General features: G+C 62.2%; 59 protein-coding genes and 1 tRNA gene (1 of these 60 cut by a window edge). 26 read left to right on the forward strand and 34 right to left on the reverse strand.

Features of this window, described 5'->3' with window-relative positions; genetic code table 11:
* Both NKH90_RS13350 and NKH90_RS13355 read left to right on the forward strand, forming a co-directional pair.
* A protein-coding gene (locus NKH90_RS13350) for an alpha/beta fold hydrolase (protein ID WP_352472740.1) crosses the window boundary here: on the forward strand, window positions 1–125 show its 3' portion. The gene continues 643 nt to the left of window position 1, outside the view; 125 of the gene's 768 nt are visible here — the last part of the coding sequence; its start codon lies off the left edge, out of view; it ends in the stop codon at window positions 123–125.
* Between the two features lie 166 nt (window positions 126–291).
* Window positions 292–633: a hypothetical protein gene (locus NKH90_RS13355; protein WP_352819719.1), complete on the forward strand. Its 342-nt coding sequence runs from the start codon at window positions 292–294 to the stop codon at window positions 631–633.
* Between the two features lie 42 nt (window positions 634–675).
* Here the strand turns inward: NKH90_RS13355 and NKH90_RS13360 are convergent, their stop codons facing one another.
* Window positions 676–1290: an HD domain-containing protein gene (locus NKH90_RS13360; protein WP_352819721.1), complete on the reverse strand. Its 615-nt coding sequence runs from the start codon at window positions 1288–1290 to the stop codon at window positions 676–678.
* Window positions 1291–1449: 159 nt separating this feature from the next.
* On the opposite strand from NKH90_RS13360, the gene cysE reads away from it, so the two are divergent.
* Together cysE and NKH90_RS13370 are read left to right on the forward strand one after the other, a co-directional pair.
* Entirely contained in the window at window positions 1450–2298 is an 849-nt protein-coding gene (gene cysE, locus NKH90_RS13365) for a serine O-acetyltransferase (RefSeq protein ID WP_023717455.1), read from the forward strand.
* 165 nt (window positions 2299–2463) lie between these two features.
* A complete protein-coding gene (locus tag NKH90_RS13370; RefSeq protein ID WP_023674799.1) occupies window positions 2464–2667 on the forward strand; it encodes a DUF3126 family protein in 204 nt (67 codons plus the stop codon).
* 265 nt (window positions 2668–2932) lie between these two features.
* On the opposite strand, the gene NKH90_RS13375 is transcribed toward NKH90_RS13370, so the two are convergent.
* Window positions 2933–3664 carry a hypothetical protein gene (locus NKH90_RS13375; RefSeq protein WP_352819723.1) on the reverse strand — a complete coding sequence of 244 codons (732 nt, stop codon included), beginning with the start codon at window positions 3662–3664 and terminating at the stop codon, window positions 2933–2935.
* A gap of 119 nt (window positions 3665–3783) precedes the next feature.
* Here NKH90_RS13375 and NKH90_RS13380 point away from each other — a divergent pair, with 119 nt between their 5' ends.
* Both NKH90_RS13380 and NKH90_RS13385 read left to right on the forward strand, forming a co-directional pair.
* Window positions 3784–4128, forward strand: coding sequence for a DUF6949 family protein (locus tag NKH90_RS13380; protein ID WP_254817711.1), 345 nt, complete (start codon window positions 3784–3786; stop codon window positions 4126–4128).
* A gap of 18 nt (window positions 4129–4146) precedes the next feature.
* Window positions 4147–4674, forward strand: a complete 528-nt coding sequence (locus NKH90_RS13385; RefSeq protein ID WP_352766737.1) for a gamma carbonic anhydrase family protein — start codon at window positions 4147–4149, stop codon at window positions 4672–4674.
* 57 nt (window positions 4675–4731) lie between these two features.
* Here the strand turns inward: NKH90_RS13385 and NKH90_RS13390 are convergent, their stop codons facing one another.
* Window positions 4732–5478 carry an SDR family oxidoreductase gene (locus tag NKH90_RS13390; RefSeq protein WP_352819725.1) on the reverse strand — a complete coding sequence of 249 codons (747 nt, stop codon included), beginning with the start codon at window positions 5476–5478 and terminating at the stop codon, window positions 4732–4734.
* 30 nt (window positions 5479–5508) lie between these two features.
* Window positions 5509–6696 carry an MFS transporter gene (locus NKH90_RS13395; protein ID WP_352819727.1) on the reverse strand — a complete coding sequence of 396 codons (1188 nt, stop codon included), beginning with the start codon at window positions 6694–6696 and terminating at the stop codon, window positions 5509–5511.
* 96 nt (window positions 6697–6792) lie between these two features.
* Here NKH90_RS13395 and NKH90_RS13400 point away from each other — a divergent pair, with 96 nt between their 5' ends.
* A complete protein-coding gene (locus NKH90_RS13400) occupies window positions 6793–7689 on the forward strand; it encodes a LysR family transcriptional regulator (protein WP_352819729.1) in 897 nt (298 codons plus the stop codon).
* Between the two features lie 89 nt (window positions 7690–7778).
* On the opposite strand, the gene NKH90_RS13405 is transcribed toward NKH90_RS13400, so the two are convergent.
* The 4 genes from NKH90_RS13405 to NKH90_RS13420 all read right to left on the reverse strand — a co-directional run bounded on the left by NKH90_RS13405 (window position 7779) and on the right by NKH90_RS13420 (window position 11371).
* Entirely contained in the window at window positions 7779–8699 is a 921-nt protein-coding gene (locus NKH90_RS13405) for an HNH endonuclease (RefSeq protein WP_352819731.1), read from the reverse strand.
* A 301-nt stretch (window positions 8700–9000) separates the two neighbouring features.
* Window positions 9001–9600, reverse strand: coding sequence for a transglutaminase-like cysteine peptidase (locus tag NKH90_RS13410; RefSeq protein ID WP_352819766.1), 600 nt, complete (start codon window positions 9598–9600; stop codon window positions 9001–9003).
* Window positions 9601–9997: 397 nt separating this feature from the next.
* Window positions 9998–10615: a PilZ domain-containing protein gene (locus NKH90_RS13415; RefSeq protein ID WP_352458466.1), complete on the reverse strand. Its 618-nt coding sequence runs from the start codon at window positions 10613–10615 to the stop codon at window positions 9998–10000.
* A 117-nt stretch (window positions 10616–10732) separates the two neighbouring features.
* A complete protein-coding gene (locus NKH90_RS13420) occupies window positions 10733–11371 on the reverse strand; it encodes a PAS domain-containing protein (protein WP_023674809.1) in 639 nt (212 codons plus the stop codon).
* A 393-nt stretch (window positions 11372–11764) separates the two neighbouring features.
* Here NKH90_RS13420 and NKH90_RS13425 point away from each other — a divergent pair, with 393 nt between their 5' ends.
* From NKH90_RS13425 to NKH90_RS13440, 4 genes are all read left to right on the forward strand, one after another.
* Complete coding sequence (locus NKH90_RS13425) at window positions 11765–12532, forward strand: rhomboid family intramembrane serine protease (RefSeq protein ID WP_352614202.1); 768 nt, start codon at window positions 11765–11767, stop codon at window positions 12530–12532.
* A gap of 100 nt (window positions 12533–12632) precedes the next feature.
* Window positions 12633–13064: a CBS domain-containing protein gene (locus NKH90_RS13430; RefSeq protein ID WP_023674810.1), complete on the forward strand. Its 432-nt coding sequence runs from the start codon at window positions 12633–12635 to the stop codon at window positions 13062–13064.
* A 189-nt stretch (window positions 13065–13253) separates the two neighbouring features.
* A complete protein-coding gene (gene gatB, locus NKH90_RS13435) occupies window positions 13254–14753 on the forward strand; it encodes an Asp-tRNA(Asn)/Glu-tRNA(Gln) amidotransferase subunit GatB (RefSeq protein WP_352819733.1) in 1500 nt (499 codons plus the stop codon).
* Window position 14754: 1 nt separating this feature from the next.
* A complete protein-coding gene (locus tag NKH90_RS13440) occupies window positions 14755–15243 on the forward strand; it encodes a GNAT family N-acetyltransferase (RefSeq protein ID WP_352593824.1) in 489 nt (162 codons plus the stop codon).
* Window positions 15244–15259: 16 nt separating this feature from the next.
* Here the strand turns inward: NKH90_RS13440 and NKH90_RS13445 are convergent, their stop codons facing one another.
* The 5 genes from NKH90_RS13445 to NKH90_RS13465 form a co-directional block, all read right to left on the reverse strand.
* The gene (locus NKH90_RS13445) at window positions 15260–15601 is read right to left on the reverse strand and encodes a hypothetical protein (RefSeq protein WP_352501642.1); all 342 of its coding nucleotides are present in this window, start codon (window positions 15599–15601) and stop codon (window positions 15260–15262) included.
* Between the two features lie 151 nt (window positions 15602–15752).
* Window positions 15753–16964, reverse strand: a complete 1212-nt coding sequence (locus NKH90_RS13450; protein ID WP_352684853.1) for a hypothetical protein — start codon at window positions 16962–16964, stop codon at window positions 15753–15755.
* 148 nt (window positions 16965–17112) lie between these two features.
* Complete coding sequence (locus NKH90_RS13455) at window positions 17113–17412, reverse strand: hypothetical protein (RefSeq protein ID WP_352472757.1); 300 nt, start codon at window positions 17410–17412, stop codon at window positions 17113–17115.
* Window positions 17413–17506: 94 nt separating this feature from the next.
* Window positions 17507–18907, reverse strand: coding sequence for an ArnT family glycosyltransferase (locus NKH90_RS13460; protein ID WP_352819736.1), 1401 nt, complete (start codon window positions 18905–18907; stop codon window positions 17507–17509).
* Between the two features lie 207 nt (window positions 18908–19114).
* Window positions 19115–20275, reverse strand: a complete 1161-nt coding sequence (locus tag NKH90_RS13465; RefSeq protein ID WP_352766720.1) for a helix-turn-helix transcriptional regulator — start codon at window positions 20273–20275, stop codon at window positions 19115–19117.
* Window positions 20276–20530: 255 nt separating this feature from the next.
* Between NKH90_RS13465 and NKH90_RS13470 the strand changes: the two genes are divergently transcribed.
* The 3 genes from NKH90_RS13470 (at window position 20531) to NKH90_RS13480 (ending at window position 22024) form a co-directional block, all read left to right on the forward strand.
* On the forward strand, window positions 20531–20929 hold the full coding sequence (locus tag NKH90_RS13470; protein ID WP_023674818.1) for an NADH:ubiquinone oxidoreductase subunit NDUFA12: 399 nt from the start codon (window positions 20531–20533) through the stop codon (window positions 20927–20929).
* A 155-nt stretch (window positions 20930–21084) separates the two neighbouring features.
* Window positions 21085–21567 carry a DUF2155 domain-containing protein gene (locus NKH90_RS13475; protein ID WP_023674819.1) on the forward strand — a complete coding sequence of 161 codons (483 nt, stop codon included), beginning with the start codon at window positions 21085–21087 and terminating at the stop codon, window positions 21565–21567.
* A gap of 88 nt (window positions 21568–21655) precedes the next feature.
* A complete protein-coding gene (locus NKH90_RS13480; protein WP_352819768.1) occupies window positions 21656–22024 on the forward strand; it encodes a hypothetical protein in 369 nt (122 codons plus the stop codon).
* Window positions 22025–22107: 83 nt separating this feature from the next.
* On the opposite strand, the gene aat is transcribed toward NKH90_RS13480, so the two are convergent.
* The 6 genes from aat to NKH90_RS13510 all read right to left on the reverse strand — a co-directional run bounded on the left by aat (window position 22108) and on the right by NKH90_RS13510 (window position 27454).
* On the reverse strand, window positions 22108–22725 hold the full coding sequence (aat, locus tag NKH90_RS13485) for a leucyl/phenylalanyl-tRNA--protein transferase (protein ID WP_023674821.1): 618 nt from the start codon (window positions 22723–22725) through the stop codon (window positions 22108–22110).
* Window positions 22726–22739: 14 nt separating this feature from the next.
* A complete protein-coding gene (gene accC, locus NKH90_RS13490) occupies window positions 22740–24083 on the reverse strand; it encodes an acetyl-CoA carboxylase biotin carboxylase subunit (protein ID WP_023674822.1) in 1344 nt (447 codons plus the stop codon).
* 19 nt (window positions 24084–24102) lie between these two features.
* Window positions 24103–24561, reverse strand: a complete 459-nt coding sequence (gene accB, locus NKH90_RS13495; protein ID WP_352472761.1) for an acetyl-CoA carboxylase biotin carboxyl carrier protein — start codon at window positions 24559–24561, stop codon at window positions 24103–24105.
* Window positions 24562–24587: 26 nt separating this feature from the next.
* The gene (gene aroQ, locus NKH90_RS13500; protein ID WP_023717478.1) at window positions 24588–25022 is read right to left on the reverse strand and encodes a type II 3-dehydroquinate dehydratase; all 435 of its coding nucleotides are present in this window, start codon (window positions 25020–25022) and stop codon (window positions 24588–24590) included.
* A gap of 163 nt (window positions 25023–25185) precedes the next feature.
* Entirely contained in the window at window positions 25186–25989 is an 804-nt protein-coding gene (locus NKH90_RS13505; RefSeq protein ID WP_352451092.1) for a DsbA family protein, read from the reverse strand.
* A 70-nt stretch (window positions 25990–26059) separates the two neighbouring features.
* A complete protein-coding gene (locus NKH90_RS13510; RefSeq protein ID WP_352819739.1) occupies window positions 26060–27454 on the reverse strand; it encodes a M48 family metalloprotease in 1395 nt (464 codons plus the stop codon).
* 145 nt (window positions 27455–27599) lie between these two features.
* On the opposite strand from NKH90_RS13510, the gene NKH90_RS13515 reads away from it, so the two are divergent.
* Window positions 27600–28748, forward strand: coding sequence for a pyridoxal phosphate-dependent aminotransferase (locus NKH90_RS13515; RefSeq protein WP_352501648.1), 1149 nt, complete (start codon window positions 27600–27602; stop codon window positions 28746–28748).
* A gap of 11 nt (window positions 28749–28759) precedes the next feature.
* On the forward strand, window positions 28760–29707 hold the full coding sequence (locus NKH90_RS13520; RefSeq protein WP_352819741.1) for a glutaminase: 948 nt from the start codon (window positions 28760–28762) through the stop codon (window positions 29705–29707).
* A 105-nt stretch (window positions 29708–29812) separates the two neighbouring features.
* On the opposite strand, the gene NKH90_RS13525 is transcribed toward NKH90_RS13520, so the two are convergent.
* Window positions 29813–32833 (reverse strand): Rne/Rng family ribonuclease, encoded by a 3021-nt coding sequence (locus NKH90_RS13525; protein ID WP_352819743.1) that lies wholly within the window; start codon window positions 32831–32833, stop codon window positions 29813–29815.
* A gap of 666 nt (window positions 32834–33499) precedes the next feature.
* On the opposite strand from NKH90_RS13525, the gene NKH90_RS13530 reads away from it, so the two are divergent.
* The 7 genes from NKH90_RS13530 (at window position 33500) to NKH90_RS13560 (ending at window position 40975) form a co-directional block, all read left to right on the forward strand.
* Complete coding sequence (locus NKH90_RS13530; RefSeq protein ID WP_352819745.1) at window positions 33500–34762, forward strand: N-acetylmuramoyl-L-alanine amidase; 1263 nt, start codon at window positions 33500–33502, stop codon at window positions 34760–34762.
* Between the two features lies 1 nt (window position 34763).
* Window positions 34764–34946, forward strand: a complete 183-nt coding sequence (locus NKH90_RS13535) for a hypothetical protein (protein ID WP_352457449.1) — start codon at window positions 34764–34766, stop codon at window positions 34944–34946.
* A gap of 30 nt (window positions 34947–34976) precedes the next feature.
* Window positions 34977–37433 (forward strand): penicillin-binding protein 1A, encoded by a 2457-nt coding sequence (locus NKH90_RS13540; protein WP_352472768.1) that lies wholly within the window; start codon window positions 34977–34979, stop codon window positions 37431–37433.
* A 167-nt stretch (window positions 37434–37600) separates the two neighbouring features.
* Window positions 37601–38732 (forward strand): peptide chain release factor 2 gene (prfB, locus tag NKH90_RS13545; protein WP_352819747.1). Its coding sequence is split into 2 segments (ribosomal slippage): window positions 37601–37666 and window positions 37668–38732, totalling 1131 coding nucleotides; the frame shifts between segments, so codons are not numbered across the junction.
* Between the two features lie 473 nt (window positions 38733–39205).
* Complete coding sequence (locus NKH90_RS13550) at window positions 39206–39592, forward strand: hypothetical protein (RefSeq protein WP_031212810.1); 387 nt, start codon at window positions 39206–39208, stop codon at window positions 39590–39592.
* Window positions 39593–39784: 192 nt separating this feature from the next.
* Window positions 39785–40153 carry a GFA family protein gene (locus NKH90_RS13555; RefSeq protein ID WP_023679923.1) on the forward strand — a complete coding sequence of 123 codons (369 nt, stop codon included), beginning with the start codon at window positions 39785–39787 and terminating at the stop codon, window positions 40151–40153.
* Between the two features lie 174 nt (window positions 40154–40327).
* Window positions 40328–40975 carry a YiaD family glycine zipper/OmpA-like lipoprotein gene (locus NKH90_RS13560; RefSeq protein WP_254817106.1) on the forward strand — a complete coding sequence of 216 codons (648 nt, stop codon included), beginning with the start codon at window positions 40328–40330 and terminating at the stop codon, window positions 40973–40975.
* Window positions 40976–41065: 90 nt separating this feature from the next.
* Here the strand turns inward: NKH90_RS13560 and NKH90_RS13565 are convergent, their stop codons facing one another.
* Window positions 41066–41338 carry a DUF2798 domain-containing protein gene (locus NKH90_RS13565; protein WP_023679921.1) on the reverse strand — a complete coding sequence of 91 codons (273 nt, stop codon included), beginning with the start codon at window positions 41336–41338 and terminating at the stop codon, window positions 41066–41068.
* Between the two features lie 50 nt (window positions 41339–41388).
* Window positions 41389–42273, reverse strand: coding sequence for an NmrA/HSCARG family protein (locus NKH90_RS13570; protein ID WP_352819749.1), 885 nt, complete (start codon window positions 42271–42273; stop codon window positions 41389–41391).
* 127 nt (window positions 42274–42400) lie between these two features.
* Here NKH90_RS13570 and NKH90_RS13575 point away from each other — a divergent pair, with 127 nt between their 5' ends.
* Complete coding sequence (locus tag NKH90_RS13575) at window positions 42401–43294, forward strand: LysR family transcriptional regulator (protein ID WP_352472770.1); 894 nt, start codon at window positions 42401–42403, stop codon at window positions 43292–43294.
* 140 nt (window positions 43295–43434) lie between these two features.
* On the opposite strand, the gene NKH90_RS13580 is transcribed toward NKH90_RS13575, so the two are convergent.
* The 7 genes from NKH90_RS13580 to NKH90_RS13610 all read right to left on the reverse strand — a co-directional run bounded on the left by NKH90_RS13580 (window position 43435) and on the right by NKH90_RS13610 (window position 51028).
* A complete protein-coding gene (locus NKH90_RS13580) occupies window positions 43435–45030 on the reverse strand; it encodes a DEAD/DEAH box helicase (RefSeq protein WP_352766704.1) in 1596 nt (531 codons plus the stop codon).
* Between the two features lie 190 nt (window positions 45031–45220).
* A complete protein-coding gene (locus NKH90_RS13585; protein WP_023679915.1) occupies window positions 45221–45994 on the reverse strand; it encodes an NAD kinase in 774 nt (257 codons plus the stop codon).
* 461 nt (window positions 45995–46455) lie between these two features.
* Window positions 46456–47217 (reverse strand): MBL fold metallo-hydrolase, encoded by a 762-nt coding sequence (locus NKH90_RS13590; protein ID WP_352472773.1) that lies wholly within the window; start codon window positions 47215–47217, stop codon window positions 46456–46458.
* A complete protein-coding gene (locus tag NKH90_RS13595) occupies window positions 47214–48284 on the reverse strand; it encodes an ABC transporter ATP-binding protein (protein WP_352819752.1) in 1071 nt (356 codons plus the stop codon). The genes NKH90_RS13590 and NKH90_RS13595 overlap by 4 nt, the downstream gene beginning before the upstream one ends.
* A complete protein-coding gene (locus tag NKH90_RS13600) occupies window positions 48281–49063 on the reverse strand; it encodes an ABC transporter permease (RefSeq protein WP_352451075.1) in 783 nt (260 codons plus the stop codon). Before NKH90_RS13600 ends, NKH90_RS13595 begins: the two co-directional genes overlap by 4 nt.
* 2 nt (window positions 49064–49065) lie before the next feature.
* Window positions 49066–49908 carry an ABC transporter permease gene (locus NKH90_RS13605; RefSeq protein WP_352819754.1) on the reverse strand — a complete coding sequence of 281 codons (843 nt, stop codon included), beginning with the start codon at window positions 49906–49908 and terminating at the stop codon, window positions 49066–49068.
* A gap of 13 nt (window positions 49909–49921) precedes the next feature.
* The gene (locus tag NKH90_RS13610) at window positions 49922–51028 is read right to left on the reverse strand and encodes a polyamine ABC transporter substrate-binding protein (RefSeq protein WP_352819756.1); all 1107 of its coding nucleotides are present in this window, start codon (window positions 51026–51028) and stop codon (window positions 49922–49924) included.
* A 90-nt stretch (window positions 51029–51118) separates the two neighbouring features.
* Between NKH90_RS13610 and NKH90_RS13615 the strand changes: the two genes are divergently transcribed.
* Window positions 51119–51733, forward strand: coding sequence for a TetR/AcrR family transcriptional regulator (locus NKH90_RS13615; protein WP_352819758.1), 615 nt, complete (start codon window positions 51119–51121; stop codon window positions 51731–51733).
* Window positions 51734–51788: 55 nt separating this feature from the next.
* Here NKH90_RS13615 and NKH90_RS13620 read toward each other — a convergent pair whose 3' ends face one another.
* From NKH90_RS13620 to NKH90_RS13640, 5 genes are all read right to left on the reverse strand, one after another.
* The gene (locus NKH90_RS13620) at window positions 51789–51989 is read right to left on the reverse strand and encodes a DUF2905 domain-containing protein (protein ID WP_023679908.1); all 201 of its coding nucleotides are present in this window, start codon (window positions 51987–51989) and stop codon (window positions 51789–51791) included.
* A gap of 48 nt (window positions 51990–52037) precedes the next feature.
* Window positions 52038–52676, reverse strand: a complete 639-nt coding sequence (locus tag NKH90_RS13625) for a cupin domain-containing protein (RefSeq protein WP_352541363.1) — start codon at window positions 52674–52676, stop codon at window positions 52038–52040.
* Between the two features lie 135 nt (window positions 52677–52811).
* Window positions 52812–53009: a hypothetical protein gene (locus NKH90_RS13630; protein WP_084641813.1), complete on the reverse strand. Its 198-nt coding sequence runs from the start codon at window positions 53007–53009 to the stop codon at window positions 52812–52814.
* A gap of 275 nt (window positions 53010–53284) precedes the next feature.
* Window positions 53285–53524, reverse strand: coding sequence for a hypothetical protein (locus NKH90_RS13635; RefSeq protein WP_156937488.1), 240 nt, complete (start codon window positions 53522–53524; stop codon window positions 53285–53287).
* A 141-nt stretch (window positions 53525–53665) separates the two neighbouring features.
* Window positions 53666–53741: transfer RNA gene (locus NKH90_RS13640), tRNA-Thr, on the reverse strand.
* Between the two features lie 158 nt (window positions 53742–53899).
* On the opposite strand from NKH90_RS13640, the gene NKH90_RS13645 reads away from it, so the two are divergent.
* Window positions 53900–54067 carry a hypothetical protein gene (locus NKH90_RS13645; protein ID WP_352649049.1) on the forward strand — a complete coding sequence of 56 codons (168 nt, stop codon included), beginning with the start codon at window positions 53900–53902 and terminating at the stop codon, window positions 54065–54067.
* Window positions 54068–54835: the final 768 nt, after the last annotated feature.

Below are 54835 nucleotides of genomic sequence, written 5' to 3' on the forward strand. Positions count from 1 at the left end.
AACTCGCCGCCCTGATGCCGAACGCCAGGGCTTTTCACATCGAAGGCCGCGACCATATGCTGGCGGTCGGCGACAAGACCTTCAAGCAGCGCGTGCTGGAGTTTTATGCCGAGCATCGGTTTTGATGGATGGCTGCCCAAAAGCGGCCATTGGGCCTGAAGCTGGGGTTCTTAGCGGTTTTGCAACGATACGGGAGTAACTAAGCGTGACGCGTGGATCGGTTCAAACCCGCCACGCGCTGAACGAGGGGCAGGGGGTACGATGGCACAATGGGGAAGAAGCGACGCCGCTTTGCTGGGCGTCGTTGCGAAAAGCAGGTTCGGCGAATGGTCCGTTGTTCTAGCGCTGGCTGCATTGGTGGCAGGCGCGATGGCGATCACCGCGTTGATGGCAATGCCGAGCGACGCGTCCGTGCTTATCCAGCACAGTGTGACAGGCTTTTTTATGGCGGTATTTTTCCTGGTCGGGCCATCGGCGCATCTTACCGGCGCGGTCTTCGGGCTGATGGCGCTGGGTCGTCCAAACGACAATCGTTTGCTCGGCCTGGCTGGCATCGTGGTCAACGGCGCGTCGCTTGCCGCCGGGGTGTTCATGCTGTGGGCCATGGCATCGACCATAGGCGCGTTTACGTGATTTCGGGCAAATCTTCCGGACGCAAGTGGCCTACGCGTCGGGCTACGATCGGCGCGGGCTGTGCCCCAGCGCCCTGAGCGAGCGCGCCATGTTATGCCGGGCCTGGGTTTCGAAGCGCCGGCGGAATTCCTCGCTGTGGAAGATATGCGGACGCGCGAGGAAGCCCTCTAGCACTGCGGCACGGCCGGCCCGCCACATCGGCTCATCGACCCACTGATATTCGCGGCGGACCGCCTGTTCATAAGCGTCGAACGCCTCGGGCGCAGCACCCAGGATCGCCAGGTCCATGTCGAGGAACAGCGCCGCGTCGCGAACCGAATGCTGGTCGCCAAGGGGCGGCAATTCGTGGCCGGCGGTGGCGGTGATCATCGCCGCGATGTGGCCGAGGCGTTGTGCATCGGCGCGACCGGCGAGCTTTTCCTCGGCAAGTGCGGCACTCCTCGCCTCATTGTCGTTGGCGCGGCTGTCGTAGATCGCGTCGTGAAACCAGATCGCTGCCTCGACTGCTTCAGGATCATGCAACAACGCCTTGTAATCATTGGCCAGCGCCAGCATCGCCTCGATGTGGCCAAGGTCGTGGTAGTGGCGATCTTCGGCCTCATAGAGCGCGGAAAGCTCGCGCTTCAGGGTCTCGTCCATCAAGGTTGCGTTTTCCATGGCTGCTTGAAATTCCGCCAACCAAATCCATTTCACGAAGCACTAAGGAAAATTGAGTTCACCCGTGCTATGATCTGGCTTATAGGTGCGGCCGGAGAATAGGCAAGCCGCCAACCGAGACATTGGATGGCCGAGACATTGGATGGCTGGAGACATCAGATGAACAGCGTTACGATTTCCCGTCCCACCAGGGTGCAACCGGTAGATCCGATCTGGCGTTCGATCCGCGACGAAGCGATGGAAGCGGTCAACCGCGATCCGCTGCTGGCGGCGTTCCTCTATTCGACCATCCTCAATCAGGAAAACCTGGAAGAAGCGGTCATTCACCGGCTGGCCGAGCGCCTCGCCCATCAGGACATCGGCTCCGACCTCATCCGCCAGACGTTCAAGGCGATGGCGGCCGACGACAAGGACTGGTCGACGACGGTGCGCGTCGATATCCAGGCCTATTACGACCGTGATCCGGCATGCGACCGCTTCATCATGCCGGTGCTCTACTTCAAGGGTTTTCACGCCATCCAGACGCACCGGCTGGCGCATTGGCTGTGGAACCAGGGCCGCCAGGACTTCGCGCTGTATTTGCAGAGCCGGTCGTCCTCGGTGTTCCAGACCGACATCAATCCGGCTGCCCGCATCGGCAAGGGCATCTTCCTCGACCACGCCACCGGTCTCGTCGTCGGCCAGACGGCGGTGATCGAGGACGACGTCTCGATCCTGCACGGCGTGACGCTGGGCGGCACCGGCAAGGCCGGCGGCGACCGCCATCCCAAGATCCGCTACGGCGTGCTGATCGGCGCCGGCGCCAAGATCCTCGGCAACATCGAGATCGGCCATTGCTCGAAGATCGCGGCCGGCTCGGTGGTGCTGTCGCCGGTACCGCACAACAAGACGGTTGCCGGCGTGCCGGCCCGCGTCGTCGGCGAGACCGGCTGCGACCAGCCTTCGCGGCAGATGGACCAGCTGTTGCCATCGCAGACGATGGACCACGTCGTCAGCTTCGACATCTGAGTGCTCGGGCAGGGGCTTGTCGCGTCGGACCAACTGTCGATGTCGGCGCCGCAGCGCAAACCTGAGGCGATTGCCCGTGTTCTCTCGCCGGCTTGCCTTTACATGGCCATTGTCGACGTGCCAGAAGCGCGCTCAAACGAAGAAGCCGACGATCGGAGAAGACTGTTGAAGCCGGACGAAATCAGAAAGCTGGACGCCTATTTCAAGCGCACCTTCCAGAACCCTAAACTCGAAGTGAAGGCGCGGCCGCGCAAGGAAGATTCGGCCGAGGTCTATGTCGGCGACGAGTTCCTCGGCATCGTCTTCAAGGACGAGGACGATGGGGACTATAATTTCTCGATGGCGATCCTCGACATCGATCTGGCCTGAGCTGGGAGTTTAGCTGGCCGCTACGCCTCAAGTGCTGCGGCGATACGGAACCTTGCAGGACGCCGGTGGGACAGCGCCCCCCTCTGGCCTGCCGGCCATCTCCCCCACGAAGGGGGAGATTGGCAGCCTCGGCGCTGCGCTCTTCCTGCAACATTGGAGATTGGCGAAAGCCAAGATGACGGCCGATCTCCCCCCTCGTGGGGGAGATGTCCGGTAGGACAGAGAGGGGCGCGAAGGATCGCTACGGAACGGCTCGTTTCGTTGCTTATCGCCCGGTCTTCTGCACACGCGCTGCTTCGGCAGAAATCGCCGCGTCGAGCCCCTGCCAGTCGCCCAGGAATTCCCGGGGGAAGCGGTAGGTGAGGCTGAGATTGTCGCCGACCAGGATGTCGCGTTCGCAGGGCGCCAGCGATTCGTCCGCGCTCGGGCCGCTCAGGCAGCGTGCGACGAACGGATCCTCGCCGGGGCGATCGGCGACCGCCAGCACTTCGTTGAGATAGCCTGATTTTTCGCTGAAGGTGTAAAGCGTGGTGCCGCCAGGGCCGGGCGTACCCGGCTTGGCGATCAGCGCGCTGTAGATCGGCGCGAAGCGGCCGCTCATGTCGCGCGACATCATCTGCGGCTCGAACGACAGGAAGACGATGTCCTTGCTGGGTCCGGTGTGGTTGAAGTCGTTGCGGGCAGCCTCGCTGTAGCCGTCCATCTCGGGATAGCGCAGATAGAGGTCGAGTCGCGAGGCGATGCCGTCGCGCCGGGCCTGGGCAAAGCGGATGACATTGGCCGGCACGGCTATGACGTTGTTGCCGATGACGACCCTGTGGACCGTGGTGTCGTCGGTGTACCCGGCCATGGCGATCGAGCGGCCGAACCATTTGCCGCCGAGGCTGATCGCCACCGAAACCAGTGCCAGCGTCGCGAATGCATAAAACACCCGCCTCATCAGCGTCGAATCGACGACGCTGAGTTGCGGGCCCTCAGTGGCGGCTGTCTGCTTCATCGCGACCCTCGTTTGCCGTCCCATCGGGTGTGCCTGAACGGCACATCTCGGCGCGGCACGGCTCTTGCTTCGCAGCTTTGCGGGCGACTGTGCGATTTCATGGTAAACGGAGGGTAAAGATGGGCCCGGTCGAACAAATCATATTCAGTTTTATGGCTGGGCTGACGGCTTGCGGCCTGGCCGGATCGGCGATGGAGCTGATCGCCGGCCGCAGGCTTGCCTTCGTCCAGCCTTATGTATCGTCGAAGCACATGCTGCGCTCACTCGCCGCAACGGCTTGCGCCGGGCCGCTGATGTTCGCCAACGAGGCGCTGGACGCCTGGCGCGAGCGTCGCATCTCGGTGCTGGGGCTGATCTCCTGCGGCTGTACGGCGACCATCTGGGCGCTGGCGCTGGGCATGGTGGTGATCGCCATTGCGTCCTGGGCGGCTTCGCTTCTAGGGTCTGGCAGCTTGTCGGTGTGAGACGATCTGGAGACAGCAATGCCGATCTACGCGATTGACGGAAAAGCGCCCGCCTTCGAGGACGCCGACAGCAATTGGATCGCGCCCGACGCCACGCTGATCGGCAATATCAGGATCGGCCGCAATGCCGGCTTCTGGTTCGGTGTCGTCGTCCGCGGCGACGACGAGCCGATCGTCGTCGGCGCCGACACAAACGTGCAGGAGCACACAATCATGCACACCGACGCCGGCTTTCCGCTGACCGTCGGCCAAGGCTGCACGATCGGCCACCGTGCCTTGCTGCACGGATGCACGATCGGCGACAACAGCCTGATCGGCATGGGCGCCATCGTGCTGAATGGGGCGAAGATCGGCAACAACTCGCTGGTCGGTGCCGGCGCGCTGGTCACCGAAGGCAAGCAATTTCCCGACAATTCGCTGATCGTCGGCTCGCCCGCGCGCGTCGTCAGGATGCTCGACGAGGACGCAGTCGCCAGGCTGCGCGCCTCGGCCGCGCATTATGTGGCAAACGGCAGGCGGTTCAGGGCGGGGCTGAAGAAGGTCTAGCCGACCCGGAAATGGCGGAGCCGGGCCTTGAGATACCGAAGCATAACCCCTTCCAAGTCAAACCGGCTGGGCGGTCGGCCGGAACAAGATCTCGTTGATATCGACGTCGTCGGGCTCGTTGATCGCGAAGGCGACCGTTCGGGCAAACGTATCTGGCCCCACGGCGATCTTGCTCACGAAGTCCCTGGTCCCCTGCTGGATATCCTTCTCGCTGATATGCTCGAGCAACTCCGTGCTGACAGCGCCCGGCGAGATCACCGTGGTGCGGACATTGTAGGGTTTCACCTCTTTCCGCAGACCCTCGGATAGCGCACGCACCGCGAACTTGGTGGCGCAATAGACCGCCGCATCCGGGTCGACCACATGGCCGTATACGGACGAGACATTGATAACGTGCCCCGATCGCTGCTCCTTCATGTACGGAAGCGCGGCCGCGATGCCGTAAAGGACGCCCTTGATGTTGACGTCGATCATCTGGTCCCATTCGTCGACTTTGAGCCGTTCGAGCGGGGCCAACGGCATGAGGCCCGCATTGTTGAGCATCACGTCGATGCGGCCGAATTCCCGGACCGCCGTGTTCACCAGGTTCTGGACCTGGCCGGCGTCGGTGACGTCCGTAGTAACGGCCTTGGCTTTGTGCCCAGCGGCGGTCAGTTCCTGGACAAGGGCGTCGATGCAGTGTGACCGCCGTGCACCCAGGACCACGGAAGCGCCTCGTGCGGCAAGATGGCGTGCCGTCGCTTCACCGAGGCCACTGCTGGCACCGGTGATGACGACGACCTTGTTCTCGATTCCTCCGGACATGAGATTCTCCTAGACAAGAATTGAAAGAGTTCAGGTGCGGGGGCCGGCCGAGGCGGCGAGCAAGGCCGATCCCGTGAGCAGGACGGCGGCGAGAAGGAAGGCGCTCCACCAGCCGGCCACGTCGAACAGCAGGCCTCCTGCAATAGCGCCGCCTGCGATCGCGAACTGGATCAGGGCAACCTGGAGTCCGCCCCCGGCCTCCAGGTCTTCAGGGATGAGCGTGGTTATCCAGGTGTTCCACGCCACCGGGATCGGGGTCGCGAACAGTCCCCAAAGAACCAGCAGGCCGGCCGTGGCGCGTGCAAACGGTCCAAAGGCAATCAGCAGTAGAGCGAAGACCGCGAGTGCACTCGGCAGCCCGATCAGCACGGCTGTGAGGTGCCGCCGGAGTACGAAGCCGACAACCGACAGTCCCGCCACGCCACCGAGGCCGACGCCCAATAGAGCCAGTGAGAGGGTGTTGACCTCAAGGCCCGTCACGTTTTCCAGAAACGGCCGCAGATAGATCGAGAGCGCGTTCTGCCCGATGAAAGCGAGCCCGGTCGCGCCCATGCCGATGGCGAATCTGCGATTCCGCAGCAGGCCGAACATGCTCGACACCGAGGCGATCTCTATCGGCGGCATCTTCGGGAGAACGGCCAACTGCCACACGAGCGCCGCAAGGCCGATGGGGACAGTGACGAAAAAGGTTGCCCGCCATCCGATCAGCGATCCGAGGAAGCTGCCGACGGGCGCGGCGATCACCAATGCGAAGGCAGTGCCACCCTGGAGCAAGGCAATGGCCTTGGGCAGGTCGGGTCCCGCGGCCAGGCGGGCCAGAATGGCCGTCGACAGTGACCAGAAACCGCCGATCGCGATGCCCACCAGCGCCCGCCCGGCCAGGAAGACCAGGAAGTTGGGAGCAAGCGCCACCGCCAGGCTCGATGCGGCCAGCACTGCCGTATAGACCAGAACCACCGTCCGTCGATCGACGTTTCGCAACAGCGAGTTGCCGAAGAGGCTGGTAACCACGGCGAAGAATCCGGATACCGCGATTGCCTGGCCTGCCTGACCCTCGGAGACGGCCAGATCCTGAGCGATCGGGGTGAGCAGGCTCACCGGGAGGAACTCCAGTCCGACCAGAAGGAAGGTCAGCAGCGACAGGCAGACCACCGCAGACCATGGGGTCGTCCCGCTGTCAGCAGCAGTGGCCTCGTCCAGCACGAAATCGATGGTCATAAGGCAGTCTCCTGTCCGTTCCCGAACTAAGTAGTCGGGCTGGCCAAATGCGACTAGCGGGTATAATTTTGATGTGGTTGTGAATGAGGCTCATCAATGCCACGCGACGAGTTCGCCGAAATGCGCGCGTTCCTGGAGATCACCCGGACGCGGAGCTTCACCCGAGCAGCCGCCAAGCTCGGGGTCACTCCTTCGGCCCTTAGCCACACCATCAAGTCGCTGGAGTCGCGGCTTGGCGTCCGTCTTCTGTCTCGCACCACGCGCGACGTGGCCCCGACGGCGGCCGGTCAACGCCTCAAGGAAGGCATCGAACCGCATTTCGAAGGCATCGCGGCTGAGGTCAGCGCTCTCGGCGTCCTTCGCGACAGGCCGTCCGGCAACATTCGCCTGGTGTGTACCGATGATTCGGTCGACATTGTCTTCCGCGCCCGGCTGCCAAAGTTCCTGAGCGACTTCCCCGATATCAATGTCGAGTTGGTGGTCGACAACGCCTTCAACAACATCGTCGAGCGCCAGTTCGATGCCGGCGTGCGTCTGGGCGAGTCCATTGCCCGGGATATGGTAGCCGTGCGCATCGGAGCCGACGTGACCTACACTGTGGTCGGCTCACCCCATTACTTCGCCCACCGGACACCGCCGGAGACGCCGCAGGAACTGACCGACCATAACTGCATCAACTACCGGCTGCCGACGTCAGGATCGGTCTATGCCTGGGAATTGCGGGAAGGAGCGCGTGAGTTCAGTGCTCGGGTCGAGGGGCAACTGACGCTTAACAACATGGGGCCGGCGATCCAGGCTGCGCTTGACGGAGTGGGCTTGGCCTATCTACCGCGTGAACTCGTCCTTCCACATATTGAGAGTGGCCTTCTCCAGGAAGTCCTGACCAAATGGTGCCCAACGTTCCAGGGTTACCACCTGTACTATCCAAGCCGGCGCCATCCCTCTCCGGCGTTTTCCGCCTTTGTCGACGCGTTCCGTATCAGGGGCAAGTAACAGCGTTTCGACGGCAAACGGCAGCTCGTATCCCACAAACGATCGTGAGACAGCGCGCCTAACGATCGAGTCGGTCAGTATGATGCTTATTAACCGAGGTATCGGCTCTCATTGTGCCAGCGCAGCGCCGCCGCATCCGGTTGCTGGCTCTTGTTGGCCGGGAGTGAGATCTCTGATCCGTGCAGTTCGTAATAGTGCCGACCGTTCTCAAATTCCTCTCGGATCCGACCGCTAACTTCAAATCGGTGGTCTTGCGACACCGTGACATAACCCTGATCAAAGAGGCTGTGGATGTCCCGTCGCATGAGGATTCCATTGCTTGCAGAGTGTTCGCCGCCATCCGCGTAAGGGCGAATATGTGCTGCTTCCAGAGCTGGTAACGTGCGCTCCTTGGTTATGGCGCAACGTCTTCCGTACAAGTCTGTCACAACGAGGCGAAATGCTCCCTGACCAAGCCGTGGTCGGATCAACGTCGGCTCCCCGTAGCGTACGGGTTCGGAGAAGCCCGTGGATTCAATAGCTGGTGCCATCGCATCTTGAACGCTTTCCCAAAGGGCCCTGCCGTCTGCTTCGTCTGTACCGTATCCTCGAAATGACACAAGGTTTCTTGCCCAAGACACAGGAGGAGGAAACCACCGGCTCTCGGGCAGAAAAAAGGGCTGTGTCAGTATTCGGCAACCGATCTCCACCGGCCCTGCTGTAGCCGGGTCCATTTTTCGGTAGCGAAGAATGCGAGTTCGCATTTCGGCAAGGCCGGTCACGCCATTCGCTACCCCGAAGGCGTCCCAGGCGAGTGACAGCGGCATGATCGTCGACGAAGCGAAGATGCCACCACCAACGATCATGTTGATAGGATAATGCAGTTTGAACAGGAACAACTCGCCCGGTTCCAAAGCTCGGAATGATTTTGGCGAAGGCGACCAGAAATTGACTTCAGTAAGCTCCGGTTGACGGCGCAACTGATTGAACCAGTCGCCATCCGTTACAGCTACCGCGATCGTGACCGCCATTGAGACCCCCATCACTATCATGCAGCGTTGCGCATGGTGATCTCAACACCATACACGTTTCAGAGGCGTCACGGCGATGTTGCGCCGTTTTGCAATTAGCGCCAACCGCTTGCTTGGAAATGGTGGAGCCGGCCCGGGGACGGGGCCGGCTCCTTAAACCCGGTCGTTGGGGACGGGGAGGGTGGGGACTCGACCGGGTTTCTCCTAAAGCGCGAAGTCATGCGACGCACTTAACCTCTGTTTTATGCATGTCGTTATCCCAAAACCGCTACGCACTTTTGGGCGACATGCCTTGGCGTCCTCAGCGGACGCTGGCGACCGCGTCGGAGCGGCCGTCGTTGATCGTCACCCAGGCGCCGGAATTCCGCTCGGACTGGCGCTTCAGGTAGGTGTAGCCGGTATTAGTCCAGGACAGCACCTTGGGCTGGAGATTGTCGAGGATGAACTCCCCAAGGCTGGTGCGCACGGTCAGCACCGCATGGCCGTCACCATTGCGCTGGCGCACCACCGTCATCAGCAGATCGCCGGCCGGCACGCCGATGCTCATCAGTTCGCGGCGCTTTTCCAGCGCATAGTCCTCGCAGTCGCCGAAGCCGCTATTGGGAAAGGACCAGACTTCCTCCTTGCCCCACATTTCCATGTCGGTGCGCGGCGCGACCTTGCTGTTGACCGAATTGTTGACCTTGACGATCGTTGCCCACAGCTTGCGGGTCAGCTCGACGGGTGCCCGGCCAGGCGTCCTCTGATTGCATTCCTGCGGAAGCTGCTGGCACATTTCGTAGTGTCCGACCGGCTGCGTGGTGCGGCCGCCGGTGTGCATGAAGGCCGGCTCCGCCGCGTTTACAGTCCCCCAACCGAAAAGCTGCATCGCTATTGCCGCCAGCAACAGCTTGCCCCTCATCCTGTTCATTATTCAGTCTCCCCGTTTGAGGAGACAATGACACGGCTGGATTTATTTGACGCAAAAGCGCGAAGTAGACATTAAGTAAAACGCCAATAGAATAAACATAAAATTTGACGCAATTGAATATAGAATTGTTAGGGTGCCCTTTGGGTGCATCCGCGACAGCGGGACAGCGCCCCCCTCTGTCCTGCCGGACATCTCCCCCACAAGCGGGGAGATTGGCAGTTCCGGCGTCCCGCTCATTCCTGCGACGCTTGAGATTGGTGAAAGCCGTTTTGAAAGCCGATCTCCCCCCTCGCGGGGGAGATGCCAAGTGGTGGCAAAGAGGGCAAGACAGAGGGGGGCGCGAAGGATCGCCAGCCTCTCTCTTCCCTATAGTGCTGACGCTTCCGCGTCAGCCGCGCGACGAGCTGAATTCGGTATCGAGCGTTTCCGGCCGCTGGATGACGGCGAACTCGATGGCGACGCCATCTTCGAAATGCCGCACTATCTGGCCGCGCATGGTGCCCAGCGTCACCTGGACGCCGATGGCCGGCTTGACGTCGATCTCGATCGCCGCGCCAGACAGCGACAGGTCGATGATGCGGCACTGGTACTGGCGCCCGTCGGCAAGCTGCAGCACGCTCGTCGGATTGCGCGGCGCCACGCGTTCATGGCGGCGGTCTTCCGGCAGGTCGAGCTCGTGCTTGTTGGCAAGCCAGGTCAGTTGCGCGGCGAGCTTGTCCCTCTTGCGCTCCGATGCGATGACGGTCATCGCAAAGCCATCCTGCAAAGTGCGAGTGATGACGCCTTCGATGCGGCCGATGTGATCGATATAGGCAATGACCTTTTCGCCAGCCAGGCCGGCGCGCTCGGTGCGCAGCGCGACGTTGCCGGGCGACATGTCGACCACCTGGCAGGGATGTTCGGTGCGGTCTTCGAGCATGAAACGTCCGTAAATTTTCACGCGGACGCGCTGAAAGTTACGCCTTTCAGCTTGGGACGGCGCATGGTCGACCGCCGCTGACCTCATCACTGCCATACCCCGTTCGGCATTCCGCGCATGGATGCGGGGAATTTCAGCGGAAAACTACAACAAAGCAGGTTAACAAAGGGGAAAGCCCGGCGCTGTTGCTTTAAGCTTTGGGCATCATTCCTCGCGTCCGCCGTCGAAGACGACCAGGTGACGGATGCGGCGGGCTTGGCCGAGCGCCGAAATCGTCTCGGGCGGGTCGAATTCCGATGGGGCGAGCGAGGGAACCTCGATCGCCGGACGGTTCCCCGGGAACATCGGCTCCTTGTCGGGATCGACGACGCGGATCGAATCGATCAACGCGTCGAGAACCGGGTCGGCGCCCAGCCAGAAGGGCTTTTCGACGGCGCTTATAACACCGAGGCAGCGCGGGCTCTCGACACCGCCGTCGAGCGGCAGCGCGAGCAGCTCGAACCTGTTGGAACGGCCGCTGCGGCTGAAACCTTCATAGGTGATGAGCACCACCGATTTCAGGTCGAAGACGCCATCGGTCAGCTTCGAGATCAGCCGCTGGTCCTTCTCGCGCCACAGCGAAGGGAATGAAAACCCCTTGAGTTCGCGGCCATAGACCGCGCAGAGCCTGGTGCCGGCGAGCCGGAACACCGCTTCGCCGCGCGTGTCCTTTTCCAGGATGAACGTGTCGGCCAGCAGCGACTTGATGTCGGCGGGTTCGACTTCCGAGCGCTTCGGGGCAGGGCGTCCGTCACGCAACCGGTTCCAATAATGGAACAGCGTGATCGATCCGGTCTGGTTCATGCTAATGCTGCTCCGCGCATTCTGTCTTCTGATGTCCCATCGGTGAACAGAAGGGCGCCCTCCGAAGACCTACATGCGTTGCGGAGCAGGATGCGTGCCAGCATCGTTAATACTTGTTCACGGGTCGGGGCGGTTAAGGTTAACAACTGGTTTACGTTGCGCGCCGGCCAGGCCCGTGGCACACCAAAACCACTCCAGAAGCGGTCGTTTTGCGACGATCGGCAGCACTTCAGTCAAGAGTTCAGGGGGAGCAAGGGGGCTCGACCAGCCGTTCAAGGGAAACCTTGGACGGCTTCTTTTTTTGATTCGGGGCTGCTGATTCGCCGTTTGTGATTCGGTTGGCCGTGATCTACATGCTCGCCAAGTCCAATCCAGCGACTGAGTGCAAGCCATATGAGCGACCCAGAAAGCCCACCGGAGATCGAGCAGGGCGAGAGCGGGCCTGTCGCCCGCGAACCGGAGCGCCGCGAACCGGTGTTCAACCTGCCGCCCGTGGTGCTGGCGGTGATCGGCATCTGCGTCGCGGTCCATCTGATCCGGGTCTATTGGCTGACCGACGACCAGGATTTCGAACTGCTTGTCCGGGCTGCCTTTGTCCCCATCCGCTATTCGGGCCGCTTCGATCTGGATTTCTTCGCGTTTTCGAGCCCCTTTACCTATGCCTTCCTGCATGGCGGCTTTGCCCATCTTGCCATCAACATGGTGTGGCTCGCGGCCTTCGGCTCACCGTTGGCCAACCGCTTCGGCGCGCTGCGCTTCAGCCTGTTCTTCGCCGCGACCGGACTGGCGGCGGTGGCGCTGTTCTGGGCCATGCACCCGCTTGGCGAGGCGCCGCTGGTCGGCGCCTCCGGCGCGATTTCCGGCATGATGGGCGCGGCGGCACGCTACGGCTTCCGCATCGACCGATCGTCGGGCAAGGCCGCCTTCGCCGGCCAGCCTTTGCCGATGGCGGCGGTGCTGCGCTCGCGCGGCGTCGTCACCTTTCTCGCCATGTGGATGGTGATCAACCTCGCGACCGGCCTCTTCGGCCTGGCGCCTGGCATTGACGGCCAGATCGCCTGGGAAGCCCATATTGGCGGCTTTCTTGCCGGCTTTTTCGGCCTGCGGTTTTTTGATCGGCGAGAGCAGGTGCCCCGGCAGGCGGACGAGCCGGAGACCTGAGACGGCCGCACTTGAAATGCAACCGTTCGCGGCGCACCATGTTCATCCCAGGGCAAGCCGGCCAGGGCAGGAGCCGGCAGGAAATGCAGAGGAGGACGCCATGACTGTTAAGGCAATTCTCGAGGCAAAAGGCCACGACGTGGTGACGCTCGGGCCGAACGAAAAGCTCAGCGAAGCCATCCGCATGCTTTCCGAACACAGGATCGGCGCGCTGGTCATCACCAACGGCGATCACAAGATCGTCGGCATTCTTTCCGAGCGCGATGTGGTGCGGGTTCTCGCCAAAGAGGGGGCGGCGGCGCTCGACCTTGCCGTCCGCTCGGCGATGACGCCCAAGGTGAAGATCTGCAATGAGAACCACACCGTCAACGAGGTCATGGAGATCATGACCAAGGGCCGCTTCCGCCATCTGCCGGTGGAAAAGAACGGGCTGCTCGACGGCATCGTGTCGATCGGCGACGTGGTCAAGCGGCGCATCGAGGATGTCGAGCGCGAGGCCGAGGAGATCAGGGCCTATATCGCCACGGCATAGGTGACGGCGGCCGGGTTGCCGGCAGGTCGATTTTTCAAGCTGCTATCGCAGTTCGTCGCGGCAGGTGCGGGCCTGTGCCGCGTCGGCGCTTGCGGCTTTGCGCTTGTCTCTTTTGGCGGTTTGCACTAGCGAAGTTGCACAGCAAAATATGCGTTCTCGCATATCCGCAATTTCAGTATGCAGGCCCTTATGAGCATTATCGACACCCGCACGCCCGACGCCAAGCGCCTGGTTCCCGGCGCCACCGGCGACTGGGAGATCATCATCGGCCTCGAGGTCCACGCGCAGGTGACCTCGCAGGCAAAGCTGTTTTCCGGCGCCTCGACCATTTTCGGCGCCGCGCCCAACGCCAATGTCAGCCTGGTCGACGCGGCGATGCCCGGCATGCTGCCGGTCATCAACGAGGAATGCGTCAAGCAGGCGATCCGCACCGGGTTGGGCCTGAAGGCCGAGATCAACTACAAATCGGTCTTCGACAGGAAAAACTATTTCTATCCCGACCTGCCGCAGGGCTACCAGATCTCGCAGTTCAAGCAGCCGATCGTCGGTGAGGGGAAGGTGATCGTCTCGGTCGGCCCGGACCGGCAGGGCGAATTCGAGGACATCGAGGTCGGCATCGAGCGCCTGCACCTGGAGCAGGACGCCGGCAAGTCGATGCACGACCAGCATGCGACGATGTCCTATGTCGATCTCAACCGCTCCGGCGTGGCGCTGATGGAGATCGTCTCCAAGCCGGATATGCGCTCCGCCGATGAAGCCAAGGCCTATGTCACCAAGCTGCGCACCATCGTGCGCTACCTCGGCACGTGCGACGGCAATATGGACGAAGGCTCCCTGCGCGCCGACGTCAACGTCTCGGTGCGCCGGCCCGGCGGCGAATTCGGTACGCGCTGCGAGATCAAGAACGTCAACTCCATCCGTTTCATCGGCCAGGCCATCGACTACGAGGCGCGCCGCCAGATCGCCATCCTGGAGGACGGCGGCAAGATCGACCAGGAAACGCGGCTGTTCGACCCCAACAAGGGCGAAACGCGCTCGATGCGTTCCAAGGAAGAAGCGCACGACTACCGCTATTTCCCCGATCCCGACCTTCTGCCGCTGGAATTCGACCAGGCCTATATCGACGAGTTGGCAAAGGACCTGCCGGAACTTCCCGACGCGAAAAAGGCGCGGCTGATCACCTCGCTCGGCCTGTCGACCTACGACGCCTCGATCCTGGTATCGGAAAAGGCGGTCGCCGACTATTTCGAGAAGGTGGCCGCTGGTCGCGATGGCAAGCTTGCCGCCAACTGGGTCATCAACGATTTGCTGGGTGCGTTGAACAGAGCCGGCAAGAGTATTGAAAATGCTCCGGTTTCGCCCGATCAGCTCGGCGCGGTCATCGATCTGATCAAGGAAGGCACCATCTCCGGCAAGATCGCCAAGGATCTGTTCGAGATCGTCTGGAACGAGGGCGGCGATCCGCGTCAGCTGGTCGAAAGCCGCGGCATGAAGCAGGTCACCGATACCGGCGCCATCGAAAAGGCGGTCGACGAGGTGATCGCGGCCAACCCGGACAAGGTCGAACAGGCGCGCGCCAAGCCGACCATGGCCGGCTGGTTCGTCGGCCAGGTGATGAAGGCGACCGGCGGCAAGGCCAACCCGCAGGCGGTCAACGAGCTGGTCAAGGCCAGGCTCGGGATCGAGTAGGATGTTCGTCCGCACCGCCGGCGAGCGCGATCTTGCGGCGGTGCGCGCATTGCTGGTCGAGACATGGCATGCCACCTATGATGCCATCTACGGCGGGCCGCGGGTCACCGAAATCACCGATGAATGGCATTCTATCGCCGCGCTCAAGGCACGGCTGACGCGGCCGAACTCGGAGTTCCTGGTCGCCGACGACGGCAAAAACATCGGCGGCATGGCTTTCGCCGCCGCTACCACGGATGCCAGGATCGTCATGCTGAACCAGCTTTACGTGCATCCGGCCTGGCAGAGGCAAGGCATCGGCCAGGCGCTGCTGGACGAGATCGAGGCCAGCTTTCCGGAGGCCCGGACGCTGCGTGTCGAGGTCGAGGAAGCAAGTGCTCCGGCTGTCGCCTTCTACCGCTCGAGGGGGTTCTTGCCCGCCGGCAACACGGCCGACTGCGGCGGCGCCTCGGGATTGCCGGCGCTGGTTTTGGAGAAGGCGATCGGCTAGCTCGTTTGCCTGGCGCTCAGTTGCGTTTCTCAGGCAGGTTGGAGCAGCCGGCAGCGAGAAACTCGCACGGCAGGCTGCCGCCGCCGCCCGACGTGTGCGGGGGCGTGGCGGCTTCGATTTTTTCCACCTCGTAATATTTCGAGGTGACACCCCATTTTTTGACGCCCTGGCACGTCGAGCGCACGCCAACCTCCGTCGCCTTTGCCGCAGTCTTGTAATAGGTGGTGATCCGGCAGGATTGGCTGACCGGCAGCGCGTTCGCCGGGCTCGTGACCGGCGGCAGGAAGTTCGGGAAGGCAAGCAGCGAGATTGCCGCAATGATCCTGACGGCGGGCATGGTGAGGGGAAGGTGCTGCATCGTTTGTCTCCATCGATGGCGCCGCTCGCTCGTGGCGCAGCGGCGCGTTTGTTCCGGCAAGATCAGGCCATGATGCCGGTGCTGCCGCATCTGCCGCGCGGGGGAAGGCGGTAGCGGTCTGAACCGCCGCCGTCATCCGCGAGCGGCCGCGTCAGGGCGTTTTCGGCTTGATGAGCGTCTCTATCGGAACGGCGACTTTTGGAGGCCGGACCGTACTGGTTCCACCATCGACGGCCAGCCCGCCGCTGTTGAGATAGCGTACCGTATAGTGCAGCTCATAGCCGGGAACTCTGATCCATGTAGGCTTGGGATTGAACTGGTCCGGCGGCCTCGAATACCACTTCGGGATCTGCATGATCTTGGAACCGGCACCGAATCCCGCAGTCTTGGCCGCTACTGCGAAGGCGCTGTCTCTGGGGTCGTTCGGCGGCTGGTCGACATTGCCGATGACGACCAGCGAATCGTATTTTCGCGCGTCCAGCCGTACTGCGGGAACGTTCAGCGCAGCCACGTCGCCTTCGCGCATCGTCAGCGCCTTCTGACGGCCATCCTCATTGGCATAGACGTTGAGGTTTATGGCCTCGGATTCCGCATAGACGACATTGTTGTGGAAGTCGCGGGCTGGCAGGCGTGTGAGGCTGTCGAAGGTCACTTCAACCGTCGGCTTGGCTATGGCGTCCGTCACCACCAGGTTGCGCCGCGGCACCGTCCAGAAGATGAGATCATCGCCGGTGGCCTGCGTGCCGGCGTCGGAGCCGTCTATTGCCGAGCATTTCGAATTTGGAACCGGCGTCGTCACCGGCAGAGGTGCCGAAAACGAGCTGCGAACCTGAGCGTCGATGTAGTTGCCGACGTTGAAAACGTCTTCGAGGATGTTGCCGCCCTCGAAGCTCGCCGGGCCGGGTTGCGAGCGGATGATGACCTGGCTGGAATCGGTCTGCCAGCCGCTGCAGAAGACGTTGACGTCTATGGGAATGCCGATGTGGCGGTCGGAGGTCACCGGGATCGAGACTTTGATGGTCAGGATGTAAGGAACTTTGACAAACCAGCTGTTCGGCTGGTTCAGCATCTGCGTCGCAAAGCGCGACGGCCGCCATTGCTTCAGCGATTCGATCGATGCGCGTGATGATCGTCCCTGGGCGGCCAGCTGTGCGTTGGTGGCGTCGACCTTGGCTTGCGCCAAGTTGCGGACGGTGTTGGTGATCAGGAACACGCCGAGTTCGGCTTTGCAGGGCCTGTTCGATTGTGTGGCGTTGCATGGGGCAAGTGCCGCACTGGGAACCGGCGGCCCCGACGGCGGCGGCTGGGCGGCCGCGGCGGCCGCCATCAGGCAGAAGAACAGCATCGTGCAGGTTTTCAACATGGTATCCTCGCTCTTTCGGTTGGAAACCACCCTCCGGCTAGACAACACCATTTCTTCGACAGCGGTTCATCGCCCGCATGGGGGACGAACCGCGAAAACATCGGGCCGGCCCAGCGACGTCGAGCCGCCGTCCTTTCGGATTGGATATCTACTGCTTCACGACGCCTTTGGTTGTCGCCATCGGCGCGACGACCTTGGGCTTGGGGGTTTTCGGGCCGGGGTCGACTACCAATGCGGCCGTGCAGGAGCATTTGCCCGAACCGCAGTTCAGGTCGCCCTTGCACATTTTGGAATGCCGCATATCGGTGCAGTCGGCGGTCCCGGAGCAGGAGCAACTGCCTTGCCCAATCGTTCCGGACTGACATTTGAAGCTCCATGCCGGATCGGCGGCAAGGCCGGCCACAGCGAGCGATACGGCAAAAAGCGTCGTCGAGATGAGCTTGCGCATGAATACCTCCCGGTTCTATCGAGCGATGGAACCACGAAGCAGCAACGCCTTCATCTCCCGCGCGGGGGACGAACTCGCATACCGGTGACGATCGTCAATGCTGTCCCTTCAGCACGACGAGATAGCCGCGTTCGACGCGAAGCCGGAACGCGATTTGCCCTGCAGTGCCGGGATCCTTGGAAACCTTGTCGATGACATAGCCGCTGGGATGCGAGCCAAGCCATTCTTCCGGTTTGTCGGTGCTTTCGAACGGCTTTTGCAACCGGGCCAGGAAGCCGACTTCGCCCTGATAGTCGAAAGCCACGGCCCAGTCCGCATCCTTTCGCTCGTAGATGAAGTTGGCGAGCGGCGTCAGATCAAAGCGTTTGAACGCGGTTGCCGATGCCACCGCGTGGCCAATGCCGAAAATGACAAGCATGACGATGGCCGAGCTCTTCAGCCTGGCGAGCGGGATCTCCGCCATGAAATAGCCGAACAGGATGACCACGAACGGCAACATCGGCACGACATAATGAGGCTGCTTGCCGGATATCGCGCTGAACACCAGAAACACGGCAGCGAACGAGAATGACAGCAGGCGCAAGGCGCGCAGATCCGGCGACTTCGCGTCGATCAGGCCGCGTATCCGCGTGCGCAGCTTCAACCGCCACACCTCGGGTATGAAGATCCACGGTATGAACATGACGGGCAGCAGCAGCAGATAGAAATAGAACGGCCGGCCATGCGAATTGCGCAAATTGCCGGTGACGCGCCCCGCCGACTGGTTCCAGACGAGATCATAAACGAAATTGCCTTTTGTCAGGATGGTCGCCGGCACCAGCCAGATCGCCACCGGAATTAGTGCGGTGAGCAGGGCCAGGCCCACTCCAGCGAGGAAGTTCGGTGTCGTCAGTCCCGCCCGCCGGTCGCGCCAGAACGGGTAGAACAGGATGGGCGCGCCGATATGGATCAGCACCACTGGGCCTTTCGTCAGCACGCCCATGCCGATGAACAGCCCGGCCAGAACGGCCTGCCAGCGGTTGCCGCTGCGGGCAAAGGCAATCAACGACAACAGCGCGGCGAGCACAAAGACCGTCAGCAACAGGTCGAACAGGATCAGCGTCGAATAGATGACGAACACGCTGCTTCCGGCAACCAGCCAGGGGATGCGCCGCGCGATGTCGTCGCGGCCCGGAAACAGGGTCTTTGCCAACGCCGTCGTCAGCCAGATGACGAGCGAGGAGGCGGCGAAGATGACCAGCATCGCCGCCGGCCGGCTGGCGCCGAAAATGTTCCAGACAAGGTCGATAAGCCAAAACAGCAGTGGCGGCTTCTGCAGATAGGGCGCGAAATTCATCGTCGGGACGAAGATCTGTCCGCTCAGATACATTTCCCAGGTGACGCTGAGATATCGCGTTTCGTCGACGGGCAGCAGTGGCCGGAAAGCGACCGCGATTACGATCAGCCCAAGCAGAAAGAGGTAGGGGAGCAGTCGCTCGGTAGATGTCGGTGTCAAAGATCGAGATCCGCGCCAGAAACCATTTTCATTCCAGCCGAGCATAGTGCCGCGTTTCTGGACCGCGAACGACCGCACCATGATTTTGGCCGAATTGCAACGATGCCGGTTTCGTTTCCCAGATTTTGCGGACGATGGTGTCAAAGGTTTGAGAAACTTACCGGCCGAGTCATTTGGACCACCGCCGGTTCGAGGAAACTGCGCAAATCAACTGGAGCGCAACGGCGGTGACAATTCGCGCATCAACAGTTCGAGCTCGCGCTGATCGCCGGTACCGGTCTTGTCGAAGATCGTCGCCAGCTGCGACTTGACGGTGCCGTCCGAGACGCCGCCGGCCGCGGCGATTTCCTTTCGCGTCAGGCCGGCGGCAACGTGACCGGCGACTCGCCTTTCTGCCGCGGTCAGTCCGAACAGCGCCGCAATGGCGTCCAGCGCCGGGGTCGGTGTCGAACCCGCCGCGGCGATGAAGATCGCTGCGGCGGCGCGTTGCGAGATGCGCGCCGAGATTTCACGCCGCGCCAGCGGCATGACATGGGCCACCGCCGGAACCACCGTCCTGGCCAGGGGAATGTTGATGCCGCAAGGTCCGAGCGCGAATTCGTCGCGCGTGCCGAGCTGGACGGCACGGCCGATCGCGGCGTTGGCGTTGGCATAGGTGAAGGAAAGCTGTCCGCGCACGCTAGCGACCGAGATGTTTTCGGCGAGCAGCGCTTCGGCTGACGGGTTGGCGAAGATGATGGTCATGTCTTCGGCCACGATCAGCACCGGATGGTCGAGGCTTTCGATGATGGAGCGGAAGATTTCGGCCTTGCGCCGCTCGGCCTCGAACAGGTCGCCGATGGTCACCGCGCGCCGCACATGCGGTGCCAACAGGCAGACAAGCTCGAGATCCTCGCGGGAAATCTGGCGCCTGTCCTTGTCGGTCACCACCATCAACGTGCCGATCCGGGTCGGCCGCTTCATCAACGCCACCCAGAAGAAATCGTCCAGGCGGTTGGGTTGCACCCATTCGCGCACGATGCGGCTTTCGAGCCATCTCTGTCGCGTATCCGGGCCTTGCAAAGCGTAGATCGAATCGACGGTGAACGGCACGTCGATCTCCATCTTGGGAACCGCCGCATAGAACGGCACTTGCGAGCCGTAGTCATGCTTCAACGGCTCAAGAACTGCGGGATCGCCGCAGGACACCGAAAATCGCGCGGAGCTGCTGATCGTGTCGATGACGGCGAGCATGGCAAGCTGGCCTTCCGCCAGATTGCAGATGGCCTCGAGTGTCGCCTGCCAGCGGTCGACGTCGGCAATCGAATCGTAGATCGCCTCAACGACCTGCGGCAATGCGCGACCGGCCGTGCCCGCCAGCGATGACATGAGCCCCTCTCATTTGCCGTCCTTGAGGCAACGAAGCTTCAACTGCTAGAATAACGCTGCGTAAGGTTGCCAACAACCTATTTCATCTGCTTCGGACGGCCGCGAAAATAGCATGAACGTATCGCTTTCCCGTCAGCCATTTGCTCGCCTGTTGCGGCAAGACCCTTGCCTTCGCAATGCCGTGACGCCATAAGCAGGAACAGGCGCCGCAGCCGCCGCGAGGACTTGCTTCAAGGACTTGCCACGAGGATTTGGATGAAGACTTTCCTTCTGCAGTTTTTCACCTGGTGGAACAGCCAGACATTGGGAACGCGCTTCCACACCTGGCGGCACGGCAAGAAGGTCGGGCAGGACGAGGTCGGCAACGTCTACTATGAGGGCGGCGTCGATTCGGAAGGCCGCACCCGTCGCTGGGTCATCTACCGCGACTATTCGGAAGCCTCGGCGATTCCGCCCGGCTGGCATGGCTGGATCCATCATCGTGTCGACGTTGCGCCGCCAAGCGAAGACTACAAGCCACGCGACTGGCAAAAGCCGCATGTGCCGAACCTCACCGGCAGCCCCGCGGCCTATCGCCCGAAAGGCTCGGTGCTGACCAACCAGCATCGTCCGCAGGTGACGGGCGACTACGACGCCTGGACGCCTGGTTCGTGATCGATCGCCGCGACACGCGCGCGGTCCCCACGGGGGCGGTCCCACGAGGGCGGTCCTTTGTCGCCACAATTGCTGTTTAGCTGTTTGCTGATCCGACAGCAGCAACTAGCCTTGGCGTTAAGAGAATCACCCGGGCGCAAACCACCGGACCTTGCATGAGCATGTTCAGCCGAATTTTGACGGGCGGATTAACCGCGGTCGTTCTCGCTTCTATGGTGGCGCTCGCTACTGCGCAGGAATTGGCGCCGCCTGCGCCGGACGCGTCGGTGGCGCCTGCAGCACCGGCAGTATCCGAGCGCATCACCAATCCAGTCGCTGAATTCGCCGGCATCGACAAGATCACCGGCCGTATCATCACCTTCGATGTTTATATCGACGAGACGGTTCAGTTCGGCGCTTTGCAGGTGACGCCGCGCATCTGCTATTCGCGGCCCGAAAACGAAGAGCCGAAGACGGATTCGTTCGTCGAGGTCGACGAGATCACGCTCGATCGGAAAATACGCCGTATCTTCACCGGCTGGATGTTTGCCGAAAGCCCCGGGATCAACGCCGTCGAGCATGCCGTCTATGATATCTGGCTGAAGGGCTGCAAGCAGAAGTCCGACGTGCCGGCACCCGCCGCCCCCAAAACCAACTAGAATCTGTCAGTGCGCGGCGGATACCGCGCCCTGCGGAACCGCCGCGTTGCCCGAGCGTTGGTGCCTCTCTACGGAGGAGGTTGCCATGATGATGGCCAACAAGAACGAACTTCTCGACATCGAAAGGGGATTCTGGAGCGGCGGTGCCGACTATTTCAAGGCCAATGCCGATACCGACTGCCTGGTGGCCTTCCCGCAGATGGCGCGGGTGATGAGCAATACCGATCTGGCCGCAACTGCCGCGGACCCGAACCGCTGGCGCGATCTCGACATCGACCTCAAGGGCATCATCGAGCCGGGCAGCGACATCGTCATGCTGACCTACGAGGCGCGTGCGACGCGGCAAGATGGCGAAGCCTATGCGGCGCTGGTCAGCACCGGCTATGTCCACCGCGTCAATGGCTGGAAGATGATGTTCCACGCACAGACGCCGCTGGTGACGGCAGCAAAAGGCTGACCGGCCGCAAGAGCAATTCCAGGAAAGTGTGAACGGCTTTCCGTCCGGAATTGCGTTCCTGTGAAACGATGAGCCATTCCAGGTTATGGAAAAAACACGGCCTCGCCCTTCAGCGCCTCGGCCAGCATCTTCTCGTACTTGCCACGCGGCACGTCGATTGCACCGAAGCGTTTGAGATGCTCGGTGGTGAACTGCGTATCGAGCAGTGCAAAGCCACGCGCCTTCAGGCGTTCGACGAGGTGAACCAGGCAGGCCTTTGACGCGTCGGTCTCCCTGGCGAACATGCTCTCGCCGAAGAACACGCGGCCGAGCGATACGCCGTAGAGCCCCCCGACCAATCGGTCGTTGTGCCAGGCCTCGACCGAATGGCAATGGCCCATCCGATGCAGCTCGATATAGGCTTCGCGGATCGGCGCGTTGATCCAGGTCGACCGACGTTCCTCGCGCCTTTCAGCGCAGGCCTCGATCGTCGCCTCAAAGTCGAAATCGATGCGGAACTCGAACAGGTTCTTGCGGATCGTCTTTCTCAGGCTTTTCGGTATGTGGAACCCGTCGAGCGGAATGATGCCGCGCGTCTCCGGCCGCACCCAGAATACTTCGGGGTCATTGGCGCTTTCGGCCATCGGGAAGACGCCGGAGGCATAGGCTTTGAGCAAAAGGTCGGTCGGGATGCGATAACCGGGTGCGTAGGGACGGGTCATCGCTTCGCCCTGTATCACTCGCCTTCGGCCAAGTATTTTTCCAGCCAGTGGATGTCGTAGTCGCCATTGGCGATGTCGGCGTTGCCAACGAGGTCGCGAAACAGTGGCAGCGTCGTCTTGATGCCGTCGACGACGAATTCGTCGAGCGCGCGCCGCAGCCGCATCATGCATTCGACGCGGTTGCGGCCGTGCACGATCAGCTTGCCGATCAGGCTGTCGTAGTAGGGCGGGATCTTGTAGCCCGAATAGACGCCGGAATCGACGCGGATACCGAGGCCGCCCGGCGTGTGGAAATGGGTGATGGTGCCCGGCGAGGGCGTGAAGGTGCGCGGATCCTCGGCATTGATGCGGCATTCTATGGCATGGCCGTGGAAGCGGATATCCTCCTGGCGCACCGAAAGCCCGCCGCCCGAGGCGACGCGGATCTGCTCGTGCACGAGGTCGATGCCGGTGATCGCCTCGGTCACCGGATGTTCGACCTGCAGGCGCGTGTTCATCTCGATGAAATAGAACTCGCCGTCCTCATAGAGGAATTCGATGGTGCCGGCGCCGGAATAGCCGAGATCGGCGATCGCCCTGGCGCAGACGCCGCCAATATGCGCGCGCTCCTCGGCATTGAGCGCCGGCGAGGGCGCTTCTTCCCAGACCTTCTGGTGGCGGCGCTGCAGCGAGCAGTCGCGCTCGCCGAAATGCACGCCGCGCCCGGCGCCGTCGCCGAACACCTGCACTTCGATATGGCGCGGCTTCTGCAGATATTTCTCGATATAGACTGCGTCGTCGCCGAAGGCCGCACCCGCCTCCGAGCGTGCCGTCTGCAGCGCCACCTCGAGATCGGCCTCGCTACGCGCCACTTTCATGCCGCGCCCGCCGCCGCCGGCCGATGCCTTGATGATCACGGGGTAGCCGATCGCGGCGGCAATGCGCTTGGCTTCCTTGTCCTCGGTGACCGCGCCGTCGGAGCCGGGCACCACGGGAATGCCGAGGCGTTTTGCGGTACGCTTGGCCTCGATCTTGTCGCCCATGATGCGGATATGGTCGCCGGTCGGGCCGATGAAGGTGATGTTGTGCGCGGCGAGGATGTCGGCGAACTTGGCGTTCTCCGACAGAAAACCGTAGCCGGGATGCACCGCGTCGGCGCCGGTGATCTCGCAGGCGGCGACGATCTGGTGGATGTTGAGATAGCTGTCGCGCGACGGCGGCGGGCCGATGCAGACGCTCTCGTCGGCGAGACGCACATGCATGGCGTCGGCGTCGGCGGTCGAATGCACCACCACCGTCTGGATGCCGAGCTCCTTGCAGGCGCGCAGCACCCTGAGGGCGATTTCGCCGCGATTGGCGATGAGGATTTTCTGGAACATCTTTCGCCTGTTCCCGGCTCTACTCGATCACGACGAGCGGCATGCCATATTCGACCGGCTGCGCATCTTCGAACAGGATCGCCGTCACCGTGCCGGCGCGCGGCGAGGGGATCTGGTTCATCGTCTTCATTGCTTCGATGATCAGCAGCGTCTGGCCTTCCTTGACCTTCTGGCCGATTTCGATGAACGGCCTGGCGTCCGGCGACGGTGCCAGATAGGCGGTGCCGACCATTGGCGAGGCGACGGCGTTCTTCGACACTTCGGGCGTCGCCGGGGCGGCCGCTGCCGCGGGCTGCGCGGCTGCCGGGGCATAGGCCGGCTGAGCTGCGGCGACCGCATGGACGGCCGGCGCCTGCCGCGAGACGCGCACCTTCAGATCGCCCAGCTCGACCTCGATCTCGGTCAGGTTGGTGTCGTTCAGTATGCCCGCCAGATCGCGGATCAGCTGCTGGTCAACACCGTTCTTCTTTATCGACATTTTCGAGCCTTCTGTTTGTTGGCCGGTCATAGGCGTGCAGCCAGCGCCTGCAGCGCCAGCGTGTAGCCGAGCGGCCCGAACCCGCAGATCATGCCGACGGCGACCGGCGCGACCATGGAGACGTGGCGGAATGGTTCCCGCGCGTGGATGTTGGAGAGATGCACCTCAGCCACCGGCAGCGGCGCGACGGCGCGGATGGCATCGTGAATGGCGATCGAGGTATGGCCGTAGGCGCCCGGATTGATGACGATCGCGGCGGCCTTGTCGGCGGCCTCGTGGATCCAGTCGACGAGGTCGCCCTCATGGTTCGACTGGCGGAAATCGATCTCCAGCCCAAGTGCGGCACCTGCCTGCTTGCAGTCGTCGGCGATCGCGGCAAGCGTCTTGCCGCCATAGATGCCCGGCTCGCGCTTGCCGAGCGCGTTGAGATTGGGGCCGTTCAGGACGAAAACCGTTTTCAAAAAATGCCGACCTTTCCCGGCGCGGCTAAGCTGGCGCGCCGGACCCTCTATAATGGGCATAGACGCTGGCGAAAAGAGCGCAAGTGCGTTCTTTCGCCGTCCACAACAGCCGGAAAACGGCCCGTGCCGGAAACCCGCAGCCTAATCGAAACCCGAATGCTGATCAGAGCGCGGCCTTCGCCGCCTCGATCTTTTCGGCCAGCACTTCCTGGCCAAGCGCGCCGAATACCACCTCGTTGCCGACGACATAGGACGGCGTTCCGGTGATGGCGAGCTTGGTGGCGAGATCATAGGTCTTGGAGAAGGCCTCGGTGATGCTCGGGTCCTTCATCTTTTCGCGCAGCGCCGCCTCGTCGGCGCCGAGCGACAGCGCCACCTTGATTGCCGCCGCCTCGGTGGCGCGCCCCTGGCCGCCGAGTAGCGCATTATGGAATTCGCCGTATTTCTCCGGCTTCATCAAATGGAAGGCCATCGAGACGACGCTCGCCTTCTGCGAATCCGGGCCGAGGATCGGGAACTCCTTGAGTACGAAGCGCAGGTCCGGATCGGCCTTGGTCAGCGCGCGCATGTCGTCGATGGCGCGTTTGCAGTAGCCGCAATTATAATCATAGAATTCGACGATGGTGACCTTGCCGTTCGGATTGCCGACAACACCGTCGAATGAGGAATTGAAGATCTGGTCCTTGGCGTCTTTGATGACGCCGAGACTGGCGACGCGCTGTTCTTCCTTCTGCTTGGCCTCGAGTGCCTGCTGGGCTTCCAGAAGCACTTCCGGGTTCTTCAGCAGATAGTCGCGGACGATGCCTTCGACTTCGGCACGGTCGAGCTTGGTACCTGAGGACGTCGTCTGGGCAAGCTGTGCCGTGCCGGCCTTCGCCGTCTGCGGATTGCCGGCGACGAAGCCGAACGCCAGCATGGCGAGAGCCGCTGCCACTCCGGTAGTGCCCAGCAGAATTGCCTTTGTCATGATCCTCGATCCTCTTGCCTGTGTTCGGGTCCGCCCGGTTTGGCTGTGTCGCAGCCTGCGTCCGAAAGGTTCACTTCTTCTTACCTGATGGTGCGTAGTTTATAATGTCCTGCGCGCGAAGCCAGCCCGGCTCACCCCGCTTCATGCTCTGCTGCGCCCGCATGGCGAAGATTTTCGCATTCTTGTAGTCGCCGGAATAGAAATGCCCTTCGGCGGTTGCAAGCTCGGCGGCCGGGATGTTGCCGAGTTCCCCGTAAGCCTGTGCCAGATAGCGGTATCCGGCGGCGTTTTCGCGATCCCGTCCGAGGCCGGTGTTGATCTGCGCCACCGCCTTCTTCAGCGAATCCTGCGTGCCGATCGCCATCAGCGCCTGGCCGTAAGAGACCGGCAGCAGCCCTGATCGCGCCGGATCGAGGCTGACCGACTTGGCATAGGCGTCCGCCGCATCCTTCGGCCGGTTCGCCTTCATCAGGATGTCGCCGCGTAATTCCTGGAAATAGGCATTGTTCGGCTGTTCCTTGATCAACGCGTTGGTCTTGGTGAGCGCCAACGCCAGATTGCCGAAAAGATAGGTCATCTGCGCGTCGCCATAGCGTGAGGCGAGGCTGCCGGGGTTCTTGCGCATCAATCGCGACGCCGCCGCCTGGCCCTGCATGTAGGCGGCGATCTTGATGCGCATCATGTCGTGGCGCTGCTGCAGTGCCGGCGGGTCGACCTTGTCGACGTAAGGGCTCTGCTTCACCAGCACTTCGAGATTGGCGATACGCTCCTGCGGCATCGGATGGCTGATCCTGTAGGGATCGACTTGCGCGCCCGAGAGCGACAATGCGTTCTGGAAGCGGCCAAACGTCTTCAGCATGCCCATGCCGGACTGGCCGGTTGCATTGAGATAGGTGATCGCCGAACGGTCGGCGGTCATCTCTTCGGTGCGCTGATAAGCGAGGATACTGCGTTGCGCCATCTCGCCGCCGCCGGCCACCACGCCCATGCCGGCGCCGGCGAGACCGCGGCTGTTGCTGGTGGCGCCGGCCACCATGGCGCCGGCGCCAAGCAGCGTCGCCAGGATCGCCATCGTCTTGGCGCGCTCGAGCTGTTCTCGCAATTTCTGCTGGTGTCCGCCGGCGATATGGCCGGCCTCGTGGGCAATGACGCCAATGATCTCGTTGGGCGTTTCGGCCGTCATCAGCGCGCCGGTGTTGATGAACAGCCGGCGGCCGGCAACAAAGGCGTTGAAGCTCTGGTCGTTGACCAGCACGATGTTGATGGCGTCGCCCGACAAGCCCGCCGCCTTGAAGATCGGCCGCGCGTAATCGCGCACCAGCGCCTCGATCTCGGCATCGCGCACAACCGGCACATTCTGCGCAAAGGCATTGACCGAGCCGGCTATGGCGACCACCACGGCAAGCGAAAGCATCGCGAGGGCGCGCGCTGTCCTGGCGATCGTCGATTTGGGTCGGCTCAACATGGCAGGTCCACTGGTAGACGAGTGGGCGAAGGATGAAAAGTCGGCAGCCTAAACTTACCGAACTTGTGATCCCCACACCAATCGGGCATTTGTGCGGCGCGGCCAGCATGGCCGGCACGTGTGGACAAGTGTGGTGGATTGAAAAATGGTTGTTTCGCTTTCGCGCCGCGGCGCGGTCGAACCGTTCCATGCCATGGACATCCTGGCCGAGGCGAATCGGCTGAAAGCCAAGGGCCTGCCGGTCGTTTCTATGGCCGTCGGCCAGCCTTCCGATCCGGCGCCGGCCGGGGTTCGCGAAGCGGCGGCCAATGCCTTGAAGACAGGCCGCATCGGCTATACCGACGCGCTGGGCCTCGCCGGCCTGCGCAAGGCGATCGCGGCGCATTATGGCGAGCATTACGGGCTTGACGTTTCGCCCGAGCGGATAGCCGTCACCACCGGATCGTCGGCTGCCTTCAACCTCGCTTTCCTGGCAATGTTCGATCCAGGCGACCGCGTCGCCATCGCTGCGCCCGGCTATCCTGCCTATCGCAACATCATGGCCGCGCTCGGCATCGACATCGCCGAGATCGAGTTGGACGGCGCCGCCTATCTGCATGCCGAGCACCTGCAAGCCGCGCACCGCGAAAAACCGCTGAAGGGCGTGCTGTTCGCCAGCCCGGCCAACCCGACCGGCGCGGTCATTCCCGCCGGCGATCTCGAGGCGCTGGTCAAAACGGCGCAAGAGCTCGGCATCGCCGTCATCTCGGACGAAATCTATCACCGGCTGGCCTATGCGGCGCCCGACACGACGGCGCTTGCTTTCGGCGCGGATGTGACGGTGATCAATTCCTTCTCGAAATATTATTGCATGACCGGCTGGCGCATCGGCTGGATGGTGCTGCCGCAGGAACTGGTGCGGCCGGTCGAGCGCATCGCCCAGAGCCTCTACATCTCGCCGCCCGAACTGTCCCAGATTGCCGCGATCGAGGCGTTCAAGGCGACGCCAGAGCTGGAAGCGGTGAAGGCGCGCTATGCCTGGAACCGCGAGCTCCTGATGCAACGCCTGCCGGAGCTCGGCTTTGCTTTGGCCGCGCCCATGGACGGCGCGTTCTACGCCTTCTGCGACGTCACCAGGCACACCAATGACAGCATGGCGTTTGCGCGCCGGATGCTTGCCGAGGCGCATGTGGCGGCGACGCCGGGCCGCGATTTCGACCCGCTGCAAGGCCATCGCACGATGCGCTTTTCCTATGCCGGCAGCCACGACGACATGGTCGAGGCGATGGCGCGTATCGAACGCTGGCTGAAGTAGCGGGGGCGACGATGCCGGAGCTCGAACAGGCGCCTCAACTTGAACAGGCGTTGCGCGAGGTCGCCGCCGAAATGGCGGAGCGTACCGATCGCGGCGACGTCGCCAGCTATATTCCCCAGCTCGGCAAGATCGATTCGAAAAAATTCGGCATTGCCGCGGTGACCAATGACGGCCGCGTGCTGACCGCGGGCGATGCCGACGAGGCGTTTTCGATCCAGAGCATCTCAAAGGTGTTCACGCTGACGCTGGCGCTCGGCAATGTCGGCGACGCGCTGTGGCAGCGGGTTGGGCGCGAACCTTCGGGCAATCCGTTCAACTCGATCGTCCAGCTCGAGCACGAGAACGGCATTCCGCGCAATCCATTCATCAATGCCGGCGCCATCGTCGTCTCCGACATCCTGCTTGCCGGCCATCAGCCGCGCGAGGCGATCGGCGAGATCCTGCGCTTCATCCAGTTCCTGGCCGATGACGACACCATCATCATCGACCGCGAGGTCGCGGCGTCCGAACGCGCCACCGGCTTTCGCAATTTCGCGCTTGCCAATTACATGAAATCGTTCGGCAATCTTCACCATGCGCCGGAACTGGCGCTGGGCGTCTATTTCCACCATTGCGCTATCGCCATGAGCTGCCGGCAACTGGCCCTGGCCGGCCGCTTCCTCGCCAATGGCGGCAAGAACCCGGCGACCGGGCATTCCGTCGTCTCGGCAGAGCGCGCCCGCCGCATCGGCGCGATGATGCTGACCTGCGGCCACTATGACGGCTCCGGCGACTTCGCTTTCCGCGTCGGCATTCCCGGCAAGAGCGGCGTTGGCGGCGGCATATTGGGGATCGTGCCGGGGGTCGCCTCGCTTGCCGTATGGTCGCCAGGCCTCAACGCCAACGGCAATTCCAGGCTGGGTTCGATCGCGCTGGAAAAACTGGCGAAGACGATGAACTGGTCGATCTTCGCGCCATAGTCACCATAGTGTTGTCGCCTGAATTGGGGCAAAAAAATCCCGCGCAGCCGATCGGCGACGCGGGATTTTTTTTAATCAGAAAGTCTGGCTAATGCGCGGAAAGGCTTAGAAAAAGCCCTTCCGTTGCCACCAGCCGGCACGCTTCGGCTTGTCCTCGGCCTTTGCTTCCTCGGTCTTTGCCTCGTCGGTCTTTGCCTCGTCCGGGACGATCGAGGAGACGACCGGCACGACCGGAGCATCCACCGGTACCGGCTTGCGCCGCGACGGCCGGACCTTCGGCGTTTCCTCGGCAGCCGCCACTTCAGTCTCCTGCGAAGCCGGCGCAGCGGTCTCGCCGGAAGCCACGGAGGCGGCCTCGGCAGCCGATGTCTCGGCGCCCGCAATCTCGGCAACTGCTTCCGCCGCAACTTTCTTCGGCTTGGCGGTACGGCGCGGCTTCTTCGGCTTTTCGGCGCTCGGCATGTCGTCGTTCGCCGGAGCACGCACCGCAAGCTCTTCGGCCGGCGGCGCACCTTCCGGCTCGCCGGTCACGGGCTGTGCTTCCGACACGGCACCTTCCGTCATGGCGGCCGGCTCGCCGGCGCTGGCTTCGATCTCGCCTTCGCCCTCTTCGCGGCGATTGCGCTTGCCGCCGCGCTTGCCGCGCCGGCGCTTCTTGCCGTGACCGTCGTCCGCCGCTTCCGCCGTTTCGGCAACACCGGCCGGCGCTTCACGTTCCGCTTCGGCACCTTGATCGCCGGCGGCGACGAAGGCATCGTCTATCGGCGCCGAAACGGAAGCACCTTCCACAGCAGCGCCATGCTCGCGATCGCCATGTTCGCGTTCCCCGTGCTCACGATCCCCGTGTTCACGATCCCCATGTTCACGATCCCCATGTTCACGATCCTTGCCGCCGCGCCGTCTGCGGCGCTTGCGGCGCTTGCGATCGCGGCCTTCGCCGTCCTCGCCGGACCTTGGCTGCTGCGGCTGCTGGGCAGGGCGTGGCTGCTCGGCCTGCACCGGTTCCTCGTCTTCCTCTTCGATGACGATCTCGTCCTCGGGTTCTTCCGGCTCGACATAGGCCGGGAACGTGCGCGCCTCGACAAAGCCTTCCGGCTTTTCGGCCAGCGCGCCGCGGAAGATGGCATAGTGTTGTGCACCGACCGCGTCATCGGCTTCGATGGTGATGGTCACGCCGAAGCGATGCTCGAATTCCACCAGCGTGCCGCGCTTGTGATTGAGCACATAGAGCGCGGTCGCCGCCGGCGTCCGCACCGTGATGTGGCTGCGCGAATCCTTGAGCAGGAATTCCTCGATTGCCCGCACCACCATCAGCGCGACCGACGAATCGGAGCGCACATGGCCGGTGCCGCCGCAATGCGGGCAAGGCTTCATGGTCGATTCCAGCACGCTGGCGCGGATGCGCTGGCGCGACATCTCCATCAGGCCGAAATGCGAGATGCGGCCGACCTGGATGCGGGCACGATCGTTCTTGAGGTGATCCTTCAGCCGCTTCTCGACGGAGCGGTTGTTGCGGTTCTCTTCCATATCGATGAAGTCGATGACGATGAGGCCTGCGAGATCGCGCAGCCTCAATTGCCGGGCGACTTCCTCGGCGGCTTCCAGATTGGTGTGAAGTGCGGTGTCCTCGATCGAGTGCTCCTTGGTGGAACGGCCCGAATTGACGTCGATGGCGACCAGCGCTTCCGTCTGGTTGATGATGATGTAGCCGCCGCTCTTCAGCGTCACCTGCGGCTGCAGCATGCGGTCGAGCTGCGCTTCGATGCCGTTGCGCACAAAGATCGGCGTCGTGTCGCGGAACGGCTGAACCACCTTGGCGTGGCTCGGCATCAGCATGCGCATGAAGTCCTTGGCCTCGCGGTAGCCTTCTTCGCCGGAAACCAGGATCTCGTCGATATCCTTGTTGTAAAGGTCGCGCACCGAGCGCTTGATCAGGCTGCCTTCCTCGTAAACCAGGGCAGGGGCCGTGGATTGCAGCGTCAGATTGCGGACGTTTTCCCAAAGCCGCATCAAATATTCGTAGTCGCGCTTGATCTCTGCCTTGGTGCGGCTTTCGCCTGCCGTACGCAGGATGACACCCATGCCTTGCGGCACTTCGAGATCGGCGACCACTTCCTTCAGCCGCTTGCGGTCCTGCGCATTGGTGATCTTGCGCGAAATACCGCCGCCGCGGGCCGTGTTCGGCATCAGCACCGAATAGCGGCCGGCCAACGACAGGTAGGTGGTCAGCGCTGCACCCTTGTTGCCGCGCTCTTCCTTGACGACCTGCACAAGCAGGATCTGCCGGCGCTTGATCACTTCCTGGATCTTGTACTGGCGACGGACCGGCTTGCGGCGGTTGCGCACTTCTTCCAGCGCGTCCTCGGCGCCGACCGATTCGACCTCGTGATCGTCCGGATGCGAGGATTGCACCTCTTCCAGCATGCCGCGATCATTGTCTTCGGAGGTTGCTTCGCCGCTTGTCTCGGCCCCGCTTGTCTCGGGCCCGCTTACCTCGACTTGCGGGACGGCTTCCGAGATTACGTCGGCATCGACGCTGGCAGCGATGGAACTCGAACCGCCTTCGGACGGCTCGGTCTCACCGCGATCGGCGGCTTCATCGCTCTGCCCGGCGGCACCCTCGCTCTGTCCGGCAATGTCGGACATGGTGTTGTCGTCAACGGCATCCAGCTTTTCTGCGACGGCATCTTCGCCATTCTCGCCGTCGGCCGCGCCTGCCTCGCGCCTGTGCTCGCCGCGGTCGCGGCTCTTGCCGCCGCGCCGGCGTCCGCGCTTGCCACGGTCGCGGCTCTGGCGGTCCTCGCCTTCGGCGGCTTCCTCGTCCTCTTCGTCCTGGGCTTCCTGTGCTTCCGCACGCAGCAGCGCCTGACGGTCGGCGACCGGAATCTGGTAGTAGTCGGGGTGTATTTCACTGAAGGCGAGGAAACCGTGACGGTTGCCGCCATATTCGACAAAGGCTGCCTGAAGGGAAGGTTCGACGCGCGTTACGCGGGCGAGATAGATGTTTCCTTTGAGCTGCTTCTTGTCCTGGGATTCAAAGTCGAATTCTTCAATACGGTTACCGCGAACGACGACAACGCGTGTTTCCTCCGGGTGGGAGGCGTCTATCAGCATTTTGTTGGGCATTATTTCGTTTCCTCCCGGCAGCCGTCGGCCGCAGCTTGCGAGGCAATGCCCGCTGCCGTGGACCTGGAACATGGGTGCCGGACAATTGAACGTCCGCCGGCCGCTGCCTGAGCGCCATGGCGGTGCCGCCCGCAGCCGTAGTGGCGCGGTTTGTTGCGGACCTTTCCATGATTGCGCTTGAAGCCATCGTCACCAGCAGAACCTTTTGAACCAAAGCCCGGGAAAAACCGGACCAGCTTGTTTGCTCATACAGAGCCGGCACGGGACAATCCCGGCCGTTTTGCTCACGCAGGCGATTCCCCCGCCACGGGAGCACGCCTGCGAAAATCGTCGCGATCACCGATGCCTTCTTCGCCTGAAGCGAAAGGAGCCGTCTTGCGTCTGACCTGTAGCAGGAAGCTGCGGAGGAGGACGGTTCCAGGATTGCAGTGATCCACCATCGCTTTTATGATTTGGCGGGTTGGAAGGCAACCCCGATTCCCGATGCCGGCAAAAAGCCGTTCCGCAGCGGAAGCCCAGGTTCCAAGCCTTCCATGAAAAGGCTTGGTTAACCTTCTCTGGATACCAATCGTTAATCGAGTTCGCGGCCTGCCAGCACTTTGACAAGCAATAGGGCACTTCGACAAGCGATCGGGCATGACGCCAACGGGAGCGATTGGTAGAAAGATGGGACTGGCAGGCTTCGCAGACAAGGGCCGTCATCATGGAGGCTGGTTGTTCCGCACCGCCTGCCTGCTGCCGCTGATCCTGGCTTGCCTGGTCCTTTCGCCGCTTTCGCGTGCTGCCGACGTACCGCTCGGCGCCACAAGCTACAAGATGGCCGGCGATGCCACCAAGATGCGCATCGTCATCAATTTCGACCGCGAACCCGACATCAAATGGTTCCTGCTGCGCGGCCCCAATCGCCTGGTCATCGATCTGCCGGCCACCAGATTTGCCCTCAATGCCAGGGATGTAAAGCCGCGCGGCCTTGTCCGCACGGTGCGTTACGGCGAGCTCGGCGAGGGGAAATCGCGGCTGATTCTCACCGGCAAGGGACCGTTCGCCGTCGACAATCTCGACGTGCTCAAGAACGGTGACGGCAACGGCTACCGCATCGCCATCGACATGTCGGCGGCCTCGCAGCGGGAATTCGACGCAGCGCTCGCCAATCAGGCGCTGACCACCGGTTCGACGGTCTCCGCCGACAAGGCCGGCAGGGTCGGTACCGGGCCGGTCTCCAATCCGGGCCATCGTTTCACCGTCGTCGTCGATCCCGGCCATGGCGGCATCGACGGCGGTGCCGAGGGCCTGAACGGTACGGTCGAAAAGAACGTGACGCTCGCCTTTGCCATGGAACTGCGCGACAAGCTCGCCGCCAGCGGCAAATACGACGTGTTCCTGACGCGCGAAACGGACGAGTTCCTGCGGCTCGACGACCGCGTGCGCATTGCCCGCCAGCATGAGGCCGACCTGCTCATCTCGATCCATGCGGACACGATCAGCCTCAAGGGCATTCGCGGCGCAACCGTCTACACCGTGTCCGACAAGGCTTCCGATCCCGAGGCGCAGGCGCTTGCCGACCGTGAAAATCTTTCCGACCAGTTCGCCGGCATGGAGATCAAGGACGACAGCAAGGAAGTGACCGATATCCTGATCGACCTGATCCGCCGCGAGACGCATAATTTTTCGATGAGCTTCGCCCATACTCTCGTCGGCCAGCTTTCCACCAGCGTCGGTCTGATCAACAACCCGCAGCGTTCTGCCGGCTTCAAGGTGCTGAAGGCGCCGGACGTTCCATCCGTGCTGGTCGAACTCGGCTATCTGTCGAACGCCAAGGACGAAGCGCAGTTGCTCAGCGCCGATTGGCGCAGCAAGGCGACCCAGAGCATAACCAACGCCGTTGCCCTGTTTGCTTCGGCCAAGAGCGGAACGGGGGCCGGAGGCTGAAATGTCCGCCGGCGCCCACAACCTGAAGCAGCGTTGCACGGCGACAACACCCTGTGCTTTTATTTCCGGCATTCGAAACCGAAATCCCGCGCTGCCGTATTTTGCCCACATGGTCGCGACATGGATTTTGCGATTACGGTTTGGGATCGTCCCGAAAGCTTGCGTGAAGGGCGGCTTCGTTTAGGAAATTCCCGAACCAAGGACTGGAGCGGGTATGATTCGTCTCATTGGCTATTTCTTCGGCATCGGCACGACGCTGGCCCTTTTGGTCGCGGCGGGCGTCGCGATCTATATCGGCCATTTGTCGAAGGACCTGCCCGATTACGAGGTGCTGGCCAAATACGAGCCGCCGGTGACGACCCGCATCCACGCGTCGGATGGCGCGCTGATGGCCGAATATGCGCGTGAGCGGCGGCTTTATCTGCCGATTCAGGCGATCCCGGATCGTGTCAAGGCGGCCTTCCTGTCGGCCGAGGACAAGAATTTTTACAATCACCCCGGCATCGACGTGACCGGCCTTGGCCGGGCCATTGTCGTCAACCTGCAGAATGTTGGTTCGGGAAAGCGCCAGGTCGGCGCCTCGACGATTACCCAGCAGGTGGCGAAGAACTTCCTGTTGTCTTCAGACCAGACCTACGAGCGCAAGATCAAGGAGATGATCCTCGCCTTCCGCATCGAGCAGGCCTACTCGAAGGATCGCATTCTCGAGCTCTATCTCAACGAGATTTTCTTCGGCTTCGGCGCCTATGGCGTCGCCGGTGCTGCGCTCACCTATTTCGACAAATCGGTGAACGAGCTCACCGTGGCCGAAGCCGCCTATCTCGCCTCCCTGCCGAAGGGGCCGAACAACTACCATCCCTTCAAGCATGCCGATCGCGCCTTGGAGCGCCGCAACTGGGTGATCGACCAGATGGTCGAGAACGGCTACGTCACGCATGAAGAAGGCGAGAAGGCCAAGGCCGAGCCGCTCGGCGTCACGCCGCGCCGCACCGGCAACTATCTCTTCGCCGGGGAGTATTTCACCGAGGAAGTGCGTCGCCAGATCATCGCGCGCTACGGCGAGAATGCGCTCTACGAAGGCGGCCTTTCCGTCCGCACGACGCTCGATCCGAAGATGCAGCTGATTGCCCGCAAGGCCATGCAGAACGGACTTATGAAGTTCGACACGCTGCGCGGCTACCGCGGGCCGGTCACGAGCATCGACGTTTCCGGCGACTGGGGTGTGCCGCTGGGCAACGTCAAGCGGTTGGAGGACGTGCCGGAATGGTCGCTCGCCGTCGTGCTCGACAGCTCGGCCACCGGCCTGTCCATCGGCCTGCAGCCGACGCGCCAGATCTCCGGCGAAATCGTCAAGGACCGCGTCGAAGGCACCGTCAGCAAGGAAGACATGAGCTTCGCCATGCGCCACGTCGTCGACGGCAGGACCGTCAAGGCGAAGTCGCCGGCCGACGTGCTGAAGCCGGGCGACGTGATTTTCGTGCAGAAGAACGACGGCTCGGACAACAGCTACAGCTTGCGCCAGGTTCCCGAAGTGGAAGGCGGCCTGATCGCCATGGACCCGCATACCGGACGCGTCCTGGCCATGGTCGGCGGTTTCTCCTACGCGCAGTCGGAGTTCAACCGGGCGACGCAGGCCATGCGCCAGCCGGGGTCGTCGTTCAAGCCGATCGTCTATTCGGCCGCCCTCGACAATGGCTATACGCCCGCCTCCGTGATCATGGACGGGCCGATCACCATCCAGAGCGGCAACACGACCTGGACGCCCAAGAATTACGACGGAACGGTGGCCGGCCCGGCGACGTTGCGGTCCGGCATCGAGAAATCGCGCAATCTGATGACGGTGCGGCTTGCCAACGACATGGGCATGAAGCTGGTCGTGGAATATGCCGAGCGTTTCGGTGTCTACGACCACCTGGCGCCGTATCTGCCGATGGCGCTGGGATCCGGCGAGACGACGGTGATGCGCATGGTGTCGGCCTATTCGATCATGGCCAATGGCGGCAAGTCGATCAAGCCGTCGCTGATCGACCGTATCCAGGACCGCTACGGCAAGACCGTCTTCAGGCAGGACGAACGCGGCTGCTCGAACTGCAACGCCGCCGAGTGGCAGAACCAGCCAGAGCCGGAGCTGGTCGACAATTCCGAGCAGGTGCTCGATCCGATGACCGCCTACCAGATCACATCGATGATGGAGGGCGTCGTGCAACGCGGCACCGGCGCCACCATCAACGAGCTCGGCCGTCACATCGCTGGCAAGACCGGAACGACCAACGACGAAAAGGATGCCTGGTTCATCGGCTATACGCCGAACCTCGTTGTCGGCCTCTATATGGGCTATGATCAGCCGAAAGGCCTTGGCAAGGGCGCGACCGGCGGCGGCCTTGCCGCGCCGATCTTCAAGGATTTCATGCGCGTGGCGCTGGACGGCACGCCCAATGTCGACTTCAAGGTTCCGGACGGCATGAAGCTGATTGCGATCAATCGCAAGACCGGCATGCGAGCCAACGCGGGCGACGCCGGAACCATCATCGAAGCCTTCAAGCCGGGTACCGGTCCCGCCGACAGCTATTGGGTGATCGGCATGGGTGCGGACGGCTCCAACGCCACCGGCGGGGCGCTGTCGCCGCAGGCCAACCAGGCCATCCAGTCGGGCGGCGGCGGGCTCTACTGACAATCGCTACATCGGGTCGGGCCGGCTTGACGACGATGGTCGAGCCGGTCCATTCCGCTTTACAGGGGCCGGTACATTACAGGGGCCGGCGCTTTACAGGAGACCGTGCCGTCCCTATGTATCGCGCCACCAAACCGCCATCCAGCAACAGGACAGAACAGCCAGCCATGCGCGCGGAAACGCAAAACATTGTCGACGAGATCAGGCAGGCAATCACCCTGCTGAGGAGGCATCTTTGACTGGGACCAAGCCATAAAACGGCTTGAGTACCTGAACGTCCGTGCCGAGGATTCGAGCCTCTGGAACGAGCCGCTGGAAGCACAAAAGCTGATGCGCGAGCGTCAGGGCGTCGAGGAAGGCATTGCCGCGGTCAAAGGCCTCACCCAGGCCCTGGAAGACAATATCGGCCTGATCGAACTTGGCGAGGAAGAGGGCGACGAGGGCGTCATCGCGGAGGCCGAAGCGGCGATCCGCTCGATGCGCGGCGAGGCCAAGGCGCGCCAGATCGAAACGCTGCTGTCGGGCGAGGCTGACGCCAACGATAGCTATCTGGAAGTCCATGCCGGCGCCGGCGGCACCGAAAGCCAGGACTGGGCCTCGATGCTTCTGCGCATGTATACGCGCTGGGCCGAGCGCCGGCGCTTCAAGGTCGAGGTGCTTGAAGTGCATGACGGCGAAGAAGCCGGCATCAAGTCCGCCACGCTGCTGATCAAGGGCCACAACGCCTATGGCTGGCTGAAGACGGAATCGGGCGTGCATCGTCTCGTGCGGATTTCGCCCTATGACAGCAATGCGCGCCGCCACACCTCCTTCGCCAGCGTCTGGGTCTATCCCGTCATCGACGATACGATCGACATCGACGTTTCCGAATCCGACGTCCGTATCGACACCTATCGGTCGTCGGGATCGGGCGGCCAGCACGTCAACACCACCGATTCGGCGGTGCGCATAACCCATCTCGCCACCGGCATCGCGGTTGCCTGCCAGGCCGAGCGCTCCCAGCACAAGAACAAGGCCAAGGCCTGGGAAATGCTGCGCTCGCGGCTTTACGAGGAAGAGCTGAAGAAGCGCGAAGCGGTGGCGAACGCCACCGAAGCGTCGAAGAGCGATATTGGCTGGGGCCACCAGATACGGTCCTACGTGCTGCAGCCCTATCAGCTGGTGAAAGATCTGCGCACCGGTGTCGAGAGCACCAGCCCGTCGAGCGTGCTCGACGGCGACCTCGACGATTTCATGGAAGCCTCACTGTCGCAGCGGATCGAAGGTGGCGCCGGCGAAACGGTGGCCGATATCGACTGAGGCCGCCGGGCACCAATCCGGCAGGAATGTGGGTTCATCACGCGAGAGTTACGGCCATCGCGCGAGAGTGACGAGCTCTCAATTTGCACTTACCTGTCGTTCTACAACTTTGTTTTTCATCGGATTTTTCAAAAATCGATTTCCGCTTTTGACGCGGATGCCGCGGGCCGCCGGTGCCAAGCCTGGAACCAGCGCGAGCCAAATCCCGTTATTGGCGATCCCGCTGCCGGGGTTGACCAGGTTTCGTCAATCAGGACGGCAGGTTGGTTCCGGCTGCAGAGGTCGGCGTTCGGTTGCGACAGCAATTGCTTGCGCCGACCAAGGAATCAGCCCAGCATTCATGCGCTGGGGAGGAAAAAAGCATTTATGGCCGGACGCGGCGTATCTGCGACCTGACGATCCGGCCACTGGGAAGACACGTTCCGGGAACGGGCAAGCGAAATGCTTGACAACCGTTGATAGGAACTGCGCTCATGCCTGCTCTCACAACCAGACCGGCCCCAGTCGCCCGCACGGCGCGCCGACTCCTGAATTCACTTGTCGCGGCAGTGGTTTTGATAGCTGCCGCCATTCCATTTGCGGCGCCTGCTCTGGCGCATGATGCCAAGCCGACCGCGGCCATGCCGCAAGGCTGGAGCTATCCCTTCTCCTGCTGCTCGGGCTATGATTGCCGCGAGGTCTCTCAGACATCGATCAGCGAACGTCCCGAGGGCTATGTCATCAAAGGAACCGGGGAAGTCGTGGCCTATAGCGACAAGCGGATCAAGAATTCGCCCGACGGCGAATATCATTGGTGCTCCGTTGCCGGTGCCAATGACGGAAAGACCATCTGCCTGTTCGTGCCGCCATCGTCCTATTAGCGCATGACGCCCGAAAGCTTGCCGACGGGCTGACCCGGGGGTGTGCGGCGGCTTTGGATCGATGAGCCTTCGGTCGGCACTCCAGCACTTTTAACCTGTGCATCGCAGGCTCACAGGTCGCTGACAGGCAGTTGTCAGGAGCGTTTCTTTATGCTGCCTTTGCTTACGGGCGGCATTGTGAGGGACCAATCCATGACGATCAAGGCAAGCTGCCACTGCAAGGCGACGACGTTCGAGGTCTCGCAAGCGCCGCAGACAGTGACGCGATGCACCTGTTCCTTCTGTTCGAAACGCGGTTCGTTGTGGGCCTATTACACCCCATCGCAATTCAGGCTCACCAGCCCGCCGGAGAATGTTTCGTTCTACCAGTGGGGATCGAAAACCATAAAACACGGCTTTTGCGCCACCTGCGGCTGTGGCACCTTCACCGAGACGCCGGACTGGTCGACAGGCGAGCCGAATTTCGACAATCCGAAGATCAGCGTGAACTCGCGGCTGTTCGACGATTTCGATCTCGACAAGGTCGAAGTGGTGGTCATCGACGGCAAGAATCTCTGGTAGCCGGTCGAATTGCGGTGGTCGCGCGAGCCGCTGCAGGCGTGTGGAATTGAGCCGGGGAAAGCCGCGGCAGCGGCTTTTGCTGGTCCGCTTTTCGCCGCATTTCATGTTACAAGTCGCTGGAAGGGCTGATGCGGTGCGCCGTTGCGCGGCCGTGGAATGGAGAGGGACCACCATATGAAAAAGATTGTGCTCGCCGTCGTGGCGACGGCTGTGCTCGTGAGCGCATGCACCACCGATCCCTACACCGGGGAACAGAAGGTTTCCAACACCGCTGCCGGCGCCGGTCTCGGTGCTTTGGCGGGTGCCGGGCTCGGCATGCTTGCCGGCGGTAACGACCGCCGCAACGCGCTGATCGGCGCGGGCATCGGCGCGCTTGCCGGCGGTGCCATCGGTGCCACCATGGACCAGAACGAGGCCGAACTGCGCCGACAGCTTCAGGGCACAGGCGTCAGCGTCACCCGCACCGGCGATCAGATCATCCTCAATATGCCGTCCGACATCACCTTCAACGTCGACCAGGACGCGGTGAAGGCCGGTTTCTATCCGGTGCTGAATTCGGTGGCCCTTGTGCTGAAAAAGTTCCGCCAGACCACCGTCGACGTGTTCGGCCACACCGACTCGACCGGCAGCGACGAGCACAATTTCGACCTGTCGCAGCGCCGTGCTTTGGCGGTCGCCAACTATCTGTCCGGGCAGGGCGTCGATTCCCGCCGCTTCGCCGTCACCGGCTTCGGCAAGACGCGTCCGATCGCCTCCAATGCGACGGCTGCCGGCCGGGCTCAGAACCGCCGCGTCGAGATCCAGCTGTCGCCGCTCACCTGAGGCAAGCACATGAACCGAGAGCGGCCCCGCAAGGGGCCGCTCCAATGGTTATGCCGGGCCACCGACCGTCGGCGCCCTTCGTTCGTGATGTCAGGACCGGGCCGGCTGATCGACAATCGCGGCAACGATCCGGCGCACGATCGGAAGCACAATCAGCAGACTGGGAAACGCGACAAGCCATGAAGCGCCCCATGCATAGCTCCAGGCCGCTATAAACCCGTTCGTCCAGCCTGCGCCGATTGCCGTCGAAACCGCCGAGACAATCGAGGACATCAGAATCGAAAGAACCAACGGCATCACCACCGCGCCGTAGGAGGGCGGCAGCTTTCTCAACTTGAAGGCTCGATCCGGTGATGCTTGCATCGAAATCTCCCAATCAGAAAAAATGTGCGTCAGCGTTACTGTGAGGACGATCAGGCGGCATATGCCGTCTGCAGCGCCAATTCCCGAATGAAGCTTCGCAGCGAACGCGGCTCGCGGCAAAGCGCGGCACGCAACGTCAGGCTGTTCCCGCCGAGGCCGTATTTGGCGTAGTGGCTGTGTACTTTGGCCAGCATCTGCAACTGCCGGTCGGTATAGGGAAGGCGGGCCTTCGCCGCCCAGTCCTGAAATGTCGGCTCGCCCGCCGAAACCGGCCGGCCAAGCGCTTCGCTCATCATGGCGACGACCTCTTCGCGGCTGTGCATACCGTCGGCGCACAGCTCGAGGGTCGCATAGGACAAACGCGCTTCGGTCAATGCGATTGCCGCCACTTCAGCCACATCGCGATAGTCGACGCGGGCGAGCTTCGCCGTCCTTGGAAACGGCTCGGCGAAAACGCCGTGCTCGACGACGGACGGCCAGGCCGCCGAGATATTTTGCATGAAATTGGCCGGGTGCAGAATGGTGTACTCCATGTTCGTCGAATAGAGGGCAGCTTCAACGGGTACCTTGCTTGCATGGTTTTCCAGCCTCGTATTGGTCGGCTGGATCACCGACGAAAAGACGAATTTTCGAACGCCTGCTCGCGCCGCTGCCTCAACCATGGCAACCCCCATGGCGGCTTCGTCGGGAGCAAAGGCCGGTCCGATGTGAAAGACACCGACGACACCTTCCACGGCCTGCTCAAGGCTCCGATGGTTGCGCAGATCTCCGATCGCGATTTCGGATGCGCCGGCTTTCCGGGCTTTTTCGGCACTCGCGGCGTCACGAACAAGCGCTCGAACCCTGGCATTGCGGCGGACGAGTTCAGGCACCACCAAACCGGCAACGCGGCCTGCGGCGCCTACGACCAGGACCGTTGGACTGGGTGTTCGCATGACGATCTCCTTCCTTCGAGTCTGCCTTTCGGCCTGTGCAGGGAAGATAAAATCTAGCGAACTTCGTTACAATGGATCGATTTTGCGATAGGTTCTCCCGATTTTCGGTAGAAAGGAGCGATGAGCGATGAGCCGGATAGATGATTTCGAAGCCTTCATTGCCATTGTCGAGCATGGCAGTCTGACGGCTGCCGCACGCCGGCTGAACCGCTCACTGCAGTCGGTCAGCCGGTCCCTGGCGACATTGGAGGAATCAATCGGGGTCGAGCTTCTGCACAGGACGACACGCCGCTCGACGCCGAGCGAAGCCGGAGCGGCCTTTTTCCAGCGCATCAAACCCGCCGTCGAGGAAATTAACGAAGCCAGGCTTCAGGCGGCCAATCGACGGTCGGAGCCATGGGGCATCCTGCGTGTCAGTGCCCCGGTTCTGTTCGGCCCGGACTTCCTCGTGCCGGTCATCGCCGATTATATGCGGACATATCCCCGGGTCGAGGTTGACCTCCAGCTTTCCGATGAATTTGTCGATCTCGATGCCGAGCGCCTCGATTTGGCTGTCCGAATCGGCAATTTGCCGGATTCCAATTTACGTGCGAAGCGCCTGGGCGCGCTGCGGCGCGTGGTGTTCGGCGCACCTGCCTACTTCCAGCAACACGGCCGACCGGCCCATCCGCTCGAATTGCGTGAGCATCAATGCATCGTACGAACCGTCGACGGCCGCCCAGGCGAATGGATGTTTCAGATTGAAGGCAAGCCCCGGCCGGTGAAGGTCGCGGGTACCTTCCGGTCGAATTTGATGATATCGATCTATGCGGCCGCGGTTCACGGATTGGGTCTGGGCTACTCGCCGCTTTGGCAGGTAAAGCACCTGGTGGACGATGGCCGCCTGGAACTGGTTCTAACCGAATTCGAGCCGGTGCCGGTGCCGATACACGCCGTGTGGCCGGAAGGCAGGTCGTCCTCAGCCAAAGTTCGCGCTTTTCTGGACCTGCTGGCATCCCGCCTGGAGCTCAGGGATCTTTAGCTATATAGCGAGCCTAGCGGCATACGGATCGCCGGCAGCACCAAAATCGACCGCCTCGCAGCAACGCCACAAGATTACCGAGAGCAGTACTTCTCAAAAGAGGGTGCTTCGCGCGTCGGCGGGGCCGCGCGCGAGCCGTGTCAGACCTTGGCGACGATACGCATGAAGGCCGGCATGTCGTCGCCGAAGCCGACGGTCGCGTCATTGTCTTCCTGGCGCTGGCGGGCAGGGCGCTCGCGCTGCGGCCTGGTGTCGCCCCGTTCCGGCGCGCGCCGTTCGTTGCGATCGGGCGAAGCCTTGCGTTCAGGTGAAGCCTGGCGCTCGCTGTTTTCCGAGCGGATCGCCTCTTTGCGGGTACGCCGCTCGTCGATGTCGGCGATGGTGGCTTCGGCCACGACCGGCTGTTCCTCGCTAACTGCTTCCGGCGCTGCTTCTTCGCTGCGCCTGGCGTGGCGTTCACGCGGTTTGCGCTCGCCCCTGTCCTTGGCGTCGTCCTTGCGGCCGGCACGGCGTGGCGCACCGCGGCCACGGCGCGGGGCCTCATCCTCGCCGCCTTCGCTGGCAACGACCGTCGACAAATCGCCGTCATGCCACTCGATCTTCGTGCCGATCAGCCGCTCGATGGCGTCGATGTATTTGGTGTCCGACTTGGTCGCGATGGTGAAGGATTTGCCCGAGCGCCCGGCGCGGCCGGTACGGCCGATGCGGTGGACGTAATCCTCCGCGTGGATCGGCACGTCGTAATTGAAGACATGGCTGACATCGGGAATGTCGAGGCCGCGCGCCGCGACATCCGAAGCAACGAGGTAGCGCAGCTTGCCGTCACGGAAATTGGCCAGCATCTGCATGCGCGCGCGCTGGTCCATGTCGCCGTGCAGGGCGCCGGCGTCGAAATCATATTTCAGCAGCGAGCGGAACAGCTCCGATACCTCGATCTTGCGGTTGCAGAAGATGATGGCGTTCTTCAGCTCGGCATCCTCGGCTTTCATCAGATTGCGCAGCGTCTCGCGCTTGTCCCAGGGTTTCGGGCCGGATTTCACCAGCCGCTGGGTGATGTTGGTGGCGGCCGATGCTGCCTTCGACACTTCGACGCGCACCGGTGCGTGCAGGAATTTCTCGGTGAGCTTGGTGATTTCCGGCGGCATCGTCGCCGAGAAGAACAGCGTCTGCCTGGTGAACGGGATCATCTCGCAGATACGCTCGATGTCGGGGATAAAGCCCATGTCGAGCATGCGGTCGGCCTCGTCGATGACGAGGATCTCGACGCCGTTGAGCAGGAGCTTGCCGCGCTCGCGATGGTCGAGCAGGCGGCCGGGGGTCGCGATCAGCACATCGGCGCCGCGCTCGAGCTTCTTGTCCTGCTCGTCGAAGGACACGCCGCCGATCAGCAGTGCGATATTGAGCTTGTGGTTCTTGCCGTATTTGACGAAGTTTTCCTCGACCTGCGCGGCGAGCTCGCGCGTCGGCTCGAGGATCAGCGTGCGCGGCATGCGCGCGCGGGCGCGGCCCTTTTCCAGCCGGGTAAGCATCGGCAGGACGAAGGACGCCGTCTTGCCGGTGCCGGTCTGGGCAATGCCCAGCACGTCCTTGCCGAGCAAGGCGTGCGGGATAGCACCAGCCTGGATCGGCGTCGGCTCGGTGTAGCCGGCATCGGTAACTGCGGAAAGGACCTTCGGCGACAGGCCGAGGTCTGCGAAGGTCAACGCTTCTTGAGCGATCTGGGTGTCTGAGGACAAGTTTGGCTGTCTTTGGCTGGTTCGGGGGCGCAACATATGCAGTCGCGGCAAGCGCCGCGCGCCTGCAAGATTGGTATTGCAGGTAGGCGCAAGCCCACGATTTGTCAACACAAACGGGCGGCATTGGTGCGATTGTGAAGCCGTAAGCTTAATCGCGATGCTTAATTTGCGCAGCGGCCGCCGCGCCGGCTCAGTAGCGGAACTGTTCGGCGAGAATGCGCTCGTTCCACGAATGGTTGGGATCGAACAGCAGCGTCGCCGTTGCCGTCGGCGATTCCCTCACCGTGACCGTCGTCACCGCCTTAACCTCGGTGTGGTCGGCGGCGGCATTCACCGGCCGCTTTTCCGGCTCCAGAATGTCGAAACGCACGATCGCCTTGTTGGAGAGCAGCGCGCCGCGCCAGCGGCGCGGACGAAACGGGCTGACCGGGGTCAGCGCCAGCAGCGGAGCGTCGAGCGGCAGGATCGGCCCGTGCGCCGACAGATTATATGCGGTCGAGCCGGCCGGCGTCGCAATCATCACGCCGTCGCAGTGCAATTCCTCCAGCCGCTCTTGCCCATCCACGGTGATGCGGATCTTGGCCGTCTGGTACGACTGGCGCCAAAGCGCGACCTCGTTGATCGCGAGCGCCGAAATCGTCTCGCCTTCGGCCGTCACCGCCTGCATCTCCAGCGGACGGATCGTTTCGGCAACGGCCGCCGCGATGCGCCCGGTCAAGCCGCTGGCGCGGTATTCGTTCATCAGAAAACCGATGGTGCCACGGTTCATGCCGTAGACCTTCTTTCCCGTGCTCATCGTCTCACGCAGGGTCTGCAGCAGAAAGCCGTCGCCGCCGAGCGCCACGACGATCCCGGCTTCTTCGACGGAGGCCTGGCCGTAACGCGCAGAGAGGCTTTCCAGCGCTGCATTGGCGTCGGCTGTACCGGATGAGACGAAGGCGAAACGGCTGGCGGTTTTGCTCATGGCTCTCAACGACAACCGATTGGCGACGACCGTCTGGCGACCGATTGGCGGCGACCGGTTGCTGGGCCGCGCCAGCGCCGGGTTAGCATGGGTGGGCATTTCTGCAAAGGGAGGGAGGTGCCTGGAGATGGCGACCAAACAAGCCGCACTCGCGCATCATGTCGGAGGACAAAATGATGTGATGGTTAAGGCCCGCCTTAAACTCTCGTAAAGCCGGATCGATCATGTTAGCCGGCAGCGGACGGGCGGCGTGGGGGCTAACCAGTCGAGGCCGATCTATTGCCGCTGGCACGCTTGATTATTGTCTTCCTGATGCTGGCAAGTTTTGCCCTGGCTTTCGCGGAACTGGTGCGCCAGTCGGAGGAAAAGAGCTTTAGACCCGAGCCCACGGCCTCGCGCTGCGGCGACGCGGCGGGGACACCCTGTCCGCAAAGGGCGCTTTGACGCCACAGCGCCAGTGCTTATCGGGCTTGCAACAGATGGCAGCCGGCCTGGCGCTTTTGCGCGAGATACTCGTCGACAAGCTGGCGATAGCGAACTTTGCCGAAACTCGGGAAATGGCCGCCGTGCACGACCGAGACATCGAGATCGCGCATGCGCAGCAGCGTTTCGACATAATCGTCGATATCGGAGTGATAGACGTCGTCGATCAGCGGGCCGTCATAGATGATGTCGCCGGAAAACAGGATGCCCGTCCTGTTTTCGTAGAGCGCAATGCCGCCGGGTGAATGGCCGGGCGTGTGGATGACCTCGAAGGCACGGTCGCCGAGATCGACGATGTCGCCTTGCTCGAGCAACCGGCCGGCTGGTGCGGGCAGGATCCGGTAGCGCTTCGTGTCCCAGCCTTGCGGCATGCCGTCGAACATCTCGTCGGTAGCATAGCGGTCGGCAACCGTCCATTCGTTGCGTGGATCGGCGAGGATTTCGGCCTCGGCCGGGTGCACGCAGCGGTCGGGAAATTCGTGATGGCAGCCGATATGATCGAAATGGGTGTGGCTGGCCACGCAGGTGAGCTTGCGCTCCGTGACCAGCGGCACGAGGCGGCGCAGACTGAAATGGCCGAGGCCGGTGTCGAACAGAAGATCGCGGTCGCGGCCGCGCACATGCCAGATGTTGCAGCGGAAGAACGGCTTGATCCACGGCTCGTGGATCAGCGTCACGCCATCGCCCATGCGGATAGTTTCGTACCAGTCAGGAGCGTCGATGATTGGAAGCGTGCTCATGTTTGGTCCGCAAGCAGGATGATGTCGCCAGCATCGCACGATATCGCGACAACGTCGCCCGGCTGGACGGCCGATGCGGCCGCGACCTTGGCGATGAAGTGCAGCGCCGGGTCGGTCGTGGAGGTCCCCAGCACACGCTTGAAGCTGCCCTGGAAGACGACGTCGCTGACCTTGACCATGCCAAGCGCCACGGCACCGCCTGCAGCGCCGAGAACAAGATGCTCCGGGCGGATGGCCAGCGCAACGGCCAAGCCGGGCGGCAATGTGCCGGGCAGCGAGAGCGCCCCAAGCTTCGTGGTGACGGTGATTTTGCCGCTCTTCGCCTCGGTCACCGTTCCCGATAACAGTGTGCTTTCGCCCATGAAAGTCGCGGAAAAGCGCGTCGCTGGCCGTGCATAGACGCGCTCGGGCGGTCCTTCGTCCTCGATGCGCCCGTCATTCATCACCACGCAATGATCGGCCAGCGCCATCGCCTCTTCCTGATCGTGAGTGACGTGGATGAAGGCGGTGCCGACGCGTTTCTGGATCGCCTTCAACTCGTCCTGCATCTGCCGGCGCAATTTCAGGTCGAGCGCGCCGAGCGGCTCGTCGAGCAACAGCACCGCCGGCTCGACCACCAGGGCGCGCGCCAGTGCCACGCGCTGCCGCTGACCGCCGGAAAGCTGGTGCGGCTTCTTGTCGAAGGCAGTGGCCAGCCCAACCAGCGCCAGCGCCTCGCGCGCCCTTGCTGCCCGGGTTGCGGCATCGACACCCCGCATGCGCAGGCCGAAGCCGACATTGCTGCCGACGCTCATATGCGGAAACAGCGCGTAGTCCTGGAACACGGTCGTCGTCGGCCGCTTCGCCGGTGGCACGGCAGTGCAGTCCTCGCCGCGGATCAGCACCTTGCCTTCGCTCGGCGTGACGAAGCCGCCGAGGATGGACAGAAGCGTCGTCTTGCCGGACCCGGACGGCCCGAGCAGGATCGTGTAGCTGCCAGGCTCGATCGTCAGCGAGACGTTCTTCAGCACGGTATGCTGGCCGAAGCGATGCGAGACGGAGCTTATATCGACCAGTGGCGCACTCATGCCGGCTTCCTCCGCAACAGCATCAGCTCGAACAATACCACCAGCACGATGGAGACGGCGAAGACCAGCGAGCCGACGGCGTTGGTCTTGGGATTGAGGCCGGAGCGCAGCAGGTTCCAGATCTCGACCGGCAGCGTCGTATCGAAGCGCGTCAACAGGAACGAGATGACGAATTCGTCCCAGGAGAAGGTCATCGACAGAAAGAAACCGGCGAAGATCGCCGGTGCCATGACGGGCACGGTGATCAGCAGCAGCACCTTCCATTCGGGCGCGCCGAGGTCGCGCGCGGCGCGCTCGATGTTGATCTGGTGGTCGCCCATCTGGCTGTAGACGATGGCAAAGCAGAGCGGCAGGTTGATCACGACGTGGCCGATGCCGGCGGCAATGAGCGACTTCGGCACGCCGGCCCAGTTGAACAGCACCAGCAGCCCCATGCCGATGATGAGATAGCTGACGGTCAAGGGCAAGGTGATCAGCCCGCGCATCAGGCCCGAGCCCGGCAAAGCGAAGCGCGCAAAACCCCAGGCGGAGAGAAAGCCCAACGTGACGGCGGCAGCCGAGGAGACGACCGCCACCAGCAGCGAATTGACCAGAGCCGAAGTCAGCCGCGTGTCGGCGAGCACGGCCTCGTACCAGCGCAGCGACGGTCCGGTGAAGGGCGGGATCGGAAACGACGTTGCCTGCAGCGAAAACAGCACCAGAACGATGACCGGTAGAAAGATGAAGCCGTAGATTGCGATGGCGTAAAGGCCGGAGACGAGGCGGATGAGCGCGCGCATGGTCAGGCCCGCTCGATCTTCAGCCAGCGGGAGCAGGCGAGATAGGCAATGGTGACCACCGCCATCAGGATGATCGACAACGCCGAAGCGAGCGGAAAGTCGCCGCGCCGGCCGATCTGCATCATGACGAGCTGCGGCATCAAAAGCTCGTTGTTGCCGCCGAGGATCTGCGGCGTGATGTAGTCGCCGATGCACAGCACGAAGGTGAGGAAGGCGCCGACCATGATACCGGGGAGCGTCAGCGGCAGAACGACATGCAGGAAAGTCCGAACCGGCCCGGCGCCGAGGTCGGCGGCGGCCTTGCGATAGCTGGGGCTGAGCTGCTTCAGATTGGCGAAGATCGTCAGCGTCAACAGCATGACGAAGAAATGCACGAAGCCGATGACGGTGGCCAGCCGCGTATTGGCGAGCTGCAGCGGTTCGCTGAACAGGCCGGAGCCGGTCAACGCATGGTTGACGACGCCGTTCTGCGCCAGCACCAGCAGCCACGAATAGGAGCGCACGACATAGGAGGTCCAGAACGGCAGCACCGCCAGCATCAGCGCCAGCCGCTGCCAGCGCTCGGGCACCTGTTCGGCCAGGATCCAGGCAAAAGGATAGGCGAGCAGCACCGAGATCACGGTGACGATCGCTGTGACCTGCAGCGAGTTCACCATCGCCTGCCAGTAGGACGGATTGGCAAAGAACTGGCTGTAGTTGGACAGCGTGAAGCCGCCGCCTTCATGCGCTGTCAGGCTGGATACCGCCATGGCGACGAAGGGCAGCACAAAAAACAGAAGCGTCCAGCCGAGCGCCGGCGCGACCAACGCCCAGGGCAGGGCACGCCCGCTGTTGACGGCGTTCACGACGGGCAGCCGGTCATTGCGCCTGCAGCATTTCGGTCCAGACGTCCTGCATCTTCTTGTCGAGGTCGGCGTTCGGTGCAGGATAGGACTGGGCGCGGGCGAGGAATTCCGGCTGCTCGTCAAAGCGCAGGATCTTCTTCTGCTCGTCGCTCAACGCCGCCTTGCTGTTGGCCGGCATGCCCCAATAGCAGGACGAGGTGGCGAGCCGCGCCTGGCCTTCGGGGCTCATAATGTACTGGATGAATTTAAGCGCCAGCTCCTTGTTCTTGGAATCCTTGAACATTGCCAGCGACTGCGACCACAGCACGGCGCCTTCTTTCGGGATCGAGAAGTCCAGGGCAGGGTTTTCCTTGGCCAGCCCCGCCGTCACCCATTCGCCGCCGCCGACCAGAATGTCGACCTCGCCGGTCGCCAACGCCGTCTGGCTGGCGGTCACTTCGCCGACCAGCTTGGCGTTGGCCTTCATTTTGAGCAGCTCTTCCTTGATGGCGGGAAGGTCGGCTTCGGTCAGGTCGGCGGTCTTTTTGCCGATCGCCAGTGCGGCCATGCCGATGACCGGCAGGTAATAATCGTAGATGGCGATCTTGCCCTTGTACTTATCGCCGGTCAGCGCGGCAAGCGACTGCATGTCGGCCGGGTCGACCTTGGTCTTGTTGTAGCCGATCGTGTTGTAGCCGAACTTTTCGGTGATGCCGTAACGCTTGCCGTCGACGACAGTGGAGCTATCCATCTTCACCTGCGGAAACAGGTCAGCCAGCGGCAGCTTGTCTTCCGGTAGCGGCTCGAACAGGCCTTTTTCGACGCCGCGCGGTACGTCGATGCTGTCGATCACCATCACGTCCCAATCGCCGGGCTGCGATTGTTCGACGATGGCCAGGCCGGCGCCCGTGCCTTCAAACTCCTTGACATTGACCTTGACGCCGTTCGCTTCCTCGAACGGCTGCAGCAGCGCCGGATCGGCGTGATCGCACCAGATCAGCGCGTTGAGATCCTGCGCCTGAGCGAGGCTGCCCGCCGCCAGCAGCAGTGCTGCCGCGGCACACGCGCCTTGGAGATGGCTCTTCAGAACGGAAAGCGGATTCCTGACGGTTGGATTGGGGGTCTTTGGATTGACGGACATCGAGTGTTCTCCCTTGCCTTTTTGGCTTGTAGGAAAAATTGAACCAATTCTAAAATTGAGTCAATTCTGTTTTTGTGGCAAACAGCCGTTATGAGCGGATTGCGGGCAAGGCAGAAGGCGGATCGGCACCGCCGCATCATCGAGGCGGCGGCGGCGCTTTTCCGCGATGCCGGTTATGAAGGCGCCAAGATCGAGACCATCGCCGCGCAGGCCGAAGTCTCGGTCGGTACCATCTACAATTACTACCAGAACAAGGGCGACATCCTCGGCGCCATTGTCTCGATGGAGGTCAACGAGGTGCTGAATGCCGGGCGCGGCGTCGTCGCCAACCCGCCGGCCAATGTCGGCGACGCTCTCGATACGCTGCTCGGCATCTATATCGAGCATTCGCTGCATTATCTCAGCAAGGAGATGTGGCGGCAGGCGATGGCGATCTCGACGCGACTGCCCGACAGCCCGTTCGGCCAGGCCTATACCGGGCTGGACCGCGCCCTGACCGAGCAGATCCGCGCGCTGATCGTCCGCCTGCAGGCGCTCGGCCTGGTGCGCCGCGACATCGACGGGCCGGCACTCGGCGAACTCATCTTCAACAACATGAACATGATGTTCATCGAATTCGTGAAGCGCGAGGAGGCGAGGATTGCCGAACTGCGCACGGCGATACGCAGGCAGAACAGGATATTGGTGGCGGCGATCGGAGTGTAAGAAGATCAAGGGCGAGTTGGGCCTGCAACACAAATCGCCGCAGCCGGAGCATCGCCTAACGGTTGATCAGCCATAGAATGGCCGAGAGCACGATGCTGACCAGTATCCCCGTCGTGATAGGGACATAAAGCCTGAAGTTCTCACGCTCGATCACGATATCGCCGGGCAGCCTGCCAAGGCCGGTCCGAGCCAACCAAGGCCACAGCAGGCCTATGGCAACTATGCTGAGACCAACCACGATCAGAGTTCGCGACATGGCAGCATCCTGCCGATAAAAATGCCGGACGCCTAGTATGGACCCGGATCACCCAGCCGTTAGGCCTGCTCGAGCGAGGATTTCAGGAGCCGGCATGACATGCCCGTGCGGCTTGCAGTAGACGGGGTCGATCGCGTGATAGCCAAGCAGATGGCCGAGTGGCGCCAGGATCGCCAGCGCCACTCGCTGAATCGCAGGTGGCGGGTGCGTGAAGACGATCACGTCGGCAAATTCCCTGGCGATGACTGCTGCCTGAAGCGGCGAAGGTCTACCTTTTCTGTCTACCTTGCCGGCATTGGCCAGGCCGAAGAGCATGCCGATCAGCAGCTCGAAACGGTTCGGGTCGACATTGTCCGCACCTGGCGCCCGGTCGACTTCGACCAGGACATGCGCTTCTTCGGTTTTGCTGCTGTTCCACCAATCATGTGCGACGCCTGCTTCGACCGTGGCGGATTGGCCAGGCTCCAGGGACAAAGTCTTCCCGGCGATGCAAGCGTCGAGACGGCCACGGAGGACGGTAAACCGTTCCGTCAGGTTCGGGTGGAAGTGCTCGCCCACCACTGCGGCTCCCGGCCGGGCGGTCAGATGAGCGATGCCAGGTCCCTGGCCGCGGTCTTCGGTGCCACGCAGGATGACCGCATATTCGCCGGTCACCTTGTTCTCGTAGACATCTCCACAGCGTGACATGGATCGGTTCCGGAGTTTCAGAGCACCACTGCCCGGCAACTCTATCGTCAACGGCTTGGTCGTTCAACGACGCTCCAACGGGCGATTGCGGAAACACCAGTTTCCGGCTCTTCGTCAACGCGGGCGATCAGCGCTCTACCGAACATGCTTAGGCGGCCGCGCTCGCGGAAACGGCACGACCGTCAGTGGCGCCTTGCGGAATTCCGCGATGGCTATTTCTTCAATCAGCGCGTCGAGGGCCTCGTTGACGCGTCGGCTCGTTTCATCCGCGCCGCAGAGGCGGTTTTGTGCGCACTCCAAAAGCTCGCGCGCCGCGGCGAAATCACTTCGCATGACAACACCCTTTGGTTTTTGGCCCGCCGCACCGACATTGTCGGCGCGCTTAATTGAGCGAGTGCTAATATACACAGGAGCAATTTAATCGAATGGTACGAGATGGCCGAGGCCGGGAGAGAGGGCCGAAATGACGGCTCTGCAACCGCGAAGTCACGCCCGGGCTCAGCGTCTCTAGATATGAGATGCTAACTCGTTGTCTGGCGACAGATTTTGCCAGCAATTTCACGGAAGTTTCTGGTGACCCGACGAGGACGGTCCCGACCCGTACGCCCCTAATACGATCTTGGGCGGCTTATATATTCTCTGGCGGCGGCAATCTGGCGCCGGTGCTCGCGGAGGAAGGCTGCGCCGAAACAAATGGCGAAGGCCAGTACTGAAAGGCTTGTCGTTGCTCTTGATGTTGGATCGGGATCGGGACTTAGCAGGAAACGGAAACCGAACGCGAAGGCGAAGACGATAAATCCGCCAAATATGCCGTTGATGAAGGGGGCGGTCGTGCGTTTCTGCTCCAACGGAAACTCCCATGGTTTCCGATGCAGTTATATGCGTTTGAACTGATGTGCCACCGCTCTTGACGGCCCGACCCTGTGGAAATCGGGGATGACCAGATATCGATGCGCGTTGGGAAGTCCTCGCAAGCAATCCTTGCTTGCTGGTGCCCCCGGACGGGATCGAACCGCCGACCTTCGGTTTACAAAACCGCTGCTCTACCAGCTGAGCTACAAGGGCACGGCGCTTCGGTTACCATATTTGATGCGCCAGTAAAGACAAAACTCCGTTTTTCGGTTCCCGGCGAACGCGCCGGTTCTGCCGCCGGGGCGTCCTGAAAACGGCCAATTCGCTTCCTATATTGATGGAAGGTGCAATCGCATCAGCGAGGCAGTCGCATGATCAGGTTTGTCATCATTCTCCCGCTCGTCGTCGTGGCCTGGGTTCTCCTGGTGAAGCTCATCAAGGACCTGAAGCACGCCAATATCGACTGGACCGGCGTCACCACCATCGTCGGCTTCATCGCGCTCGCCTTCTGGCTTCGCCACATCACCGGGATGGGGTGAGCGAGAGAGTGAGTAGTGAAACCGCGAATTCTCACTACTTACCAATCAAAACGAAAATCACTAAGAACCGCTCACTAAGAATTCTCAGAACCTCCGAACCTTTCGCTGCCGCGCCGCGACCGATCTCCAGAGGCGAATGATCGCCTCATTCAAAGATCGAGGAGATCATCATGTCCAAGCGCAGTCTTACTGTAAGCGATGTGCTCCTCACACATTGCTCGGATAATTCGGCCGCTCGGTGTCAGATGCCATTGGCCGCTGAACCTTATGGCAACGTGCGTCACTACCAGTCAGTGGCGACGATTTGAGGCCGTTGATACTGCGAAACATTTCGATATGCTTCCTTTCAAGCCATAAGATTGTCGCGCAGCGCCTGTGTTGGATTTTCAATGCCGAGAAGAAAGCAATTTAAGGGAATTTGCCACGATATTCTTGAAAGCTTTGTCAGTAGATACAACGACCTGGATGGCTACTGGGCCTTGGGGCAATACGCAACCTTTCTGACGGAATCCGGTCAACGGGAGTTGCGGCTACAGCTGCAGAGGGGATCAACGTTGTCTGAGTGCTCCAAATTCAGCGCCTCGGCTACCTACTATCAAGGAGCGGTGTTGCGGCTTATGGATGCGAATGAGATGCCGCATAGCTGGTTTGCGGATGCCTACATCAGATTTTCCATGGTGGGTCCGACGAATGCTCTTTGCGAGGTTGAAATCGTGTCTGATCTCGGCAAGGCTTACCACTGTGATCGCAGGATCGACGTCCGACCTC

It is taken from the genome of Mesorhizobium sp. M0898 (assembly GCF_040319695.1).
Lineage (GTDB): Bacteria > Pseudomonadota > Alphaproteobacteria > Rhizobiales > Rhizobiaceae > Mesorhizobium.

What these genes read in the sequence shown, in the direction of transcription:
- NKH90_RS13525 (WP_352819743.1), bottom strand. Translation starts at nt 32,833, where the DNA reads ATGCCCAACAAAATGCTGATAGACGCCTCCCACCCGGAGGAAACACGC.
- NKH90_RS13565 (WP_023679921.1), bottom strand. Translation starts at nt 41,338, where the DNA reads ATGCAAGCATCACCGGATCGAGCCTTCAAGTTGAGAAAGCTGCCGCCC.
- NKH90_RS13590 (WP_352472773.1), bottom strand. Translation starts at nt 47,217, where the DNA reads ATGAGCACGCTTCCAATCATCGACGCTCCTGACTGGTACGAAACTATC.
- accB (WP_352472761.1), bottom strand. Translation starts at nt 24,561, where the DNA reads ATGTCGATAAAGAAGAACGGTGTTGACCAGCAGCTGATCCGCGATCTG.
- NKH90_RS13400 (WP_352819729.1), top strand. Translation starts at nt 6,793, where the DNA reads ATGCCACGCGACGAGTTCGCCGAAATGCGCGCGTTCCTGGAGATCACC.
- NKH90_RS13360 (WP_352819721.1), bottom strand. Translation starts at nt 1,290, where the DNA reads ATGGAAAACGCAACCTTGATGGACGAGACCCTGAAGCGCGAGCTTTCC.
- NKH90_RS13375 (WP_352819723.1), bottom strand. Translation starts at nt 3,664, where the DNA reads ATGAAGCAGACAGCCGCCACTGAGGGCCCGCAACTCAGCGTCGTCGAT.
- NKH90_RS13550 (WP_031212810.1), top strand. Translation starts at nt 39,206, where the DNA reads ATGCCTGCTCTCACAACCAGACCGGCCCCAGTCGCCCGCACGGCGCGC.
- aat (WP_023674821.1), bottom strand. Translation starts at nt 22,725, where the DNA reads ATGACCCGTCCCTACGCACCCGGTTATCGCATCCCGACCGACCTTTTG.
- NKH90_RS13505 (WP_352451092.1), bottom strand. Translation starts at nt 25,989, where the DNA reads ATGACAAAGGCAATTCTGCTGGGCACTACCGGAGTGGCAGCGGCTCTC.
- NKH90_RS13470 (WP_023674818.1), top strand. Translation starts at nt 20,531, where the DNA reads ATGAAGACTTTCCTTCTGCAGTTTTTCACCTGGTGGAACAGCCAGACA.
- NKH90_RS13515 (WP_352501648.1), top strand. Translation starts at nt 27,600, where the DNA reads ATGGTTGTTTCGCTTTCGCGCCGCGGCGCGGTCGAACCGTTCCATGCC.
- NKH90_RS13450 (WP_352684853.1), bottom strand. Translation starts at nt 16,964, where the DNA reads ATGTTGAAAACCTGCACGATGCTGTTCTTCTGCCTGATGGCGGCCGCC.
- NKH90_RS13405 (WP_352819731.1), bottom strand. Translation starts at nt 8,699, where the DNA reads ATGGCGGTCACGATCGCGGTAGCTGTAACGGATGGCGACTGGTTCAAT.
- NKH90_RS13625 (WP_352541363.1), bottom strand. Translation starts at nt 52,676, where the DNA reads ATGTCACGCTGTGGAGATGTCTACGAGAACAAGGTGACCGGCGAATAT.
- NKH90_RS13555 (WP_023679923.1), top strand. Translation starts at nt 39,785, where the DNA reads ATGACGATCAAGGCAAGCTGCCACTGCAAGGCGACGACGTTCGAGGTC.
- cysE (WP_023717455.1), top strand. Translation starts at nt 1,450, where the DNA reads ATGAACAGCGTTACGATTTCCCGTCCCACCAGGGTGCAACCGGTAGAT.
- NKH90_RS13510 (WP_352819739.1), bottom strand. Translation starts at nt 27,454, where the DNA reads ATGTTGAGCCGACCCAAATCGACGATCGCCAGGACAGCGCGCGCCCTC.
- NKH90_RS13595 (WP_352819752.1), bottom strand. Translation starts at nt 48,284, where the DNA reads ATGAGTGCGCCACTGGTCGATATAAGCTCCGTCTCGCATCGCTTCGGC.
- NKH90_RS13390 (WP_352819725.1), bottom strand. Translation starts at nt 5,478, where the DNA reads ATGTCCGGAGGAATCGAGAACAAGGTCGTCGTCATCACCGGTGCCAGC.
- NKH90_RS13480 (WP_352819768.1), top strand. Translation starts at nt 21,656, where the DNA reads ATGATGGCCAACAAGAACGAACTTCTCGACATCGAAAGGGGATTCTGG.
- NKH90_RS13520 (WP_352819741.1), top strand. Translation starts at nt 28,760, where the DNA reads ATGCCGGAGCTCGAACAGGCGCCTCAACTTGAACAGGCGTTGCGCGAG.
- NKH90_RS13645 (WP_352649049.1), top strand. Translation starts at nt 53,900, where the DNA reads ATGATCAGGTTTGTCATCATTCTCCCGCTCGTCGTCGTGGCCTGGGTT.
- NKH90_RS13455 (WP_352472757.1), bottom strand. Translation starts at nt 17,412, where the DNA reads ATGCGCAAGCTCATCTCGACGACGCTTTTTGCCGTATCGCTCGCTGTG.
- NKH90_RS13600 (WP_352451075.1), bottom strand. Translation starts at nt 49,063, where the DNA reads ATGCGCGCGCTCATCCGCCTCGTCTCCGGCCTTTACGCCATCGCAATC.
- NKH90_RS13410 (WP_352819766.1), bottom strand. Translation starts at nt 9,600, where the DNA reads ATGAGGGGCAAGCTGTTGCTGGCGGCAATAGCGATGCAGCTTTTCGGT.
- NKH90_RS13415 (WP_352458466.1), bottom strand. Translation starts at nt 10,615, where the DNA reads ATGAGGTCAGCGGCGGTCGACCATGCGCCGTCCCAAGCTGAAAGGCGT.
- NKH90_RS13395 (WP_352819727.1), bottom strand. Translation starts at nt 6,696, where the DNA reads ATGACCATCGATTTCGTGCTGGACGAGGCCACTGCTGCTGACAGCGGG.
- accC (WP_023674822.1), bottom strand. Translation starts at nt 24,083, where the DNA reads ATGTTCCAGAAAATCCTCATCGCCAATCGCGGCGAAATCGCCCTCAGG.
- NKH90_RS13610 (WP_352819756.1), bottom strand. Translation starts at nt 51,028, where the DNA reads ATGTCCGTCAATCCAAAGACCCCCAATCCAACCGTCAGGAATCCGCTT.
- NKH90_RS13630 (WP_084641813.1), bottom strand. Translation starts at nt 53,009, where the DNA reads ATGCGAAGTGATTTCGCCGCGGCGCGCGAGCTTTTGGAGTGCGCACAA.
- NKH90_RS13575 (WP_352472770.1), top strand. Translation starts at nt 42,401, where the DNA reads ATGAGCCGGATAGATGATTTCGAAGCCTTCATTGCCATTGTCGAGCAT.
- NKH90_RS13430 (WP_023674810.1), top strand. Translation starts at nt 12,633, where the DNA reads ATGACTGTTAAGGCAATTCTCGAGGCAAAAGGCCACGACGTGGTGACG.
- NKH90_RS13380 (WP_254817711.1), top strand. Translation starts at nt 3,784, where the DNA reads ATGGGCCCGGTCGAACAAATCATATTCAGTTTTATGGCTGGGCTGACG.
- NKH90_RS13540 (WP_352472768.1), top strand. Translation starts at nt 34,977, where the DNA reads ATGATTCGTCTCATTGGCTATTTCTTCGGCATCGGCACGACGCTGGCC.
- NKH90_RS13620 (WP_023679908.1), bottom strand. Translation starts at nt 51,989, where the DNA reads ATGTCGCGAACTCTGATCGTGGTTGGTCTCAGCATAGTTGCCATAGGC.
- NKH90_RS13615 (WP_352819758.1), top strand. Translation starts at nt 51,119, where the DNA reads ATGAGCGGATTGCGGGCAAGGCAGAAGGCGGATCGGCACCGCCGCATC.
- NKH90_RS13560 (WP_254817106.1), top strand. Translation starts at nt 40,328, where the DNA reads ATGAAAAAGATTGTGCTCGCCGTCGTGGCGACGGCTGTGCTCGTGAGC.
- NKH90_RS13465 (WP_352766720.1), bottom strand. Translation starts at nt 20,275, where the DNA reads ATGTCATCGCTGGCGGGCACGGCCGGTCGCGCATTGCCGCAGGTCGTT.
- NKH90_RS13585 (WP_023679915.1), bottom strand. Translation starts at nt 45,994, where the DNA reads ATGAGCAAAACCGCCAGCCGTTTCGCCTTCGTCTCATCCGGTACAGCC.
- NKH90_RS13420 (WP_023674809.1), bottom strand. Translation starts at nt 11,371, where the DNA reads ATGAACCAGACCGGATCGATCACGCTGTTCCATTATTGGAACCGGTTG.
- NKH90_RS13535 (WP_352457449.1), top strand. Translation starts at nt 34,764, where the DNA reads ATGTCCGCCGGCGCCCACAACCTGAAGCAGCGTTGCACGGCGACAACA.
- NKH90_RS13425 (WP_352614202.1), top strand. Translation starts at nt 11,765, where the DNA reads ATGAGCGACCCAGAAAGCCCACCGGAGATCGAGCAGGGCGAGAGCGGG.
- NKH90_RS13445 (WP_352501642.1), bottom strand. Translation starts at nt 15,601, where the DNA reads ATGCAGCACCTTCCCCTCACCATGCCCGCCGTCAGGATCATTGCGGCA.
- NKH90_RS13385 (WP_352766737.1), top strand. Translation starts at nt 4,147, where the DNA reads ATGCCGATCTACGCGATTGACGGAAAAGCGCCCGCCTTCGAGGACGCC.
- NKH90_RS13475 (WP_023674819.1), top strand. Translation starts at nt 21,085, where the DNA reads ATGAGCATGTTCAGCCGAATTTTGACGGGCGGATTAACCGCGGTCGTT.
- NKH90_RS13530 (WP_352819745.1), top strand. Translation starts at nt 33,500, where the DNA reads ATGGGACTGGCAGGCTTCGCAGACAAGGGCCGTCATCATGGAGGCTGG.
- NKH90_RS13440 (WP_352593824.1), top strand. Translation starts at nt 14,755, where the DNA reads ATGTTCGTCCGCACCGCCGGCGAGCGCGATCTTGCGGCGGTGCGCGCA.
- gatB (WP_352819733.1), top strand. Translation starts at nt 13,254, where the DNA reads ATGAGCATTATCGACACCCGCACGCCCGACGCCAAGCGCCTGGTTCCC.
- NKH90_RS13570 (WP_352819749.1), bottom strand. Translation starts at nt 42,273, where the DNA reads ATGCGAACACCCAGTCCAACGGTCCTGGTCGTAGGCGCCGCAGGCCGC.